General features: G+C 71.6%; 48 protein-coding genes and 1 riboswitch (1 of these 49 cut by a window edge). Of the genes, 23 read left to right on the plus strand and 25 right to left on the minus strand.

The annotated features are described in order from the left end of the window. From IEY93_RS38325 to trxA, 3 genes are all read left to right on the plus strand, one after another. On the plus strand, positions 1-903 hold a 903-nt coding region (locus tag IEY93_RS38325), incomplete at its 5' end, for an ExeM/NucH family extracellular endonuclease (protein WP_229691274.1). 315 nt (positions 904-1,218) lie between these two features. Further along, positions 1,219-1,602: a DUF8711 family protein gene (locus tag IEY93_RS19400; protein WP_189164504.1), complete on the plus strand. Its 384-nt coding sequence runs from the start codon at positions 1,219-1,221 to the stop codon at positions 1,600-1,602. Positions 1,603-1,852: 250 nt separating this feature from the next. Continuing rightward, on the plus strand, positions 1,853-2,236 hold the full coding sequence (gene trxA / locus IEY93_RS19405) for a thioredoxin (protein ID WP_308425757.1): 384 nt from the start codon (positions 1,853-1,855) through the stop codon (positions 2,234-2,236). A 112-nt stretch (positions 2,237-2,348) separates the two neighbouring features. Here the strand turns inward: trxA and IEY93_RS19410 are convergent, their stop codons facing one another. Continuing rightward, the gene (locus IEY93_RS19410; RefSeq protein WP_189164506.1) at positions 2,349-3,689 is read right to left on the minus strand and encodes a class II 3-deoxy-7-phosphoheptulonate synthase; all 1,341 of its coding nucleotides are present in this window, start codon (positions 3,687-3,689) and stop codon (positions 2,349-2,351) included. Positions 3,690-3,755: 66 nt separating this feature from the next. After that, a complete protein-coding gene (locus tag IEY93_RS19415) occupies positions 3,756-4,985 on the minus strand; it encodes an FAD-dependent oxidoreductase (RefSeq protein ID WP_189164507.1) in 1,230 nt (409 codons plus the stop codon). Between the two features lie 121 nt (positions 4,986-5,106). On the opposite strand from IEY93_RS19415, the gene IEY93_RS19420 reads away from it, so the two are divergent. Then, entirely contained in the window at positions 5,107-5,676 is a 570-nt protein-coding gene (locus IEY93_RS19420; protein ID WP_189164508.1) for a hypothetical protein, read from the plus strand. A 213-nt stretch (positions 5,677-5,889) separates the two neighbouring features. On the opposite strand, the gene IEY93_RS19425 is transcribed toward IEY93_RS19420, so the two are convergent. Next, positions 5,890-6,888, minus strand: a complete 999-nt coding sequence (locus tag IEY93_RS19425) for a phosphotransferase family protein (protein ID WP_189164509.1) — start codon at positions 6,886-6,888, stop codon at positions 5,890-5,892. A gap of 57 nt (positions 6,889-6,945) precedes the next feature. Further along, positions 6,946-7,839: an aldose 1-epimerase family protein gene (locus tag IEY93_RS19430; protein ID WP_189164510.1), complete on the minus strand. Its 894-nt coding sequence runs from the start codon at positions 7,837-7,839 to the stop codon at positions 6,946-6,948. 496 nt (positions 7,840-8,335) lie between these two features. Here IEY93_RS19430 and IEY93_RS19435 point away from each other — a divergent pair, with 496 nt between their 5' ends. Then, the gene (locus IEY93_RS19435; protein WP_229691275.1) at positions 8,336-8,764 is read left to right on the plus strand and encodes a cupin domain-containing protein; all 429 of its coding nucleotides are present in this window, start codon (positions 8,336-8,338) and stop codon (positions 8,762-8,764) included. A gap of 322 nt (positions 8,765-9,086) precedes the next feature. Continuing rightward, on the plus strand, positions 9,087-9,830 hold the full coding sequence (locus tag IEY93_RS19440; RefSeq protein ID WP_229691276.1) for an SDR family oxidoreductase: 744 nt from the start codon (positions 9,087-9,089) through the stop codon (positions 9,828-9,830). A gap of 108 nt (positions 9,831-9,938) precedes the next feature. Here the strand turns inward: IEY93_RS19440 and IEY93_RS19445 are convergent, their stop codons facing one another. The 7 genes from IEY93_RS19445 to IEY93_RS19475 form a co-directional block, all read right to left on the minus strand. After that, the gene (locus IEY93_RS19445; RefSeq protein WP_189164512.1) at positions 9,939-11,258 is read right to left on the minus strand and encodes a GH1 family beta-glucosidase; all 1,320 of its coding nucleotides are present in this window, start codon (positions 11,256-11,258) and stop codon (positions 9,939-9,941) included. Positions 11,259-11,352: 94 nt separating this feature from the next. Beyond that, on the minus strand, positions 11,353-12,375 hold the full coding sequence (locus tag IEY93_RS19450; RefSeq protein ID WP_189164513.1) for a LacI family DNA-binding transcriptional regulator: 1,023 nt from the start codon (positions 12,373-12,375) through the stop codon (positions 11,353-11,355). A 29-nt stretch (positions 12,376-12,404) separates the two neighbouring features. Further along, entirely contained in the window at positions 12,405-13,838 is a 1,434-nt protein-coding gene (locus tag IEY93_RS19455; RefSeq protein ID WP_189164514.1) for a GH1 family beta-glucosidase, read from the minus strand. Continuing rightward, positions 13,835-14,719, minus strand: coding sequence for a carbohydrate ABC transporter permease (locus IEY93_RS19460; RefSeq protein ID WP_307837603.1), 885 nt, complete (start codon positions 14,717-14,719; stop codon positions 13,835-13,837). Before IEY93_RS19460 ends, IEY93_RS19455 begins: the two co-directional genes overlap by 4 nt. Further along, on the minus strand, positions 14,716-15,696 hold the full coding sequence (locus IEY93_RS19465; RefSeq protein ID WP_189164515.1) for a carbohydrate ABC transporter permease: 981 nt from the start codon (positions 15,694-15,696) through the stop codon (positions 14,716-14,718). Before IEY93_RS19465 ends, IEY93_RS19460 begins: the two co-directional genes overlap by 4 nt. Positions 15,697-15,936: 240 nt before the next feature. Next, positions 15,937-17,268, minus strand: a complete 1,332-nt coding sequence (locus IEY93_RS19470) for an ABC transporter substrate-binding protein (protein ID WP_229691277.1) — start codon at positions 17,266-17,268, stop codon at positions 15,937-15,939. Between the two features lie 488 nt (positions 17,269-17,756). Then, positions 17,757-18,461, minus strand: coding sequence for a CHAP domain-containing protein (locus tag IEY93_RS19475; RefSeq protein WP_229691278.1), 705 nt, complete (start codon positions 18,459-18,461; stop codon positions 17,757-17,759). A gap of 5 nt (positions 18,462-18,466) precedes the next feature. Then, positions 18,467-18,620, minus strand: a riboswitch (cyclic di-AMP (ydaO/yuaA leader). A 438-nt stretch (positions 18,621-19,058) separates the two neighbouring features. On the opposite strand from IEY93_RS19475, the gene IEY93_RS19480 reads away from it, so the two are divergent. The 3 genes from IEY93_RS19480 (at position 19,059) to IEY93_RS19490 (ending at position 22,654) form a co-directional block, all read left to right on the plus strand. After that, entirely contained in the window at positions 19,059-20,090 is a 1,032-nt protein-coding gene (locus IEY93_RS19480) for a hypothetical protein (protein WP_189164517.1), read from the plus strand. Then, positions 20,087-21,298 carry a DUF6716 putative glycosyltransferase gene (locus IEY93_RS19485; protein WP_189164518.1) on the plus strand — a complete coding sequence of 404 codons (1,212 nt, stop codon included), beginning with the start codon at positions 20,087-20,089 and terminating at the stop codon, positions 21,296-21,298. Before IEY93_RS19480 ends, IEY93_RS19485 begins: the two co-directional genes overlap by 4 nt. Positions 21,299-21,466: 168 nt before the next feature. Further along, positions 21,467-22,654 carry an endo-1,4-beta-xylanase gene (locus IEY93_RS19490; RefSeq protein WP_189164519.1) on the plus strand — a complete coding sequence of 396 codons (1,188 nt, stop codon included), beginning with the start codon at positions 21,467-21,469 and terminating at the stop codon, positions 22,652-22,654. On the opposite strand, the gene IEY93_RS19495 is transcribed toward IEY93_RS19490, so the two are convergent. The 4 genes from IEY93_RS19495 to IEY93_RS19510 all read right to left on the minus strand — a co-directional run bounded on the left by IEY93_RS19495 (position 22,651) and on the right by IEY93_RS19510 (position 28,594). Continuing rightward, positions 22,651-23,922, minus strand: coding sequence for a polysialyltransferase family glycosyltransferase (locus IEY93_RS19495; RefSeq protein WP_189164520.1), 1,272 nt, complete (start codon positions 23,920-23,922; stop codon positions 22,651-22,653). The genes IEY93_RS19490 and IEY93_RS19495 overlap by 4 nt on opposite strands. Further along, the gene (locus tag IEY93_RS19500) at positions 23,919-24,875 is read right to left on the minus strand and encodes a glycosyltransferase family 2 protein (protein ID WP_189164521.1); all 957 of its coding nucleotides are present in this window, start codon (positions 24,873-24,875) and stop codon (positions 23,919-23,921) included. The genes IEY93_RS19495 and IEY93_RS19500 overlap by 4 nt, the downstream gene beginning before the upstream one ends. 132 nt (positions 24,876-25,007) lie before the next feature. Beyond that, a complete protein-coding gene (locus IEY93_RS19505) occupies positions 25,008-27,068 on the minus strand; it encodes an N-acetylneuraminate synthase family protein (protein WP_189164522.1) in 2,061 nt (686 codons plus the stop codon). A gap of 170 nt (positions 27,069-27,238) precedes the next feature. Further along, positions 27,239-28,594 carry a sensor histidine kinase gene (locus IEY93_RS19510; RefSeq protein WP_189164523.1) on the minus strand — a complete coding sequence of 452 codons (1,356 nt, stop codon included), beginning with the start codon at positions 28,592-28,594 and terminating at the stop codon, positions 27,239-27,241. 274 nt (positions 28,595-28,868) lie between these two features. Here IEY93_RS19510 and IEY93_RS19515 point away from each other — a divergent pair, with 274 nt between their 5' ends. Both IEY93_RS19515 and IEY93_RS19520 read left to right on the plus strand, forming a co-directional pair. Beyond that, positions 28,869-30,200 (plus strand): right-handed parallel beta-helix repeat-containing protein, encoded by a 1,332-nt coding sequence (locus IEY93_RS19515; RefSeq protein ID WP_189164524.1) that lies wholly within the window; start codon positions 28,869-28,871, stop codon positions 30,198-30,200. A gap of 145 nt (positions 30,201-30,345) precedes the next feature. Then, the gene (locus IEY93_RS19520; protein WP_189164525.1) at positions 30,346-30,978 is read left to right on the plus strand and encodes an ACT domain-containing protein; all 633 of its coding nucleotides are present in this window, start codon (positions 30,346-30,348) and stop codon (positions 30,976-30,978) included. 57 nt (positions 30,979-31,035) lie between these two features. On the opposite strand, the gene IEY93_RS19525 is transcribed toward IEY93_RS19520, so the two are convergent. After that, the gene (locus IEY93_RS19525) at positions 31,036-32,337 is read right to left on the minus strand and encodes an ABC transporter ATP-binding protein (RefSeq protein ID WP_189164526.1); all 1,302 of its coding nucleotides are present in this window, start codon (positions 32,335-32,337) and stop codon (positions 31,036-31,038) included. Between the two features lie 431 nt (positions 32,338-32,768). On the opposite strand from IEY93_RS19525, the gene IEY93_RS19530 reads away from it, so the two are divergent. The 5 genes from IEY93_RS19530 to IEY93_RS19550 are packed head-to-tail and all read left to right on the plus strand — an operon-like array spanning position 32,769 to position 38,637. Next, on the plus strand, positions 32,769-34,067 hold the full coding sequence (locus tag IEY93_RS19530; protein WP_189164527.1) for an extracellular solute-binding protein: 1,299 nt from the start codon (positions 32,769-32,771) through the stop codon (positions 34,065-34,067). Between the two features lie 3 nt (positions 34,068-34,070). Further along, a complete protein-coding gene (locus IEY93_RS19535) occupies positions 34,071-35,066 on the plus strand; it encodes a carbohydrate ABC transporter permease (protein ID WP_189164528.1) in 996 nt (331 codons plus the stop codon). Then, a complete protein-coding gene (locus IEY93_RS19540; RefSeq protein ID WP_189164529.1) occupies positions 35,060-35,941 on the plus strand; it encodes a sugar ABC transporter permease in 882 nt (293 codons plus the stop codon). The genes IEY93_RS19535 and IEY93_RS19540 overlap by 7 nt, the downstream gene beginning before the upstream one ends. Positions 35,942-35,984: 43 nt before the next feature. Continuing rightward, positions 35,985-37,601, plus strand: a complete 1,617-nt coding sequence (locus IEY93_RS19545; RefSeq protein ID WP_189164530.1) for a glycoside hydrolase family 13 protein — start codon at positions 35,985-35,987, stop codon at positions 37,599-37,601. 10 nt (positions 37,602-37,611) lie between these two features. Then, on the plus strand, positions 37,612-38,637 hold the full coding sequence (locus tag IEY93_RS19550) for a LacI family DNA-binding transcriptional regulator (protein ID WP_189164531.1): 1,026 nt from the start codon (positions 37,612-37,614) through the stop codon (positions 38,635-38,637). 96 nt (positions 38,638-38,733) lie between these two features. On the opposite strand, the gene IEY93_RS19555 is transcribed toward IEY93_RS19550, so the two are convergent. The 3 genes from IEY93_RS19555 to IEY93_RS19565 all read right to left on the minus strand — a co-directional run bounded on the left by IEY93_RS19555 (position 38,734) and on the right by IEY93_RS19565 (position 42,383). Beyond that, the gene (locus IEY93_RS19555) at positions 38,734-39,660 is read right to left on the minus strand and encodes a hypothetical protein (protein ID WP_189164532.1); all 927 of its coding nucleotides are present in this window, start codon (positions 39,658-39,660) and stop codon (positions 38,734-38,736) included. Between the two features lie 151 nt (positions 39,661-39,811). Beyond that, entirely contained in the window at positions 39,812-41,431 is a 1,620-nt protein-coding gene (locus IEY93_RS19560) for an SPFH domain-containing protein (RefSeq protein ID WP_189164533.1), read from the minus strand. A 1-nt stretch (position 41,432) separates the two neighbouring features. Further along, positions 41,433-42,383, minus strand: a complete 951-nt coding sequence (locus IEY93_RS19565; protein WP_203968752.1) for a toll/interleukin-1 receptor domain-containing protein — start codon at positions 42,381-42,383, stop codon at positions 41,433-41,435. A 494-nt stretch (positions 42,384-42,877) separates the two neighbouring features. Here IEY93_RS19565 and IEY93_RS19570 point away from each other — a divergent pair, with 494 nt between their 5' ends. Beyond that, positions 42,878-43,885 carry a carbohydrate kinase family protein gene (locus IEY93_RS19570; protein ID WP_229691280.1) on the plus strand — a complete coding sequence of 336 codons (1,008 nt, stop codon included), beginning with the start codon at positions 42,878-42,880 and terminating at the stop codon, positions 43,883-43,885. Positions 43,886-44,075: 190 nt separating this feature from the next. Here the strand turns inward: IEY93_RS19570 and IEY93_RS19575 are convergent, their stop codons facing one another. Both IEY93_RS19575 and IEY93_RS19580 read right to left on the minus strand, forming a co-directional pair. Next, the gene (locus IEY93_RS19575; RefSeq protein ID WP_189164593.1) at positions 44,076-44,297 is read right to left on the minus strand and encodes a DUF397 domain-containing protein; all 222 of its coding nucleotides are present in this window, start codon (positions 44,295-44,297) and stop codon (positions 44,076-44,078) included. A gap of 2 nt (positions 44,298-44,299) precedes the next feature. Then, entirely contained in the window at positions 44,300-45,169 is an 870-nt protein-coding gene (locus IEY93_RS19580; RefSeq protein ID WP_229691281.1) for a helix-turn-helix domain-containing protein, read from the minus strand. Between the two features lie 166 nt (positions 45,170-45,335). Between IEY93_RS19580 and IEY93_RS19585 the strand changes: the two genes are divergently transcribed. The 5 genes from IEY93_RS19585 to IEY93_RS19605 all read left to right on the plus strand — a co-directional run bounded on the left by IEY93_RS19585 (position 45,336) and on the right by IEY93_RS19605 (position 52,081). After that, the gene (locus IEY93_RS19585) at positions 45,336-46,046 is read left to right on the plus strand and encodes an ATP-binding protein (protein ID WP_189164536.1); all 711 of its coding nucleotides are present in this window, start codon (positions 45,336-45,338) and stop codon (positions 46,044-46,046) included. A gap of 247 nt (positions 46,047-46,293) precedes the next feature. After that, entirely contained in the window at positions 46,294-46,998 is a 705-nt protein-coding gene (locus IEY93_RS19590; RefSeq protein WP_189164537.1) for a cytidylate kinase family protein, read from the plus strand. Positions 46,999-47,292: 294 nt separating this feature from the next. Next, entirely contained in the window at positions 47,293-48,753 is a 1,461-nt protein-coding gene (locus IEY93_RS19595; protein WP_189164538.1) for an MFS transporter, read from the plus strand. A gap of 335 nt (positions 48,754-49,088) precedes the next feature. Then, positions 49,089-50,492, plus strand: coding sequence for an RICIN domain-containing protein (locus IEY93_RS19600; RefSeq protein WP_189164539.1), 1,404 nt, complete (start codon positions 49,089-49,091; stop codon positions 50,490-50,492). A gap of 155 nt (positions 50,493-50,647) precedes the next feature. Beyond that, positions 50,648-52,081 carry an MFS transporter gene (locus IEY93_RS19605; protein WP_189164540.1) on the plus strand — a complete coding sequence of 478 codons (1,434 nt, stop codon included), beginning with the start codon at positions 50,648-50,650 and terminating at the stop codon, positions 52,079-52,081. A 36-nt stretch (positions 52,082-52,117) separates the two neighbouring features. Here IEY93_RS19605 and eda read toward each other — a convergent pair whose 3' ends face one another. The 3 genes from eda to edd are packed head-to-tail and all read right to left on the minus strand — an operon-like array spanning position 52,118 to position 55,673. Continuing rightward, a complete protein-coding gene (gene eda / locus IEY93_RS19610; RefSeq protein WP_189164541.1) occupies positions 52,118-52,732 on the minus strand; it encodes a bifunctional 4-hydroxy-2-oxoglutarate aldolase/2-dehydro-3-deoxy-phosphogluconate aldolase in 615 nt (204 codons plus the stop codon). Next, entirely contained in the window at positions 52,729-53,796 is a 1,068-nt protein-coding gene (locus tag IEY93_RS19615) for a glucokinase (protein WP_189164542.1), read from the minus strand. The genes eda and IEY93_RS19615 overlap by 4 nt, the downstream gene beginning before the upstream one ends. Then, positions 53,793-55,673: a phosphogluconate dehydratase gene (edd, locus tag IEY93_RS19620; RefSeq protein ID WP_229691282.1), complete on the minus strand. Its 1,881-nt coding sequence runs from the start codon at positions 55,671-55,673 to the stop codon at positions 53,793-53,795. The genes IEY93_RS19615 and edd overlap by 4 nt, the downstream gene beginning before the upstream one ends. A 141-nt stretch (positions 55,674-55,814) precedes the next feature. Here edd and IEY93_RS19625 point away from each other — a divergent pair, with 141 nt between their 5' ends. After that, entirely contained in the window at positions 55,815-57,008 is a 1,194-nt protein-coding gene (locus IEY93_RS19625) for an ROK family transcriptional regulator (protein WP_229691283.1), read from the plus strand. Here the strand turns inward: IEY93_RS19625 and IEY93_RS19630 are convergent. Next, on the minus strand, positions 57,005-57,671 hold the 3' portion of the coding sequence (locus IEY93_RS19630; RefSeq protein ID WP_189164545.1) for an ion transporter. 176 nt of this gene lie beyond the right edge of the window; 667 of the gene's 843 nt are visible here — the last part of the coding sequence; its start codon lies off the right edge, out of view; it ends in the stop codon at positions 57,005-57,007. The two genes, IEY93_RS19625 and IEY93_RS19630, sit on opposite strands and share 4 nt — an antisense overlap.

Below are 57,671 nucleotides of genomic sequence, written 5' to 3' on the forward strand. Positions count from 1 at the left end.
AAGGTCGGCGGCGACGTACGGGTGGCGAGCCTGAACACCCTCAACTGGTTCACCACGCTGGGCTCGCGCGGCGCCACCACCGCCGTGGAGCGCGACCGCCAGCTCGCCAAGCTGGTCTCCACCCTGAAGGGCCTCAACCCCGACGTCGCCGGCCTGATGGAGGTCGAGAACAACGGGACCACCGCGCTGAACACGCTCGTCGCCGCGCTCAACGCGGCCGTCGGCGCGGGTACCTACCAGGGCATCACCTCGCCGATCCCCGGCACCGACGCCATCCAGGTGGCGCTGATCTACAAGCCCGCGGTGCTCACTCCGGTCGGCGGCGCCCAGTCCTCGGCCGACCCGGTGTTCCGCCGGCCGCCGCTCATCCAGAACTTCAAGCGGGCCAAGGGCGGCGACGGGACCACCTTCGCCATGATCGTCAATCACTTCAAGTCCAAGGGCTGTGGCGGCGCGACCGGCGCCGACCTCGACCAGGGCGACGGGCAGAGCTGCTTCAACGCCGAGCGGGTCCGCCAGGCCCAGGCCGTGCTCGGTCTGATCGACGGCCTCAAGCTGGCCAACCCGGTGGTGCTCGGCGACCTCAACGCCTACGGCGAGGAGGACCCGATGCACACCCTGGAGGCGGCCAAGCTCGTCAGCGTCAGCAAGAAGTTCCTCGGCAAGAAGGACCGCTACAGCTACGTGTTCGGCGGCCTGTCGGGCGAGCTCGACCACGTGCTGGTCGGCAAGAAGCTGCTCGACCGGGTGACCGGCGCGACCATCTGGCACATCAACGCCGACGAGGGCCGGTTCCTGGACTACAACACCGAGTTCAACTCGCCCGCCCTCTATTCGCCGGAGGCGTTCCGCTCCTCCGACCACGACCCCCTGCTCTTCGGCCTGCACCTGAAGAAGGACTGACGCGGCCCACCCGCGAGGAACCGGCGGACGCGGCCACGTAGGCCGCGCGAGCACGCGGAGCCCCGGCCGCCATCGCCTCTGGCGGCCGGGGCTCCGCCGTGTGCGCGCCGCGATCACTCGGGCGCGCGCAGGCAGAGGCCCGGCGCCGGGCCGCGGCACGAGGTGGAACGGCGGGGCGGAGCCGCCGCCACGTCGTGAACGGCGAGGGTGGCGGCCGGTTCGCGATGGATGCGGGATTCAAGTGATTTGTAAGCGCACGCCAAGCCGTCGCCACTAGCTTTTCCCCAGCGACAAGATCACAAGGAAAGGCACGATATGTCCATCACCCTCCGCCGCCACGCTCTCGCCGTCTCCGCGGCCGCGATCCTCGTCTCGCTCACCACCGCCTGTGGCGGCGGCAGCACCCAGGCGGTCTGCCAGGACGCCGTCAAGGCGTTCCAGGACTACAGCACGCAGGCCGCGGCCGGCGCCGGCAACCTGCAGGCCTTCAACACCGCGACCGCCGACCTGGCGACCAAGCTCAAGGACCTGTCCGGCAAGGCCGACGGCGACCTGGCGACGACGCTGTCCGAGCTGTCCACGACCTGGGGCGGCATCAAGATCGACCCGGCCAACCCGGCCACCGCGGCGACCGAGCTGACCAAGCTCGGCACCCAGGCCACCGAGGCCACCCAGAAGCTGGCGCAGAACTGCTCCTAGCGGGTTGCCGGCGCGGCGCCGGCCGGGGCTCATCCCCGATTCCCGCGATCGCCCGCCGCAGGCCCGTGCCCGCGCGGCGCGTCCACACCGGTCACCCCTGTCGCGGGGGTGGCCGGCCCTGTTTCCCGGCTCGTCGACCCCTGCCGCCGCCGGACGGCGCGAGGTGCGGAATTCGCCGGATGGGTACATGGTTATGCCGACCGGATATCGACGAGCGACGAGACGAGGCATCACTGTGGCGACCATCGCGGTGACCGAGAATAACTTCAACGACATCGCCGACGAGGGCATCGTCCTTCTCGACTTCTGGGCGGCGTGGTGCGGGCCGTGCCGCACCTTCGGGCCGATCTTCGAGAAGGCGTCGGAGAAGCACCAGGACATCAAGTTCGGCAAGATCGACACCGAGGCCGAGCGGGCTCTGGCGGAGGGGTTCGAGATCACCTCCATCCCGACCGTCATGGCGATCCGTGACGGCATCGTGGTCTTCGCCCAGCCGGGCGCGCTTCCCGAGCCCGCCCTGGAGGACCTCATCAGGCAGGTGCGCGCGCTGGACATGGAGGCCATCCGCAAGGAGATCTCCGAGGACATCGACGCGGGCCGCGCCGCTGGTCCCGAGGACGGCAGCCGCCCCTGACCCCCGCCGCCGCGTTCCCGGGGCCAGGTCGCGCCCGGCCGGTGAACGCCGCGAAGACGCGAGAGAGCCGGTCCCCGCACGGGGGACCGGCTCTCTCCGTGCAGCGGACCGGTCAGCTCGAGCGGTAGAGCTCGGCCACCCGGAAGGCCAGGTCGAGGGACTGGCCGCGGTTCAGGCGCGGGTCACAGGCGGTCTCGTAGCGCAGCGCCAGATCCTCCTCCACGATCGGGTGGCCGCCGCCGACGCACTCGGTCACGTCGTCGCCGGTGAACTCGATGTGGATGCCGCCGGGGTGGGTGCCGAGGGCGTGGTGCACCTCGAAGAAGCCGGCGACCTCGTCCAGCACGTCGTCCAGCCTGCGGGTCTTGTGGCCGCTCGGCGCCTCGAAGGTGTTGCCGTGCATCGGGTCGCAGATCCACCCGACCTGGGCGCCGCTCGCCTGGATCTTCTCCACCAGGGTGGGCAGCGCGTCGCGCACCCGGGTGGCGCCCATGCGGGTGATGAAGGTCAGCCGGCCCGGCTCGTTGGCCGGGTTGAGCTTGTCGATGAGCGCGAGGGCGTCCTCCGGCGAGGTGGTCGGGCCGAGCTTCACCCCGATCGGGTTGCGGATGCGGCTGAAGAACTCGACGTGCGCGCCGTCGAGCTGCCGGCTGCGCTCGCCGATCCACACCATGTGGGCCGACACGTCGTAGGGCAGTCCGGTGCGCGAGTCGACGCGGGTCAGCGCACGGTCGTAGTCGAGGATCAGCGCCTCGTGCGAGGAGTAGAACTCCACGGTGTGGAACTCCTCGGGATCGGCCCCGCAGGCCCGCATGAACGCGAGTGCCTGGTCGATCTCGCGGGCGAGCTGCTCGTAGCGGCGACCGGCCGGCGACTCGGCCACGAAGTCCTGGTTCCAGGCGTGCACCTGACGCAGGTCGGCGTACCCGCCCTTGGTGAACGCGCGGGCGAGGTTGAGCGTCACCGCGGCGGAGTGGTAGGCCCGCAGCAGCCGCTGCGGGTCGGGCGTGCGGGCCTCGGGGGTGAAGTCGAAGCCGTTCACCATGTCGCCGCGGTAGGCGGGCAGCTCGACGCCGCCCCTGACCTCGGTCGGCTTGGACCGGGGCTTGGCGAACTGCCCCGCCACCCGGCCGATCTTGACCACGGGCACCCGGCCGGCGTAGGTGAGCACGATGGCCATCTGCAGCAGGGTCTTCAGCTTGTTACGCACGTTGTCGGCGGTGGCCCCCGCGAAGGTCTCGGCACAGTCGCCGCCCTGCAGGACGAAGGCCTCGCCCCGGGCCACCGCGGCGAGCCGGTCCTTCAGCTCGTCGCACTCGCCGGCGAACACCAGTGGTGGCAGCCCCTTAAGCTCGGCGACCACCCGCTCGAGGGCGGCGCGGTCGGGCCACTCGGGCTGTTGCGCGGCGGGCAGCTCCCGCCAGGAATCGAGGTTGATCGGCTCTGCGCTCACGCTAAAAGGCTATTGCACCTTCCCGCCGTTGACAGCGTCGATGTCCACAAGGTGAGAAACGCTTTCTCAATATTGCGCCCTTGTCGGCGAACCGGCGCGGATCTCGGGCGTGCGGACGTGCTCGGGCAGGACGCCGAGACCGATGAAGCGGCGGGCGAGCGCACCGATCAGCGGCAGGCGGGACATGCCGCGAGGCAGCCGGACCGGGGTGGGGGAGCCGCGCAGCGCCGGCCGGATGATCCTGGCCTGGACCACGCGCTGGGCGAACTGCGTGATCACCGTGGGCGGCGTGCGGCGCCGCTGCACCCTGGCCAGTAGCGCCTCGGGGACGTTCCCGGCGCGCAGCGCCCCGGCGAGCAGGTTGGCGGCGGCCACCGCGTCCTGTACGGCCAGATTGATGCCGACGCCGAACACCGGCGACATGGCGTGGGCGGCGTCCCCGATGAGCAGCAGCCCCGGCCGATGCCAGCGGCGCAGCCGGTTCACGGCGACCCGCAGCACGCTCACCTCGTCCATGCTCGCGAGCATCTCGGTCCGGCCGGCGAGGAAGGGCAGCAGGGAGGCCACGGCGGCGCGCAGCGACGCGACGCCCGCGGCCTTGACCCGCTCGTGGTCACCCTTGGGGATCAGATAGGCGAGCTGCCAGTACGTCTCGCGGTTGATCGCCACCATCATCCGCCCGGCGGACACGCGCAGGATCGCATCGACGGGGTCGTCCTGCTCGCGCGGCAGCCGGAACCACAGCGCGTCCATGGGCGCGCCGTGCTCCACCGGGACGAGGCCGGCCGCCCGCCGCACGTCCGAGTGCCGCCCGTCGGCGCCGACGGTGAGCGTCGCCCGCAGCTCGTGCTCGCCGTCGCGGTCACGGTAGCGCAGGCCGCGTACCGCGCCGCCCTCCCTGATCAGCCCGGTGACCTCGGCCTCCATCAGCAGCCGGAACCCCGGGTAGCGCCGCGCCGCCTCGGTGATCAGGTTGAGGAAGTCCCACTGCGGGACGAACGTGATGTAGGGGAACCTGCTCTTCAGCCCGCGCAGGGAGGCCGCCTCGATCTCGCGCTCGTCGGTCCACACCATCACCCGGTCGGCCTTGCGGTGCGGCAGCGCCAGGAGCGCGCGGGCGAGCCCGAGCTCGTCGAGCACCTGCATGGTCGAGGGATGGATGGTGTCCCCGCGGAAGTCGCGCAGGAAGTCGGCGTGCTTCTCCAGCAGCGTCACCTCCACCCCCGCGCGGGCGAGGAGAAGGGCGAGCACGGCCCCGGCGGGGCCACCACCGGCGATCGCACATGTTGTCTGCATTTTTCATCACCCGTTGAAATTATGGCACACCTCGCTCCCCGGAGGAATAACCCCGGCAGGTAAGGGCAGTCGGGGGGTGCCCACGAAGGGCGACACCGAGGCGACTAGGAGTTGAGGTCACATGATCGTGCTGGGCCTGCTCTTGATCGTCCTCGCCGGCGCGGCACTGGTCGCGGTGGCGAACGACGAGACCGGCGGCATCGCGGCTTCTGTCACGGTGCTCGACCGTACGCTCCAGCTCAGCAAGCTGGAGCTTTTCCTGGCCGGGGCGGCCACCGCCGCGCTCTTCCTCATCGGCCTGATGGTTCTCACGGCCGGGATGCGCCGCGCCGGCGCGCGCCGCAAGAAGCTGCGCGAAGCCCGGGTCGAGACGCGCGACCGCGTCGCGCGCCTGGAGGAGGAGAAGCGGCGCCTGGAGCGCCGGCTGGAGGACGAGCGGGCGTCCGCGCCGGCCGCCACCGCGCCGGACGGGCGCGCTGCCACGCCCACGCCGGCCGGACGGCACGCCCACGTGCCCGACGGTGACGGCGTCGACGGCGGAGCCGAGGGGCCGGTCGTCCCGCGGCAGACCGACCGCCGGGCGCACGCCGACGGTGAGGGCCAGGCGACCGTTCCGACGCGCGGCCCGGAGACCCACGCGGGCGACCAGCTGGTCGCCGGGCACCGCGCCGACCGGGACGCGAGCGTCTGACATGCCGGCGGACACCAGTGGTGAGCGGCTCGCCGTCCGGGGACCGGGTCCCTGGGCGGCGCTGCCGGTCCGCCGCCGTCTCTCGCGGCCCGTCGAGCACCGCTGCCGCACGCGGCGGCCGCGCCGCCGCCGCCCGTCCCCGCCGCGCGCGGCGGTACGGCCACCGCGGCCTGCGGTGAACGTGTGCCGGCGGCCGGGGCCCGCCTCGGTGCGTCAGCGCTGCGTGAGGAAGGCCAGGCAGTTGGTCACCCCGGCCGTGGCCGGCTCCCGGATGCGCGCGTAGTCCTCCGGAGGGTACTGCCGAGGCCCGTCCTCCACCAGGAGGATCAGGTTGAGGTACAGCCGGTACAGCATCTCCCGCGTGCGGGCCTGCGGTGTCAGATCGAGCCTGCCGCCCGCCTTGCGGTAGCCCACCAGCATCGGGTCGTCCTCGCGCAGCTCCTGGAAGATCGTCGGAGTGATGAAGTCGGCGAGCGGGTCCCCCCAGAACGCCCGCTCGTGGTCGATGAGGGCCTCGACGCGCGGCGGGCCGTCCCCGGCGGTGGACACGAACACGTTGCCGGGCCAGATGTCGAAGTGCACCAGCCTGGGCGCGGTCACCTCGTCCAGCGCGTGCGCGTTGGCGTGGATCGCGCGGGCGATCTCCACCAGGGAGCACGGCAGCGAGGTGCCGTAGCGGACCGCGTCGTCCAGCAGGGCGCCCGTCATCACCACGAAGGCGTCCCGCCAGGTCTCCCCGGTCAGCCCGGCGTACGGGTAGCCGTAGACGCCCTGGCCGGGGATGCCGTGCAGCGTGTGCAGGTGGTGCCCGACCTCGTACCGCAGCGCGCGGTGGTCGGCGTCGGTGAGCGAGGACGCCTGGTTCCACGCGATGCCGTCCAGCGCCGAGAAGATCAGATAGTCGCCGCCCAGGACGGGGTCGTCGAACCGCGAGTACAGCAGCCGCGGCATCGGGACGCCGGTGGGGGCGGCCAGGTGGTACACCAGCGCCTCGGTGCGCAGCAGGTGGCGCTCGTAGCCGAGCTGGACGAGGTCCGGCGGCGGGGCGACCTTGAGGACGACCTGGTGGTCGTCGTCGAGGGTCACCCGCCACACCGCGTTGGCGAACCCGTCGGTGAGCTCCTCGGCGGACCGCACGCCCCTGCCGAGTGCGTCACGGATCAGCGCGTCGAGCTGGGCGGCCGACAGCCTGCGCTTGGTCCTGCTCTCCATCGCTCAAATCACTCTTCGTCCGGTCGAGACGGTCGGGGGGGACCGAGGTGCGGGAGGTCAGACGGCGGAGATGGTCCAGGTGACCTCGTGCTTGCCGCCCGGGTCGAGGACGACGAGGTCGGTGCCGGTGTTGAACGCGTCGGGCGGGCAGGTCATCGGCTCCACGGCGATGCCGCGGTGGCCGAACCCGGTGCCCGTGCACACCTGCACCCACGGCATGGCGGCGGCGTCCCAGGAGATCTGCACCGCGCCGCGCTCGCCGGTCAGCCGCACCCGGGCGAGCCCGTCGGGACCGGCGGTCACCCCGGTGAAGGCCTCGTCGATCGCGTAGGCGCCGAGCGGGCGGGGCGCGCGGAAGTCGTAGGGGGTGCCGTCGACCGGCTCCAGCCCGGTCGGGATCAGCACCTCGTCGACGCGCAGCACGCGGCCGGCGGGCAGGTCGAGCTCCCAGCCCTCCTCGGCGCCGTCGTCGGCGATCAGCCACGGGTGCGGACCGCAGCCGTACGGGGCCGGGCGGTCGCCGATGTTCTCGGCGGTGAGCGTCGTGGCCAGGCCCTGCGGGCTCAGGGCGTAGCGCACCTGCAGCGCCAGCCGGAACGGGTAGCCCGGGGTCGGCTCGATGGTGTGCGCCAGCCGGGCGACGCCCTGGTCGTCGGCGGTGGACGGCTCGATGAGCTCCCAGTCGGCGAAGGCCACCAGGCCGTGCAGCGCGTGGCCACGGTCGGGCTCGTTGATCGGCACCTCGTACGGCTCGCCGTGGAAGGTGTAGCGGCCGCGGGCGACGCGGTTGGGCCAGGGAGCCAGCAGGGTGCCGCTGTAGTGCGGGACGGGACCGTCGACCGGCCAGCTCGCCACCAGGTCACGGTCGCCGTGCCTGAGCACGCGCAGTGCGGCCCCCCTCTTGGTCACCTCGGCGTGATAGCCGCCACCGCGGAGAACGTACTGAGGCACGGGGGAATCCTCTCATCAACGGACAGACGCCAAGAATCCGGGTGGCACCACGGGGTGCCGGTCCATCATCCAGGTCCCTCCGCGGTGGGCCGACGGTGGGGCCGGACAAGTGGGAGCGCTCCCATGGCGCCCAAAGGTAGGGCGTTTGGGAGGACGAGTCAACTAAAGCAGTGAATACGGACACACCTGCGGGGTTTCGGCTCCGGCTGCCTCTGCCGGGGAAACCGCAGGTCGATCTCATCTCGCAACTCGCATGGAGCCCGGGCGCCGCGTAGTCCCGCTGTGTCACCGCCGGCGTCTGGCGTGCGGAAATTCCCCGCACGGACGGTCACGCCCGCTGTCAGAACGCTCGGTGACCACGTCAGGTTACCGGCGAATCCGCCCTGGGGGGAGACCTCCGACCATACGAATTGTGACCACCCTCACGAACACCGTCCGAAACCCGGCCGGAACACGCCCGGCGCGCCCCGGCTCGGACCTGCTAGCGTCGCCGCTCGTGACGGACCTTGCCACGAATCCCGTGCCCGGCCGGGCGGCGGAGCCGGTGACGGGCGCGGTGTACGCCGGGCGCGCCGGGGTGGACGCGGCGGGCGACAAGGGCTGGCTGCTCGGGCACTTCAAGCCGCCCGCGGACCCGCGCCACAGCGACGACGTCGAGATCAAGTGGGGCGTGCACCCGCCGGGCGAGCGCCGCGCCGAATGGGCGACCGGCGAGCGGCGCACCGCCCTGCTCGTGCTGATCAGCGGAAGGTTCCGGGTGGAGTTCCCCGACCGCACCGTGCGGCTGACCGAGCAGGGGGACTACGTGGTCTGGGGCCGCGGGGTCGACCACTCCTGGTTCGCCGAGCAGGCCTCGGTGGTCCTGACCGTCCGCTGGCCCTCCATCCCCGGATACGCCGTCGGCGCCGCCCCGCCTCCCGCCTGACGGCGCCTCTCGCCGTGCGGAGGGACCAAAGTCCCGCGGCGGCCAGGTCGAAGTACCCGCGTGGGCGGGTCCGGCGGCTCTAGGGGACGCATGCGCGGCTTCGGAAGGCTTTGCCGTGACCGCCCCGGAGACCGGGGCGCACCGGGCCCCGCCGTCTCCGTGCCCGCGCCGGAGGGCACGGAGACGACGGCATCCGGCAGGCCCGCTGTGTATGGTGAGCGGGCGGGCGCCGGAAGATCTTCGCGCCGGAGACGGCCCCGGCGCTCGCGCCGCACCGGGCGGCCGGCCCGGCCGGCGCCGTCGTCCGCGAGAGGGTGCCATCGTGAGCCAAGACCACACCGGCAAGGTCGCCCTGATCACGGGCGGTGGGAACGGCATCGGCGCCGCCACCGCCCGCCGCCTCGCCGCGGGCGGCGCCAAGGTGGTCATCGCGGACATCGACCTGGCCGCGGCCGAGCGGGTCGCGGCCGAGACCGGCGGGATGGCCGCGCACTGCGATGTGCGGCGGGCCGCCGACAGCGAGAGCGCCGTCGCCCTCGCGATCGAGCGGTACGGGCGGCTGGACGTGGCCTTCCTCAACGCGGGCGTGCTCACCGGCTGCGGCCTGGGCGACGACTTCAACCTGGAGCGCTACCGGCTCGCCATGGGGGTCAACCTCGACGGGGTCGTGTTCGGTGTGCACGCGGCGCTGCCCGCGCTGCGGGCGACCGGCGGCGTCATCGTGGCCACCGCCAGCATGGCGGGCATCATCGGCCTCCAGGAGGATCCGATCTACGCCGCCACCAAGCACGCCGTCGTCGGGCTGGTGCGCTCGCTCGGCCCGGCGCTCGCCGCCGACGGCGTCAGGGTGCAGGCCCTGTGCCCGTCCTACGCCGACACGGCGATCCTCCGCGACGCCAGGGCCTGGCTGGAGGAGATCGGGATCCCCGTCCTGCCGGTCGAGGCCGTCGTGGACGCCTTCGAGCGGCTGCTCGCGAGCGAGGGCACCGGTGAGTGCTGGTTCGTCGTCCCCGGCCGCGAGAGCGCGCCCTTCGAGTTCCGCGGCGCCCCCGGCCCGCGCGCCTAGATTGGCTGCTGCGCGCCGCGCGCTCCGGCCAGGAGCGCCCACGCGGGGCGGGCGCGCGGCGAGGCGAAGGGTCCGCGTGCCGCGACCATCACCGGGCCGGAGGAGGGCTCAGGGGAGGAGGCCGGTGGTGATGAGGTCGCGGTACCACAGGGCGCTGTCCTTGGGGGTTCTGCGCTGGGTGGCGTAGTCGACGTGCACGATGCCGAACCGGGCGCTGTAGCCCTCGGCCCACTCGAAGTTGTCCAGCAGCGACCACACGTAGTAGCCCTCCACGGGCACGCCCTCGGCCAGCGCGTCGCGCACGGCCGTCAGGTGGTCGCGCAGGAAGGCGACCCGCCCGGGGTCGGCCACCCGGCCGTCCGGCCCCACCTCGTCCGGAGCGGGCACGCCGTTCTCGGTGATGACGATCGGCACCTCGGGATAGTCCGACTTCAGCCGCATCAGCGTGTCGTACAGCCCGCGGGGATAGACCTCCAGCCAGTCGAGCTGCGCCGTGGGGTACTTCTGGACCCGGTTGCCCTCGCCGTCCACGAAGCGCGGCGTGTAGTACTGCACGCCGAGCACGTCGATCGGCTCGCTGATCACCGCGAGGTCGCCGTCCAGGACGCGTTCCGGCATCGGGCTGCGCTCGCCGATCCACGCCAGCGTGTCCTCCGGATAGGCGCCGGTGAAGATCGGATCCAGGTAGAGGCGATTCTCCAGGCCGTCCTGGTGCCAGGCCATCTTCGCCGCGGCGGGGGAGGGGTCGGCGGCGTAGGAGGGGTGCAGGTTCAGCGCCGGGCCGATGCGGCGCCCGGGGTGGGCCTGGTGCAGCGCCTGGGCGGCCAGCCCGTGGCCGAGCAGCAGGTGGTGCAGGACCACGAACGCCTTGGCGTCGTCCTGCACGCCCGGGGCGTGGATGCCCCAGCGGTGGCCGCACTCCACGACGGTCTTGGGCTCGTTGACGGTGAGCCAGTCGCGGATGTCCAGCGCGTCGAACACGATGGCCGCGTAGTCGGCGAACCGCGCGGCGGTGTCGCGGTTCTCCCAGCCGCCGGCGTCCTGCAGGGCCTGGGGCAGATCCCAGTGGAACAGCGTGGCCATGGGGGCGATGCCGCGCTCGCGCAGCCCGTCGACCAGGCGGCGGTAGAAGTCCAGGCCCCGCTGCTCGGGCTTGCCCGCGCCGTCCGGCTGCACCCGCGGCCAGGCGATGGAGAAGCGGTAGCCGCGCAGGCCGAGGGAGGCCATCAGGTCGAGGTCCTCGCCGTGGCGGTGGTAGTGGTCGGCGGCCACGGCGCCGGTGTCGCCGTCCTTGACGTTGCCGGGGACCGCGCAGAAGGTGTCCCAGACGGACACCCCCCGGCCGTCCTCGCCGGCGGCGCCCTCGATCTGGTAGGCGGAGGTCGCCGCACCCCAGACGAACTCGTCGGGGAAACGCTGCTCAGGCACGGGGGTTCTCCTTCGCGCAGGTGGGGGGAGCGCGGCGACGCGACGGCCCGGGCTCCCGGCCGTGAGGGGTGCCCGGGCCGCCGACGGATGGGGGTCAGGCCGAGCCGCGCTCGACCAGGTGGGTGTCCAATATGACGACCGGCTGCTCCAGCCGTTCGCCGTTGATCCGGGAGACCAGCAGTTGCGCCATCTGGCGCCCCATGTCCTCGGTCGGCTGGTGGACGCTCGTCAGCGGCGGCTCGGTGTGCGCCGCCACCGCCGAGTCGTCGAAGCCGATCACCGCGACGTCGTCCGGGATGATCTTCCGGTGGTCCTTCAGCACGCGCATCGCGCCGAAGGCCATCGGGTCGGAGGCGGTGAACACCGCGTCCAGCGTCGGGTGCTGCTGGAGCAGGCGCTGCATCGCCGTGACCCCGCTGGCCTCGCTGAAGTCGCCGTAGGCCACGATCTCGGGCATGCCGGTGGCCAGCAGCGCGTCGCGGTAGCCGGCCAGACGGTCGACGCCCACGCCCATGTCCTGCGGGCCGGCGATGGTGGCGATCCGCCGGCGGCCCCGGCCGAGGAGGTACTTGACCGCCTGCCGGGCACCGGCCCGGTTGTCCATGTCGACGTAGCTGTAGGGCGTGAACCCCACCGGGCGGCCGCCGAGGACGGTGGGCACGCCCATCTCCTCCAGCCGGCCGGGCAGCGGGTCGGCGCCGTGCAGGGAGATCAGCAGGACGCCGTCCACGTGCTGGCCGGTAAGGTAGAGCTCCAGACGCTCGTGCTCGTCGCTCGACTGCGCCATCGCGAGGATGAGCTGGAGCCCGGTCTCCGACAGCGACGAGCCGATGCCGCGGATGATGCCCGCGAAGAACGGCTCGTCGAAGATGCGCTGCTCGGATTCCGAGACCACCAGCGCGATCGTGTCGGTGCGTCTGGTGACCAGGGTGCGCGCCGCCCGGTTCGGCACATAGCCGAGCTCGTCGATCGCCTGCTGCACCGCCTCGCGCGCCTTCTCGCTCACCTTCGGCGAGCCGTTGATCACGCGCGACACCGTGCCGCGGCCGACCCCGGCGCGAGCGGCGACGGCCTCGAGGGTCGGTCGCGCTGCTCCCGAGCGGCGGTCCCCGTTCATCAAAGTTGCCCCCTCCTTGACGGCTAGGCCTATTCTGCCGGACCGAGGAGCCCGCCTCTGCGGATCGTGTCGGCGTACCAGAAGGCACTGGACTTCGGCGTCCTGCGCTGCGTCTCGTAGTCGACGTACACCAGCCCGAACCGCTTGCCGTAGCCCCAGGCCCACTCGAAGTTGTCCATCAGGGACCAGGCGAAGTACCCCTTGAGGGGGATGCCGGCCTGGATGGCCGCGTGGCAGCTGCGCAGGTGCGCCTCGATGTAGGCCAGGCGCTCCTGGTCGTCCACCGCGCCGTCGAGCACGACGTCCTCGAACGCCGCGCCGTTCTCCGAGATGACCAGGGGGATGCTCGGGTACTCGGTGGCGACGCGCTGCAGCACCTCCAGCAGGCCGAGGTCGTCGATCTCCCAGCCCATCGAGGTGACCGGCCGTCCGCCGTTGACGAAGGACACGTGCTCGTTGCCGGGCCAGGGCGACCCGGCGCCGGTCGGGGCCGCCGCCGCGGATGCCGCGCCGCCCGGCTTCCCCGAGACGGTGAAGCGGCTGTAGTAGTTCACCATCAGGGTGTCGAACGGCGTGGAGATGATCTCCATGTCGCCGTCCTGGACGAAGTCGATGGGGGCGACCGCGCTGAGGTCCTCCAGGACGTCCTGCGGGTAGGAGCCCTTCAGCAGCGCGTCCAGGAAGAACCGGTTCTGCAGTCCGTCGATGCGCCGGGCGGCGTCCAGGTCGGCCGCGTCTTCGCTGGCAGGGCTGATCGCGTACAGGTTGACCGACCCGCAGATACGGGCGTCGGCGTCCTGCGCGCGCAGCGCCTGGACGGCCAGGCCGTGCGCCAGGTTGAGGTGGTGGGCGGCCCTGATCGAGGCCGCCGGCTCCCGCCGGCCGGGGGCGTGCTCGCCGGAGGAGTAGCCGAGGAAGGCGGCGCACCACGGCTCGTTGACCGTGCTCCAGTTCTTCACACGGTCGCCGAGGGCCTGGTGGACGCAGGCGGCGAAGTCGGCGAAGCGCTTCGACGTGTCGCGTGCGGGCCACCCGCCGAGGTCCTCGAGCGCCTGGGGCAGGTCCCAGTGGTACAGGGTCAGCCAGGGCTCGATGCCGTTGGCCAGCAGCTCGTCGACCAGGCGGCGGTAGAAGTCCAGGCCGGCCTGGTTCACCTCGCCCGCTCCCTGGGGCATGATCCTCGGCCAGGACACCGAGAACCGGTAGGCGGTCAGGCCGAGGTCGGCCATGACGGCCACGTCGTCACGGTAGCGCCGGTAGTGGTCGATGGCCACGTCCGCGTCGTCGCCGTTGAGCACGCGTCCAGGCTGCCGGACGAACGTGTCCCAGATCGAGGTCCCGCGCCCGTCCGCGCCGGTCGCGCCTTCGATCTGGTACGCCGAGGTGGCCGCTCCCCAGACGAAGCCGGTGGGGAACGCCAGGGCGGGGATGTCGGTCTGGGGTTGAGTCTCCTGCGTGGTCACGCTTTGACCGCACCTTCCATGAGTCCGCCGACGATCTGCCGGCCGAACGCGACGAAAACGATAACGAGCGGTAGTACGGAGAGGGCAGTTCCGGTGAAGATCAGGACGTAGTCCGTGCTGTGTGCCGCGGTGAGGAAGCTGATCGACACCTGGACCGTGGGGTTCTCCGGGCTCAGGACGATGAGCGGCCACATGAACTCGTTCCAGTTCAGCATGAACGTCTGCAACGCCAGGACGGCCATGCCGGGCCGTACGGCGGGCAGGATCACGTTCCACCAGATGCGCATGGTGGACGCGCCGTCCACCCGCGCCGCCTCGACCAGCTCATCGGGCACGGCCTGGTCGGTGTACTGCGTCATCATGAACACACCGAAACCGTTGAGCAGGTAGGGCAGGATGACGGCCTTCAGCGTCCCGACCCAGCCGAGACTCACCATCAGCTGGTAGAGCGGGACGATGCCCATCTGCTGCAGCGGCACCATCATCGTGATGAGGATCGAGCCGAGCAGCAGGTTGCGGCCGCGGAAGTGGAGACGGGCGAAGGCGAAGCCCGCGAAGGTCGAGATGATCACGACGGAGAACGTCACCGTCGAGGTGACGATCAGCGAGTTCACCAGACCGGTGATGAAGTGCGCGTCCTCGGTGTTGAGCACCCGCTGGACGTTCTCCCCGAGGTTCCCGCCGGGCAGCAGCGGGGGCGGCACGTCGACCGCGTCGCGGTTGGTCCGCGAGGCGATGATGACCATCCAGTAGATGGGGAAGATGGACAGCAGAACGGTGAAGCCGAGCGCGACCTTGGTCAGCGGGGTCGCGCGGAACGGATCCCGTTTGCTGCGCGCTCCGCTCCGCCGCGCGGGCCCGGCCTGCGTGATCGCGGTCACTTGGCGCCTCCGATCCGCCGGATGAACAGGTAGTTGATGCCGACGCCCAGCAGGATCAGGACGAACAGCAGCCAGGCCGCGGCGGCGGCGTAGCCGTAGTCGAAGTTGCGGAACGCCTGCTCGACGATGTACATGGCGATCGTCTGGAACTGGCCGGTGGCGCCGCCGTCCATGCGGTTGCTGGCGAACATCACCGGCTCGGCGAACAGCGTGAGACCGCCGATCGTCGAGACGAAGACGGTGAAGATGATCGTCGGCCGGATCATCGGCAGGGTGATCTGCCAGAACTGGCGGCGCGGCGAGGCGCCGTCGATCGAGGCGGCCTCGTAGAGGTCCTTGGGGATGGTCTGCATGCCGGCGAGGTAGATGATCGCGTTGTAGCCGGTCCAGCGCCAGTCGACCATGGTCGCGATCGCGATCCAGGAGGACCACTTGGCGCTCTGCCAGTCGATGTGCTGCTCGACGCCCACGAATTCGAGCAGCCAGTTGATCAGGCCGAAGTCGCGGCCGTAGAGCTGGGTGAAGACGATGGCGACGGCGACCACCGAGGTGACCAGCGGCACCAGGACGCCCAGCCGGAAGAACAGCCGGCCGCGCAGGCGCTTGTTCAGCGCGTTGGCGAGCATGAGCGCGAGGACGAGCTGCGGGACCGTGGCGAGGATGAAGATGCCGACGGTGTTGACGACGGCGTTCCAGAAGTCGGAGTCCGCCAGCAGCTTGGAGTAGTTCTCCAGCCCGGTGAACGAGGCGTCGCCGCCGGCGAGGCCGTAGTCCTGGAGGGAGACCCAGAAGGTGAAGATCAGCGGGAACAGGCCGAAGATCGCGAAAAGCAGGAAGTACGGGGAGATCAGGAAGTACGGGGCCGCCTTGAGGTCCAACTGCGACCAGAAGCGGCGGCGGGAGCGGGACTGGTGGCGTCCCGGCCGTGGCGGCGGTGGCGCCGGATCCGCCCGCTGTGTGTGGAGGTTGACGCTCATCGGAAATTCCGGGATCTCCCCATGCGGCGGGCGGCCGCGGGACGAGGACCCCATTCTCCTTCTTTCGTCGGTAACGGTCGATGCTGTGCCCGCTACCAAGCGATGAACCAAGCTCGTCATCGGTGCTGGAAGAGGGCCTGCGCGGAGCGGGGGCGGCGGGTTCCGCCGCCACACCGCTCGCTACGGCAGGTCACCGGCCCGCCGGGGTGTGCCCCGGCGAGCCGGTGACGGGCGGGACGGTCAGCCCGCCGCCTTCTGACCCGCCTCGACGAACTTCTGCCATGCCTGGTCGGCCGGCACCGAACCCTGCTCCGTGCCGTTCAGCACCTGCTCCACCTCGCGCTTGACCTGCGCGTGCTTTTCACCGAGGAAGATCGGCTGCAGCGACTTGATGGACGGACCGAAGATCTTGCCGATGGGCGCGTTGTTGAAGTACTCGTTGGTCGCGCTCTGCAGCTCGGGGTTGTCCTGCGCCGGGATGGTGCTGGGCAGGTTGCCACCCTCCTTGAACGCCAGCAGCTGGGCCTCGGGGCTGGTCAGGTAGCTGGCCAGCTCGGCGGCCTCCTTGGGGTGCTTGGACTGCTTGGGCACCGCGAGCCAGGAGCCGCCCCAGTTGCCGCCGCCGCCGGGGACCGTCGCGACGTCCCACTTGCCCTTGAACTCGTCACCGGCGGTGCCGGAGACCACGCCCAGCATCCAGCCCGGGCAGCCCAGGGTCGCGAACTGCGACTTGACGAAGCCGGTGTTCCAGCCGTCGGTGAAGTTCTGCAGCTTGGCGGTCAGGCCGCTGCCGCTCATCTTGGTGGCCAGGTCGAACGCGGTCTTGACGGCCGGGTTCTTGTCCACGATGAGCTGCTGGTTCTTGTCGAAGTAGGTGACGTTGCCGTTCTTGGCGGCCTCCTGCGACAGCACCACGTTGTAGATGGTGTTGATGCTGTCGATGAACTTCGCGTCCTTGACCTTGCCCTGGAACTGCTGGCCGGCCTTGATGAAGTCCTCCCAGCCGCCGCTCCAGAGCTTGCCGACCTCGTCGCGGTCGGTGGGCAGGCCGGCCTTCTTGAACAGGTCGGTGCGGTAGCAGATGCTCATGCCGCCGACGTCGGTGCCGAGGGCGAACAGCTTGCCCTCGGAGTTGACGCCGTTCTCCCACTTCCACGCGGGGAAGTCGGCCTGGCGGCTCTGCAGGCCGTACTCGCCGAGGTCGGTGAAGAACTGGGGACGGGCCTTGGCCAGACCCATGCCGCCCTCGTCGATGCCGACGACGTCACCGGCGCCGGTGCCCGACTGCAGCCACTGCAGCATCTGCGGCCAGTAGACGTTCTCGAAGCTGTCGGTCAGGTTGTTGTACTTGACCTGGACGTTGGGGTGCTCGGTGTTCCACTTCTCCACCGCGGCCTTGTAGCCGAAGTTGGTGCCGCCACCGAAGGTCTGCAGCGTAAGGGTGATCTTCTCGGCCGCCGCCGAGGACGAGCCGCTCGCGCCGCTGCCGGTGTCGCCGGAGGAGCAGGCGGTGGTGATACCGAGTGCGGCCGTCATCACCGATGCGACCGCGAGCATCTTGCCGCGGCGCATATTGTTCATCATTCCGGACCCCTCTCAGGTGGTTGCCCGATCATTGGGAGGTGTATCGAGGGCCGGCCCCGACAGTCGGGCCCACGATCTGCTGGATCCCTCAAGTCGTGATCTCGCGGGGATGAGCCTGCGAGCGAGATTTGGGAGCGCTCCCACGAAGGGTCCCCGACGGGCAACGCTGGCGTCAATATGCCGAAACCTAACTGTTACTCCTGTGGCGATTAGGTATCGGAAAACCGGTGAAGCGCCCTCATAACCCCCTTTTGCAGCATTGGGAGCGCTCCCACCCCTAGTGGTGCAGTCGGGCGCAAATCATCCATGCGCCATCGTAGTGAGCGCCCCGGCGCGCCCGCGACGCGCCGGCGGCCGCTTCCGCCGCGAGGGTGCTCCGGACATGAAGGCGCCGCACGCCGATGGAGTCGATCGGGCGTGCGGCACGGAGGGAGCGGGGCCGGCGGCGGAGAGGTCCGCGCCGCCGGCGTGGTCGGTCAGGCGGCGAAGTCCGGGTAGCCGTAGCCGACGACCTGCGCGGCCGGCCGGGTGCGGATCTCCACCTTGCCGCCGGAGGTGTTGCCCTCGACGGTCTTGATGGTGCCGTCGCCGTTGTCCTTGATGACGAACCCGACGTGCTCGATGCTGTCGATGCTCTTGCCGCCGTTGAAGGAGAAGAACACCACCGCGCCGGGCTTGGGCGTGGTGCCCCAGCGGTCGCGCGCCGCGAACCACTTGGCGTGCTCGACGGTGTAGGCGTCCTCGCCGACGGTCTCCTGCATGCCGAGCTGCGCGCCGACCCAGGAGACGAACATGTCGCACCAGGAGGCGTTGGCGTACCCGGCGATCGAGCCGGTGTCGCGTGCCACCGTCTCTCGCGCGCGCGGGATGCTCATGTACCAGGAGTGGAACTTGGTTCCGCCGCCCGTGCCGTTCTCGGTGATGCCGACCTGCTTCACCGCCAGGGCGATCAGTTGCTGGGCCGAGATGTGCCGGGCCGGGAGCCGTGCGGCGGCGGCCTCGTTGCGCGCGACGCCGACCACGTTGTCCTTGGGCGCGACCTCGGCCGCCTGGGCCGACTGCGTGGCGAGTACGGTGCCGGTGACGACCTGTGCGAGTACGAGGCCGCCGAAGGCGAGCGCCTTCAGCCGGGTCTTCGGGGCATCGAGCAGCCGTGTCACGGACATTGCGAACAGAGACAAGCCGAAACTCCTTCTGTCGGCCGCCTACCGGGTTAGCTGACGGGTTCGGGCGTGAAGGTTCGCCCTACCGGCGGGCCCGTGGGCGGGCACGCCGGATTCACCCCAAGGAGAGGTGGGTCCCCGGCTCCGCGTGCGACGCGGACTCGGCGGCAGCGCGTGACGGCGGGAGAGGGTCTCTCCACTGCGAACCGCGCGCGCTGGTGCAATCTCGGTCGATGCGGGCTCGCCCCGGACTGGGCGCCTCCCGTATCGAATTCCTCAGAGAGTAATACATCGGACAAACATCATGCAAGTAGGACAAATCCCCCAGCGCTTCAGGGCCCGCGACGGCAAAGCCTTGCGCGGCGGAGACCGCCAACGGGGAGCGCGAGGGATTGACCTGCGCCGACGCGGGTACGGTACCGGCTTCCGCTCGCCGCCACGTCATCGCGTGCCTTCTGTGACCGGCGAGGCGCGAGTGTCATTCGTGGCCGGTCCGGCCGCCCGTGTCAAGTGGGACCGCTGTGACCGTTGGTGCGCGACGGCCCGGCCGTCGTCGGCCGCCGTTCATCGCCCGTTCCCCCGCCCGTAGCGTCGCCGGGCTAGGTTGCATGCGTCGTGAACGTGTCAATGCCCGGCGTGGAGAGCAACGGTCGAAACCGCGTACGGGAGCAGGGGTCGGCCGTCGCCTGGGTGGAGTCTCCTCTCCAGTTGCTCTGCGCCGTCGAGGCGCGCCACGCCGGTCTGACCGGGCCGCGGGTCCGCGTGGTGACCCGCGGCAGGCTGCCCGGCCTGCGCGTCACCCGCGCCGAGCTCGGCGCGCTCGACCTTCCCGAAGGGCTGGACATCGAGACCGCCGACGACCGGTTGCCCCGGCCCGGCCGGCGCGATACCTGGGTGCTCGGCGACGCCTTCTCCGGGCGCGTGCAGCTCACCTCGCTGACCGCCTTCCCCTCCCGCATGGTCGTGGTCGACGACGGGCTGGCCACGATCCGCCTGCTCGAGCTGCTGGCCGCGGGCTTCGGCGCACCCCTGCTGCGCGCCCGCGCCAAGGCCGCCTCGTCCCGCCGCGCGCTCGGCATCGCGACGGGCATCCGCCTGCGGGCCGCCGCCAGGGCCGGCCGCCTGACGATCTTCACCGCGCTGCCCGTGCCCGCGGGCCTGGCCGAAGCGGTGCGCGGCCTCGGCGCCGAACTGGTCACCCACGACTTCCCCTGGCTGCGCTCGCAGCCGGTGGCCACCCATCCCCGGCCGCCGGAGAACACCGTGGTCCTCGGCACCTCGCTGGTGCGCAACGGGCTGATCCACCGCGACCGCTACCTCGACTGGCTGTTCGCCCTGGAAGGGCCGCTGGCCTACTACCCGCACCGCAGGGAGGACCCCGGCGACCTCGCCGCGGTACGCGGCCATCCCGGGGTCACCGTGTACGACGCCGGGGTCCCGGTCGAGATGACCCTGCGCGACCTGCGCCCCGGGCAGCGCGTCCTCAGTCTGCCGTCCACGGCCGTCACCTCGCTGCGGGTCCTGCTGGCGGCGCGCGGGGTGCCCGTCGAGACCGTGGACGTGCCCGATGACTGGTGGACTCCCTCCGCGTCGGTCTCGCTCCGATCGCACCTGCAGATGTTCGCGCACGAAAGGGCTACTCCTTGAGCCGGGTTCTCGCCGTCGCCGATTCGGACTCCTATCTGAAGTGGGCGGCGGGTCTGCTCGACCAGCTTCCGGCCGGCTGGACCTCGACGCTGACGGTCGTGCGCACGCCGATCGTCCCCTCGCAGGCCCAGATCGCCGCCGCCGTGAGCGGCACCCGGGCCGGCGCGGGCGAGCCGCCCGCCGTGGTCGCCGCGCGGGCGCTGCGCCGGATGGCCGAGCGCGACCGGCCGGACGCCATCCTGCTGGCCTGCACCGGACCGGTGGTCGACGTGCTGGCCGGCGGGGTGCTCGAAGGCCTGCGCCCCCGCCCGGTCCTGGTGTCCGGACTGCCCGGCATCTCCATCCCCGCCACCGAGAAGGCCTGGCTGTACCGGGGCGGTTGCGACCTGTTCGTCGTGCACAGCGGCAGGGAGGTCGAGGAGTTCGGCCGCATCGGCAAGGAGCTCGGCGCGTCCGGCGCGATGGCCCTGGCCCGCCTGCCCTACCTCGACCATCTGGACGCCTTCGGCGGGACCGGGAACCGCCTGGTGTTCGCCACCCAGGCCAAGGTGCCCAAGCGGCGCGACGACAGGGAGAGCATCCTGCTCGCCCTCGCCCGGCTGGCCGAGAGCCGTCCCGGCCTGGACGTCGTGGTCAAACTGCGCGCCCTGGAGAACGAGCGGCAGACCCACAACGAGCGCTACCACTACGAGCGCCTGTGGCGGGCGCTGGCCGAGTCCGGCCAGGTGCGCCCGGACGCCGTCCGTTTCGCGGCCGGGCCGATGCGCGAGCACCTGGCGGCCGCGGCCGGGTTCGTCACGGTCAGCTCCACCGCGGCACTGGAGGCCATCGCGGGGCGGGTCCCGCTGCTGGTGCTGTCGGACTTCGGGGTCAGCGCCGAGATGATCAATCTGGTCTTCGAGGACAGCGGCTGCCTGGGCACCCTGGACGACCTGGCCCGCGGCGACCTGCGCCGGCCCACGGCCGCCTGGTGCGAGGCCAACTACTTCCACGACCCGGCCACAGGTGACTGGGTCGCCAAGCTGGACGCGCTCGTCGCCCAGGCACGCGCGGGCACGCTCGCCCCGGTGCGCTCCCTGCTCGACGGGCCCGAGCACGCCGCCGCCCGGCGCAAGGCCCGGCTGCGCGTGGAGGTCCCGCCGAACGTGCTGCGCGCGGGCTACCGCGCGAGCCGCCGTGTCCGCCGTTACCTGAAGGCCCTGGGCTGAGCCGGCCGTGAAACTTTCGCGCCGCCCGGGCCGCCCGCGGAAGATCGGCGAAGGCCCGTGGCGGTGACACCCCTGCCGGGGGCATGAGCTCGCGCGCACCTCGTTGACATCCGGTGACCCGCGCCCACAATGGGTGCCGACGACGGCCGGGCGACGAGAGGGACCGCGATGCCAGCGACATGCGAACCCGCGCCCAACCGGCACCGGCGATCGCGTGGCGTCCGCGCGGCGCTCTCCCTGTGCGCGGCAGCCGTCCTGTGCGCGGGCCTTGCCATCGCGCCCGCCGCGGCCGCCGGCGCCGGGGCCGCCACGCTGGGGCAGGCGGCCGCCGCCACCGGCCGGTACTTCGGCGCCGCGGTGTCGGCGCGCTACCTGGACCAGGCGCCGTACACCGAGGTCCTCGACCGCGAGTTCACCTCGCTCACCCCCGAGACCGAGATGCACTGGGACGTGGTGGAGCCCGCGCGCGGCGCGTTCAACTTCACGCCCGCCGACCGCGTCGTCGCGCACGCCGAGAGCAAGGGCATGCGGGTGCGCGGGCGCAGCCTGGTCGACAGCCCGCACTCGCTCTGGACGGGCAACCTCTCCACCGCCCAGGACAGCACGCAGGCGATGGTCACCCACATCACCGCGGTGGCCGGGCACTACCGGGGGAGGATCCACAGCTGGGACGTGGTGAGCGAGGCGTACACCTCGGCCGGGACACTGCTCCCCACCCTGTGGCAGCGGCGCATCGGATCGAGTTACCTGGAGCTGGCGTTCCGGACCGCCCGGCAGGCCGACCCGGCCGCCCGGCTGTGCTACAACGACTACGGCATCGAGGACCTGAACGCCGCCAAGACCCGCGCCGTGGTCGCCATGGTCAAGGACTTCAAGAACCGCGGCGTGCCGATCGACTGCGTCGGGCTTGAATCGCATTTCGACCCGAACGTCCCGTTGCCCGCGGGCTACGCCCAGACCATCGCGCAGTTCGCCGCGCTCGGCGTCGATGTGCAGATCACCGAGCTGGACATCATCGGCTCGGGCACGGCGCAGGCCGACGCCTACCGCAGGGCGGTCGGCGCCTGCGTGTCGGTGCCGCGCTGCACCGGCGTCACCGTCTGGGGCGTGACCGACAAGTACTCCTGGCGCAGCGGCGGCACCCCGCTGCTGTTCGACGCCGCCTACGCCAAGAAGCCCGCCTACCACGCCGCGCTGTCCGCCTTCGCCGTGTGCGCCACCCCGGCCGGCGACGTACGCGCGCTGCCGCAGGCCGGGGCCGATCACGCGCTGCCGCCCGCGGGGCCCGATCGCGCGCTGCCGCACGCCGTGGCCGGTTCCGGGGTCGTCTGCTCGGCGTCGCCGGCGGGCGGTTAGCGGGACAGGGCGCGGCGCAGGCGGGCGAGCGGACGGTCGCGCGACGGCCGGACGGGCTCGGGCAGTAGGCCGACCGAGGCCAGGCGGCGGTTCTTGAAGTAGCGGGCCTGCGCGCCGTGGGTCTCGATGTAGCCGGCCGCGACCTCGCGCAGCGCCGGGTAGTGCTCGCTCTGCATGCAGAAACCCACCGCCTCCACCAGCGCCCGCAGCTCGACCTCCGGCGGCTCGGTGATCGACCCGTCCAGGGACAGCCGCGGCACGGTGGCGTCCACGATGGTCACCGGCACCCGGTTGCTGTTCTCGTACGGCGCGAGCCGTTCCAGCACCAGGTCACAGCCCATGGTGGCGACCGGGATGCCGAACAGCCGGCTTGCGGTCACCAGGGCGGTGGAGAAGCAGCCCACGACGAGCTGCGGGCGCAGCGCCGAAAAGCACGCCTCGGCCGGCACGGTGTCGCCGGCCACGCACAGCTCCACGCCGAGCTCCCGCGCCACCTCGCGCAGCAGCCGCGCGTGGTGCCCGCCGGCCGCCGGGTGCGGCTTGAACAGCACGCTGCGGTGACCGCGCGCGGCCAGGGCCCGCAGCATGTCCGCGTGCAGCTCGGCCTCCTCCTCGGCGGTGACGATGTCCAGCGCCGACAGGTACTGGCCGAGGATGACCGCCTCGCCGGACAGGCCGGTCGGGGGCGGCATCTCCGCGAGCACCCGGCGGAACGCCTCGTCCGGGAGCGGGTCGGGGGCGACGCCGACCTCGCGCAGCAGCAGCGGGGTGAGCTCGGGCACGAGGTCCAGGTGGAGCAGCCGGGTGATCCGGCCGGAGGTCTCCAGGGGCAGCGGGTCGCGCGTCGGCCCGTAGCTCATCAGCCCGTCGGAGTAGACGGTGATCGGGCAGTCGCGCACCAGCGCCGCCACCGTCCGCGCCGGTGGCACGGCCACCGACTCCAGCACCAGCTCGCCGGCCCCCTCGCCCAGCGAGAGATGGGAGCGCACCAGGCGCTCCAGCATCGGCACCTCGACGACCCGCGCCTTCCAGTCGGACGGGTGCAGAGGCGCGATGATCTCGTTCCACGACCAGACCTCGTCGAAGCGCGGCCGCAGGGCCGAGAACCCCGGCGCCTCGTCCAGGGACGGGGTGACCTCGGGGATGGCGGCGTTGTTCGACACCAGCAGGATCCGGCGCCCCTCGTGCGGGCCGAACCTGCCGGCGTCCATGGCGGCGGCCAGGGTCATCGCCCCGAACAGGGTGGAGCTGTAGAAGACCTGCGTCATGTCGCGTGCTCCTCGGTCCGCCGTCGGGGAAGAAGAGGCCCGATCAGGGCCTGGCGCTCCTCGTCCAGGCCCGTCTGCTCCAGCAGCTCCGCGGGGAGGCCGGCCAGCAGGTCGCGCGCCCGGTCCTCGAAACGGGCCCGCAGCGCGGGGGAGAACCGGTCGCCGAGCTCCAGATGGTGGGCCAGCAGCGCGCAGAAGGTGCGCACCGCCTTGGGCAGCAGGTGCGGTTCGCCCTCGATCTGCTTGAACACCAGCTCGAACGCGTCGAAGAAGTGCAGCTGCCGCTCGTCGCCGACCTGGGTCAGCGACGTGGGCACCAGCCGCCGGTAGAACAGCCCGGCCAGGGAGACGACGGCGTACGAGCGGGCCTCGCGGTGCAGCCGCCAGATCCACGGGCGGTCCTCGGCGGTGTGCAGGTGGCCGGGGAAGGCCAGCAGGTCGCCCAGCGAGCGCCGGTAGATCCCGGCCCAGGCGTAGGGGTAGTCGACCATGGTCCGGCCCGTGGCGGGCAGGATGCCGTCCCGCGGGTCGAGCACCACCCCGCGCCGGGCCTGCGGCGCCCGGTGGACCGCCCGCTTGCGCCCCTCCACCTGGACGTGGTCCACCCGGACGAAGTCGCAGCCGAGCCCGTCGATCGCCTCCACCAGATGGGACAGGTAGCCACGGCCCAGCCAGTCGTCGCCGTCCAGGAAGGTGACGTAGGTGCCCGAGGCCAGCGACAGGCCCGCGTTGCGCGCGTCGGCCAGCCCCACCGGGGCGGCGTTGCGCAGCACGGTCAGGCCCGGCAGCCGGCCGCGGAAGTCGTCGATGACCCGCGGGGTGGCGTCCGCCGAGCCGTCGTCGACGACGATGAACTCGAAACCCGGGCGCGCGTTGCGCTCCAGCGAGGTCAGCGCGTCCCCGATGAACGGCCCGGCGTCCCGCACCGGCACCACGACCGACAGCGTGATCATCGGCGGTCTCCGCGCCGCGTGAGCGCGCCCGCCCCCATCGCCCGCCGCCGGCGCGCGTGCATCCCGTGGTCCCTTCCCTGGTTCGGTTTCGCTGGCAGATCGGTCACCCGGTGTCCCGGGTGACCGGTGACCTCAGACGGTGACGCGGCGCAGGCGGGACTTGGGGGCCTCCTCGCCGGGGAAGACCCGCTTGACGCCGTCCCCGAGGGCCTGCTCGATGATCCGGATGTCGCGCACCAGGTGCTCCAGGCCGCTCGGCTCCAGCGAGGCCGCGTGGTCGGAGCCCCACATCGTGCGGTCCAGGGTGATGTGCCGCTCCACGGTGACCGCGCCGAGGGTGACCGCGGCGAGCGAGATCTGCAGGCCGCGCTCGTGCCCGGAGTAGCCCACCGGGACGCCGTAGCGGTCCTGCAGTGTGCCGATGGTGCGCAGGTTGGCCTCCTCCGGCGGCAGCGGGTAGGTGGAGGTGGCGTGCATCATCACCAGGCGGCCGGTGCCGAGGATCTCCACGGCCGCGTCGATCTCCTCCAGCGTGGACATGCCGGTGGACAGGATGATCGGCTTGCCGGTCGCGGCCAGGCGGCGCAGCAGCTCGTGGTCGGTCACGCTGGCCGAGGCGACCTTGTGCGTGACGACGTTCATCTCCTCCAGGAAGTCCACCGACGGCACGTCCCACGGGGAGGCGAACCAGTCCAGGCCGCGCTCGGCGCAGTACTTGGCGATCTGGGTGTACTCGTCCTGGCCGAACTCCACCCGGTACTTGTACTCCAGGTAGGTCATCTCGCCCCACGGCGTCTGGCGGATCTGGTCGCGCTGGTGGGCCGGCACGGCGATCTCCGGCGTGCGCTTCTGGAACTTCACCGCCTGGCAGCCGGCGTCGGCGGCCACGTCGATGAGGCGGCGCGCGATGTCCAGGTCGCCGTTGTGGTTGATGCCGATCTCCCCGATGACGTACACCGGGTGGCCGGGGCCGACCAGCGAGCCGCCGATCGGGACCGGGGCCGACTTGACCCGGACGGCGGGCCGCGGCCCGGCGACCGGCGGCTCGGCGCCGGCCGGCCGGGCGGCCAGCACGCGGTCGCACAGCTCGCGGACGGCTCCGGCGCCGCCCTGGTGGCTCAGCACGACGCGGGCGGCGGCGCGCACGCGCGGGTGGGCGTCGGGGACGGCCACCGGCCAGCCGACCAGCTCCAGGCAGCCGAGGTCGTTGAGGTCGTTGCCGACGTAGGCCACCCGCGCCGGGTCCAGGCCCTCGATGCTCAGCCAGTCGCTCAGGGCGGTCTGCTTGGAGGCCAGGCCCTGCAGCACGGGGACGCCGAGCTTGCGGGCGCGGGCGGTCACCACCGGGTTCTGCTCGGTGGACAGCACCAGGATCTTCACCCCGGCCCGCTTGAGCATGGCGACGCCGAGACCGTCGGAACGGCTGACCGCCACCGTCTCGCGGCCCTCCTGGTCGACGTAGACCAGGTCGTCGGTGTGCACGCCGTCGAAGTCGGTGACCACGGCGTCCACGTCGAGCGGGGCGGGACGGCCGGCCAGCGGCGCGAGCGCGCGGACGATCTCCAGGTCCTCGGGGGTGTCGACCTCCACCGCGTGGCTGGAGGGCACCGGCTGGACGGCGACGGTGCCGAAGAAGCGGTGCCCGTGCTCGCGCAGCCCCGCGGTGCGGATGGCGTAGAAGGCGCCGGTCTCGCGGTACTCCGGCTCGCGGTCCTGGCGGCGCGGACGGTGGCCCGGGTCGTGGTTGACGCCGTTCACCTCGCCGTCGCGGCCGGCCCAGACGAACTCGTGGGTGGGCACCGCGGAGAACGCCACGTCGGCGGTGCCCTCCAGCACCTTGGCCACCGCCGCCGACAGGTCGGCGGGGTCGATGAAGGCGCTGGTGCACTGCACGAGGACGACGACCTCGGGGTCGGCGCCGAGCTGGTCGAGCGCGTGCAGCAGGGCCGACTCGCTGGAGGCCGTCGCGTCGCTCAGCTCGGCGGGACGCCGGACGACGCGCGCGCCGGCGGCCTCGGCCACGGCGGCGATCGTGTCGTGGTCGGTGCTGACGACCACCTCGTCGATGAGCTCCGCCTCCCGGCAGGAGGCGACCGCGCGGGCCACCAGGGGCGTGCCGCCCACCTTGGCCAGGTTCTTCAGCGGTACGCCCGCAGAACCTCCACGGGCGGGGACGACGGCCAGGACTCGCAAGGTCTACTCCCTGATAAGGACGTGCGAGCGCACCGCCATCGGTCGCGCTCACGAGGTAGTCACGCACGCTAACCACCGGCACTGTCCTGTTCGGCATGTGCGAGCTGAACGCCCAGCGTCGCTCCTGTTAACACTTGACGCTCCCCGGCTCCGCTCAGCCGGGGGGCGGTTCACTCGGCGAGCGGCAGCCTCAGCACGAACCGCGTCCCCTCGGGCACGCTCTCCACGTGCAGCGTTCCACCGTGGGCGATGGCGACGTCCCGGGCGATGGCCAGGCCGAGCCCCGTCCCGCCCTTGTCCCTGCTGCGGGCGGCGTCCAGCCGGGTGAACCGGTGGAAGACGCGCTCGTGGTCCTCCTCGGCGATGCGGTCGCCGTCGTTGGTGACGGCGAGCACGGCCGTGCCGCCCTCGGCGCGCACCTCCAGCCGGACGAGCTGGGCGGCGTGCCGCTGGGCGTTGCCGAGCAGGTTGTCGATCACCCGGTACAGGTGGGTGCGCACCCCCATCACCGTGACGTCGTCGCCGAGGTCGGCGATGACCGGCAGCCGGGTGTGCCGGCGCGCGATCTCCCCGGCGGCGAGCCGGCCGAGGTCGACCAGCTCCTGCGCCGCCGGCCCCGCCGAGCCGAGCCTGGCCATGAACAGCAGGTCGGTGACGATGCGCTCCAGGCGGTCGGTGTCGCGCAGAGCGCCGGCCGCCAGGGTGGGGACGTCGGTGTCGGCGGGGTACAGCAGCGCCTCCTCCAGCTGGGCGCGCAGCCCGGCGATCGGGGTGCGCAGCTCGTGGGAGGCGTCGGCGGCGAACCGGCGCTGCTGCTCCACCGAGTGCTCCAGCCGGGCGAGGGTGCTGTTCACCGTGCGGGCCAGGTGGGCGATCTCGTCCTCGCCGCCCGGGTCGCGCACCCGCGACGACAGGTCGCTGGCGGTGATGTGGGCGAGCTGGTACTGGATGTGGTCGATCGTGCGCAGGCCCCGGTCGGCCGCGCGGTAGGCGATCCACCCGACCAGGCCGGCGACCGCGACGACCTGCAGGCCGAGGGCCGCGTCCAGCGCGCGGGTGGCCAGCACGGCCGGGGCGGGTTCGGCGGCGTACACGATGGGGGAGGCGGGGGTGGAGCCGGTCAGGGCGGCCGTCACCTGGTGGCAGCCGGAGGTGAAGTGCGGGCAGGCGGTGAAGTCGCGCAGGTCGTGCGGGTCCGGGGGGCGCACGTCGCTCAGCGGCGGCAGGCTCTGCCCCTCGGCCGTCGCGGCGAGCACGTGGTGGCCCGGGCCGACCACCTGGATGACGGTGACCCCTCCGGGGCCGGGGGGGATGGGGTTGCGCAGGGACCCGTCGTGGAAGGCGGCGGTGACCCGCGCGGCGGCCTGCCTGGTCTCGTGCCAGATGCTGTTGGCGACGCTGGCCCTGATGACCAGGTCGGCGGCGATGGCCAGGGGGACGAGGAAGACGGCGGCCAGTGCGAGGGTGAGGAGGGTGACCCGCCCTCTGATCGACCGCGGCCGGACGGGGACCGGTGGGAGGGGCATTGGCAAAGGCTATCCGCGCGGATCTCCGGCAAGATCCGTGAGCTGGGAAAGGAGTCGCCAAGGGATGGCAAACTCCTGCGGGAGGGCCACCGGACGGGGCGGCTCGGGACCTTAGCGTCCGGGTGGCCGGATCAGCCGGATCCGGCCGCCGCGGCCGGGAACGTTCCGGCGCCACAGGTCTCCTCGCGCGAGAGATCGGCGAGATGGGTCTCCCGGAGGAGATCTTCGACCGCTACGGTGTGCGGCAGCGATCCTTGAGCACGAGTGTGGGGTTATGGCGCCGAGAGCCTGGCGAGCCTGCCTGTCGTTACCGCTGACGTCCATTCTGGCGGCGGCGCCGGCGGTTCCGGCGTCATCGCACGCCCTGCCCGGAGAGGTCCCGAGTGCCCGGCAGATCGCCGCGCACGGCTCTCTCTCGGCCCGCAGGGTGTTCTACCTCGATCCGCGCGAGGGGGACGACGACGCGCCCGGCACCGCCCCGGGCAAGGCGTGGCGGTCGCTGAAACGGGCCGGCCACGCCCGCCTGCGGCCGGGCGACACGCTGTTGCTGCGGCGGGGCGGCCGGTGGAAGGGCACCCTGAGGCTGGCCGGCGACGGCACCGCGGCCCGGCCGATCACGGTCGGCGCGTACGGCGAGGGCGCGCGCCCGCGCATCGGCGGCCGGGACGGCGACTGCGTCGTGGTCGCCGGGTCGTACTGGCGGGTCGCCGAGCTGCGGGCCAGCGGCTGCGGCTGGGCGGGATTCCGGGTCGAGGGCCGCCGCAACGACCTGTGGGACCTGTACGCCGACCGCAACGTCGCCGGGGTGTGGGTGACCCCGGGCGCGGCCGACAACGTGCTGCGCAACAGCCAGATGATCGGCAACGACCGGATGAGCGTCGACGACGCCGAGCCCGACAACGACTCGGGGGCCTTCGGCGTGCTGCTGAACGGCGACGACAACCGGGTGGTCGGCAACCTCATCACCGGCAGCTACGCCGCGAGCCGGGACTACGTCGCCGACGGCGCGGCGGTGGAGATCTACGGCGGGGACCGCAACGTGGTCGCCCACAACGTGGCGCGCGACAACGAGACCTTCACCGAGCTCGGCCGCCCTCCCGGCGGCACGGCGAACGGCAACCTGTTCGCCCACAACGTGGTGACCTCCTCGCGGCGCCGCGGCTCGTTCCTGATCACCAGGGGCGCGGGGCACGTGGTCGGGCCGGTCCGGGGCACGGTCGCCGTGCACAACTCGGTGTACCTGCCCGCCCGGCACACCATCGGCTTCTCCTGTGCCGACGGCTGCTCCGGGAAGATCCTCCGGCTGCGCAACAACGTGATCAAGGTCGGCGGGCAGGTCGGGTTCGAGGACGGCTCGGGCGTCGACGACGCGGGCGGGGTGTACGACGGCCGCAGCGGGGACTTCAAGCCCGGCCGCCGGTCGGTACGCGCCGACCCGCGCTTCGCGAGCCGCCGCGACCTCAGGCTGCGCCCGGGGTCCCCCGCCATCGGGCGCGGCGTCCACCTCAAGGCATCCTGGTACGGCGGGAGGGGGATGACCCACGACGCGGCCGGCCGGTCGATCCGGCGGTCCGGCAACCCGGACGCGGGGGCGTACCAATATTGAAACGCCCGAATCAGACTTGTTCCGTACATATCCGCGGAACATCGGCGAAACCTGCATCGGCCACCCTGTGTGGCGAGGTGCTGCTGATGAGAGAAACAGGGTGTCGGCTCATTCGCGGGGCCCGGCCGGACGAGCAGAGGCGGTGATGAGGGTGCTGAGAATGCGGGTGTCGCTGCCCGACCGTCCGGGCGTGCTCGGCCAGGTGGCCCGGGCGTTCGGGGTGCTCGGCGCGGACATCCTCCAGGTCACGGTCCTGGAGCGGGAGGCCGGTCGCGCGATGGACGACTTCACCCTGTCCTGGCCCGGCGGGTTCGGCGCCGACGAACTGCGCGAGCGCCTGTCGGTGGTGCCGGGGGTGCGCATCGAGGGAGTGTGGCCCACCCGGGAGGTTCCGGGCGCGAACCCCGACTACGACCTGCTCGGCCACGTCGCCTCCGACGTCGAGCGCGCCTTCGTCACGCTGGTCGACGCGGTGCCCGACCTGGTCAGCGCCGAGTGGGCGGTCGCCGTCGACTCGGTGACCGGTGCCGTCGTGCACGGCAGCTGGCAGGCTCCCGGCGTGGAGGCGATGCCCGACCTCACCCCGCTGCGGCCCTCGTCGTTCAGCGAGGGGACGCTGCACCTGCTCAGCCTCCCGGTCAAGGCGGCCGGGCTGCACCTGGTCGTGGCGCGCTCCGAGGGCCCGGCCTTCCACCAGGTGGAGCTGGACAAGGTCGTCCGCGTCGTGGAGATCGTCGCCCTGCTCGCGGACACGGCGGCGCAGGGCACGGTGGCCTGAGCCGTGACCGTCACGCGGCCATCCGGCGCCCTGGCGGGTGGTGCGGGCGCGCGGCCGTCAGCGCCGGGGCGGGTCGATGCGGTCGCCCTGCACGGTGAACAGCATCAGCTTGCTGAGGTCCACGGCCACCCGGCCGAAGTCCCCGGTGCGCCACACCGGGCGCGAGCCGAGGCGGACGATGAGGTCGGAGCGGCGGTGGTGGCCGCTGCCCGGCGGCGGGGTGTGCTCCTCGGCGGGGTCGGCGTCGCCGTGCCCGCCGCCGGGGATCAGCCGCCGCATCACCGCGCGCATCCGGCCGCCCACGCCGTTCCCGGCGTGCCCGTTGCCGTTGACGTGCCCGTTGAGGCCCGGCGCCGGCTCCGGCGCCGGCACGGCGGGGATGCCGACCTCCAGGTAGGCGAGCCATTCGTGGCCGTGGTACTCAAGGGCCCTGACCCGGCCGGCGAAGTGCGGGCCCTCGGCGCCCTCGGGGATCGGCGCGAGCGCGTCGGGCCGGATGCCCACGATGATCTGGCTGCCGGTGTGCTGGGAGACGGCGTACGACCGCGGGTCGGTCCACGGCATCGTGATCTGGTGCAGCCCGAAGTCCAGCGAGATGTACTGGTTCTGCGGGGTGCGCACCGTGGCCGCCAGCAGGTTGAGCTGCTGTGAGCTGAGGAAGGCCGCGACGAAGGCCGTGGCCGGGTCGTTGTAGATCTGCCCGGGGGTGCCCACGTCCTGCAGCACGCCGCGATTCATGATCGCGATGCGGTCGGCGAGGGTGAGCGCCTCGACCTGGTCGTGCGTCACGTAGATCGTCGTGACGCCGAGCGCGCGGACCAGCGAGGAGATCTCCATGCGCAGCTCGGTCCGCATGCCGGCGTCCAGGTTGGACAGCGGCTCGTCCATGAGGAACAGGGAGGGCTGCCGGACGATGGCCCTGCCCATCGCCACGCGCTGGCGCTGGCCGCCGGAGAGCGTTCCAGGGCGGCGGTCCAGCGTCTCGTCGATGTGCAGCGCGCGGGAGAGCTCGACCACCCGATCCCTGACCAGGTTCGGGTCGGCTTTGGCGATCTCCAGCGGGAACGACAGATTGCCGCGGACGGTGCGGTGCGGATAGAGCGCGCCGTTCTGGAAGACCATCGCGACGTCCCGGTCGCGGGGGGCGAGCTCGTTGGCGTGTTTCCCGTCGAGGTAGAGATCGCCGGAGGTGATCTCCTCCAGTCCGGCGATCATTCGTAGCAGCGTGGACTTGCCGCAGCCCGATGGCCCGAGCAGGACGAGGAGTTCCCCCTCTTCGGCCCGCAGGCTCATGCGATCGACCGCGAGATGCCCGCCGGGGTACACCTTTGTCACGCTGTCGAGAACGACGGTACTCATCGTCACTCGTTCCTCCCGGGCGGCATGCCCGGATCCAGCCGTCATGTTGTGATTGATGAGGTAGTACATCGCGTATCGGGGCGCTGTGTCCATACGTGTGGTGAGAAAACGCTCATCCGCCGGTTACTTGACCGTTGCCCGGCCGTCGACGTCAGGACGTGCGAAAACCCACCCCGGCGCCCGTGCCTGCCATGACGCCGGCCGCCCGCCCCGCGCGGCCGTGGGCGGACGTTGTCGAACCCCGCACATCCGGTCGGCAACGCCTGTGCAATGACAGGCGTGTCACAATTTGCAGAAAGTTTCCGAAAGGTATTTCAGGCCAGTTCACACGCCTGTTACGTTCCGCGTACCCGATCGACGCGGCGCCCCCGACCGGACGCGCCCGCCGAGCACCGGGCCAAGGCAATGGAGCTGAGCAAGGAGTGCACACAATGCGGCGAGGCATCTCGGTCGCGGCGGCAGCCGCGGCGCTGGCGCTGGCGGTATCCGCCTGCGGCGGCCAGGACACCCCCACCCAGCCGGCCGCTCCGGCCTCGGCCGCCGACCCCGCGGCCGTCTCCGGCGAGGTCACCTGGTGGGACACCTCGGACGCCACCAACGAGGGGCCCGTCTTCCAGCAGCTGATCACCGACTTCCAGGCGAAGTACCCCAAGATCAAGGTCAACTACGTCAACGTGCCCTTCGCCGAGGCGCAGAACAAGTTCAAGACCGCGGCGCAGAGCGGCTCGGGCGCCCCCGACGTGCTGCGGGCCGAGGTCGGCTGGGTCGCCGAGTTCGCCTCCCTCGGCTACCTCGCCCCGCTGGAGGGCACCCCGGCCCTGGACAAGCCCGAGGACTTCCTGCCGAGCCCCGCCAGCAGCGGGAAGTACAACGGCAAGACCTACGCCGTGCCGCAGGTCACCGACACCCTCGGCCTGCTGTACAACAAGGAACTGCTGAAGAAGGCCGGCCACGACGCCCCGCCGAAGACCTTCGCCGAGCTCAAGCAGACCGCCCTGGACGTGAAGTCCAAGGCCGGCGCCGACGGCCTCGCGCTCAACGTCGACGCCTACTTCCTGCTGCCCTTCATCTACGGCGAGGGCGGCGACCTGCTCGACGTGGCGAGCAAGAAGATCACCGTCGCGGCGCCGCAGGCCGCCGCCGGTGTGAAGATCGTCGAGGACCTGATCACGTCGGGCGCCGCGGCCAAGCCCGCCATCCAGGACAGCTACACCAACGCCGAGACCGCCTTCAAGGAAGGCAAGGTCGCGATGATCTTCAACGGCCCGTGGTCGAACACCGACAACCTGGGCGGCAAGGTCTTCAAGGACAACCCCGACAACTTCGGCATCGCGCCGGTGCCCGCCGGCTCGGCCAAGGCCGGCGCCCCCACCGGCGGCCACGACTACGCGGTCTACGCGGGGTCGAAGAACCTTCCCGCCTCCTACCTGTTCGTGCAGTTCATGGCCTCGGCCGAGAGCCAGGCCAAGGTCGCGGGCAAGCTCGGCCTGCTGCCCGCCCGCCCCTCGGCCTACACCCTGCCCGACGCCCAGGCCAACGACATGATCGCCAAGTGGAAGGACCCCATGGCCGCCGCGGTCGAGCGGCCGTGGATCCCCGAGGGCGGCCAGCTCTTCCAGCCGCTGCTGGAGGGCTACCAGAAGATCGCCGCCGGCCAGCAGGGCAGCGACGCGGCACTGCAGGACGTGGCCAAGGCCTACCAGGGCATCCTCAAGGGCTGGAGCCTGTGACCCATGACGACGCAGGTCGTTGACGGCACCGCCGCGGGCACCCCGGCCCGCGGCGGCGCCCGCCGTCCCAGGGGAGAGGGCAGGGCGGGCCGCTTCCTCGCACGTCACTGGTACGCCTGGGCGATGTGCGCGCCGGTCGTCGTCGTCACACTGGTGCTGATCGGCTATCCCCTGGTCCGCGGCGTCTACCTCTCCCTCACCGACGCCACCGAGGCCAACATGGGCCGCACGATCGGGATGAACACCATCCCCTCGACCTACGAGTTCGTCGGCCTGGCCAACTACACCGCGATCGTCACCTCCGCCGAGTTCCTGTCCCGGCTCGCCTGGACGATCACCTGGACCGTCGTCTGCGTAGCCCTGCACTACGGCCTCGGCCTCGGCCTGGCGATGCTGCTCAACCGGCCCCTGCGACTGCGCTCGCTGTACCGCATGCTGCTCGTGCTGCCCTGGGCGGTGCCGGCGTTCGTGTCCGCCTTCATCTGGCGTTACCTGCTCAACGGCGAGTTCGGCGTGGTCAACGCCATGCTGCGCGCCGCCGGCCTGCCCGGCGTCCAGTGGCTGGACGACCCGCTGTGGGCCAAGGCCTCGGTCATCGCCGTCAACGTCTGGCTCGGCGTGCCGTTCATGATGCTCGCCCTGCTCGGCGGGCTGCAGGCCATCCCCCGCGAGCTCTACGAGGCCGCCGAGGTGGACGGCGCGACCCCCTGGCAGCGGTTCCGCCACATCACCCTGCCGGGCCTGCGGCCGGTGTCCAGCACCGTCGTGCTGCTCGGCACCATCTGGACCTTCAACCAGTTCCCCGTCATCTTCCTGGTCACCCGGGGCGGCCCCGGCGGATCCAGCGAGATCCTCGTCACCTACGCCTACCGGCAGGCGTTCGAGGGCATCCGCAACTACTCCGGATCGGCGGCGTGGGGCGTGCTCATCCTCGTCCTGCTCGTCGTCATGGCCGTCGTCTACCGCCGCGCGCTGCGCCGGCAGGGGGAGGCATGGTGAGCACCCTCACCCGGGCGACCGGCCCGCGCACCCGCACCCACGGCCGCGGCGCGCGCGGCCCCGCCAGGTCGGCGGCCCTGCACGCCACGCTGATCGCCGCGAGCCTCGTCGCGGTCTTCCCCGTCGCCTGGCTGGTGCTGACCTCGCTCAAACCGCGGGACGCCTGGCAGTCCTCCACCGTGGAACTGTTCAACAGCCCCAGCCTGGACAACTACCTGCAGGTGCTCACCCAGACCGCCTTCCTCCGCTGGCTGTTCAACTCGCTGCTGGTGGCGGCGATGACCACCGTCCTCGGCGTGGTGCTCGCCGCCACCACCGGCTACGCGGTCAGCCGGTTCCGCTTCCCCGGCCACCGCTCCATCATGTGGATGCTGCTGATCACGCAGATGTTCCCCGTGGCCATCCTCATCGTGCCGATCTACAACCTGCTCGCCGGCCTCGGGCTGATCAACCAGTTCCCCGGCCTGGTCGTCGCCTACCTCACCTCGACCGTGCCGTTCTGCGCGTGGATGATGAAGGGGTACTTCGACACCGTCCCGGTGGAGATCGACGAGGCGGGACGGGTGGACGGGCTCACCCCCTTCGGCACCTTCTGGCGGCTCATCCTGCCGCTGTCCAAGCCGGGCCTGGCCGTCGCCGCGTTCTACTCCTTCATCACCGCCTGGGCGGAGGTCGCCTACGCCACCGCCTTCATGACCGGCGACGACAAGTACACGCTGGCGGTCGGCCTCGGCCAGTTCGTCGGCCAGCACAAGGCCGAGTGGGGCCTGCTCACCGCCTCCTCGGTGCTGATCGCCGCGCCGGCCGCGGTGGTCTTCCTGCTCGTCCAGCGCCACCTGGTCACCGGTCTCACCGCCGGCGCCACCAAGTCCTGACCGCCTCGGCGCGACGGCCGAACCTACAGAATCGGGGATCCCCATGACCGACGTCGTCCGCGAAGCCCGTCCCACCCAGGCCGCCACCCGCTGGTGGCGGGACGCGGTGATCTACCAGGTCTACGTGCGAAGCTTCGCCGACGGCAACGGCGACGGCGTGGGCGACCTGCTCGGCGTGCGCAGCCGGCTGGACTACCTGGCCGGACTGGGGGTGGACGCGCTGTGGCTCACGCCGTTCTACACCTCGCCGATGGCCGACTTCGGCTACGACGTCGCCGACTACCGCGACGTGGACCCGATCTTCGGCACGCTGGCCGACGCCAGGGCTCTCATCGAGGACGCCCACGGGCACGGGATGCGCGTCATCATCGACGTCGTGCCGAACCACACCTCCGACCGGCACGCCTGGTTCCTGGCCGCCGTGCAGGCCGGGCCGGGCACCCCCGAGCGTGCGCGCTACATCTTCCGCCCCGGCCGGGGCGAGGCGGGGGAGCTGCCCCCCAACGACTGGGAGTCGGTGTTCGGCGGCCCCGCCTGGACCCGCCTGCCCGGCGGTGAGTGGTACCTGCACCTGTTCGCCCCCGAACAGCCCGACCTGAACTGGGAGAACCCCGAGGTCCACGCCGAGTTCGAGTCCGTCCTGCGCTTCTGGCTGGACCTCGGCGTGGACGGCTTCCGCATCGACGTCGCCCACGGCATGGTCAAGGCCGCGGGGCTGCCCGACATCGGCGCGACCGGGCAGGTCACCATGCTCGGCACCGCCGTGCTGCCCTACTTCGACCAGGACGGCGTCCACGAGATCCACCGCGCCTGGCGCCGCGTGCTCGACTCCTACGACGGCGAGCGCATCGGCGTGGCCGAGGCGTGGGCGCCCAGCCAGCAACGCCTGGCCAACTACGTCCGCCCCGACGAGCTGCACCAGGCGTTCAACTTCCACTTCCTGCAGACCCCCTGGGACGCCGCCCTGCTGCACGCCGTCATCGACGAGTCCCTGGCCACCGTCGGCCCGGTCGGCGCGCCGCCCACCTGGGTGCTGTCCAACCACGACGTCAAGCGGCACGTCACGCGGTACGGCGACGGGGAGGGCGGCCTGCGCCGGGCCCGCGCCGCCGCGCTGCTGATGCTCGCGCTGCCGGGCTCCGCCTACATCTACCAGGGCGAGGAGCTGGGCCTGCCCGAGGTGCTCGACCTGCCCGCGGAGGTCTGCCAGGACCCGCAGCGCCTGCGCCACCCCGACGACGGCCGCGACGGCTGCCGCGTCCCGCTCCCGTGGGCGCACTCCGAGCCGCCGTTCGGTTTCAGCCCGCCCGGCATCCAGGACACCTGGCTGCCCATGCCTGCCTCTTGGGGCCCGCTCAGCGTGGAGTCGCAGCTCGGCGACCCGGCCTCCACGCTGACCCTCTACCAGGAGGCGCTGCGGCTGCGCCGTGCCCACCCCGCGCTGGGCGACGGCGCGCTGAGCTGGCAGCCCTCTCCGGAGGGGACGCTGGTGTTCACCCGGGACGGCGTGTTCGCCTGCACGGTCAACACCACCGGGGAGCCGGTCGCACTGCCCCGGCCCGGCGCCCTGCTGCTGGCCAGCGCCCCGGTCACCGAGGACGGTGACCTCGTACGGCTCGCGCCGGACTCCACGGCGTGGTGGTCCCTCGGCGATGCGTAGAGTAACGGCCATGAACGGCAACGCGCGGCTCGCCGACATCGCGGCCCAGGCGGGGGTCAGCGAGGCCACGGTCAGCCGCGTCCTCAACGGCAAGTCGGGGGTGTCGGCGCGGACCCGCCAGCTCGTGCTCACCGCGCTCGACCTGGTCGGCTACGAACGCCCGCAGCGCCTGCGCCAGCGCAGCAACGGCCTCATCGGGCTGGTCACCCCCGAGCTGGACAACCCGATCTTCCCGGCGTTCGCCCAGGCCATCGAGAAGTCCCTGACCCAGCACGGCTACACCCCCGTGCTGTGCACCCAGAGCCCGGGCGGCGCCCCTGAGGACGAGTACACCGAGCTGCTGCTCGAACGGGATGTCAGCGGCATCATCTTCGTCTCGGGCCTGCACGCCGACACCACCGCCCGCATGGACCGCTACACCCGGCTCACCGACCGCGGCCTGCCGATCGTCCTGGTGGACGGCTACAGCGAGCACATCGCCGCGCCGTTCATCTCACCCGACGACCGCCTGGCCGCCCGCCTGGCCGTGCAGCACCTGGTCGACCTCGGCCACGAGCGCATCGGCCTCGCCCTCGGCCAGCGGCGGTTCGTCCCGGTCATCCGCAAGATCGAGGGCTTCACCCAGGCGATGGCGCAGTTGCTCGGCCCGTCCGACCCCGAGGAGCTCATCCAGCACTCGCTGTTCTCGGTCGAGGGCGGCCAGGCCGCGGCGTCGGCCCTGATCGACCGGGGCTGCACCGGCATCGTCTGCGCCAGCGACCTCATGGCGCTCGGCGCGATCCGCGCCGCCCGCGAGCGCGGGCTGACGGTCCCGGGAGACGTCTCGGTCGTCGGGTTCGACGACTCGCCGCTCATCGCCTTCACCGACCCGCCGCTCACCACCGTCCGCAAGCCCATCGGCCCCATGGCGACCGCCGCGGTGCAGACGCTGCTCGAGGAGATCGGCGGAGCCCCGCCCAAGAACGTCGAGCTGATCTTCCAGCCCGAGCTCGTGGTCCGCGGCTCCACCGGCTCCGGCCCCCTCGTCAACCGCTGACACCGCGCCGCCGCCCCGGTGCCGGGTCTGCTCATCTTCGCCTCGCCGATCTCGCGGTGGGTCAGGCGGCCCGGGCCGGAACGCCCGGGCCGGAGGTCACTGCCTGAAGTGGCCCACCGGGTTGAATCCCGGGTTCTTGGCCATGAGGTTCAGGGCCTTCATGTTCCCGCCGTACACGGCGCCCTGTTGGGCATGCATGTAGGCGATGCGCTGCTCGGCCTCCTGCCCGAGGGGTCCGCCCTCCTCCTGCAGGTCCTTCAGGCGCTGCAGCGCGACGTAGTTGCAGAAGCCCTCGACGAGCGGCTTGGCCTCCAGACCCTCCTCGAAGATCCAGATGTGGGTCAGCTCGTGGGTCAGGGTCTCCAGGAACGCCGGCTTGCGCATGCCGGCGAGTACCTTGATCGTGTATGACTTGATCACGACCTTGGTCCCGGTCTTCTCGCCCGAGCGGACGCACGCCCCTGTCTGGATCCCCTTCTCGGTGGCGCCGGCCAGCCCGGAGGCGGGCACGAGTTCGACGGTGAAGCCCGGGATGTCCTGCGGGAACTTCCCGCCGTACTTGGCGAACCACGAGGTGATCCATGCCCGCGTCGTGGGCACGAGGGTGAGGAGGTCGTTGTCGGTCACCGGCGCCGCCGAGCAGTACCCGCAGCGGGCGTCGTCGGCGGCGACGAGCGTGGCGCCGCGCAGCGCACGCTGCTGGTCCGCCCGGTACGCGGGCGTCTGGCAGGCTCGGCATCTGTCGGCCTTCGCGCAGTTGGCGCACATCGTCAACAGCGAATACGGGTTGGGCTCATTGTGCGGTGCCACGAGGCGGGGTTTGGCGGTGTAATTCATCTCCTTGAAGTAGGTGGTCGTGCCCACCGTGAGCAGAGTGGTGTCCGGAGGGCACCCGTCGCACCAGGTCTTGGGCTCGGCGTCGTGTTTCTGGCAGAGCGGCACGGGGGGAAGTTCGTTGACGCCGTTGTACTGCCGGACCGGCGGCTCTCCGTCGTCGAAGAAACATAATACTTTGGGTTGCATGGCTCTCCAGCCTGGGACGTACATTCCGTTTCTCCGCCGTATGGAGATGCTGTCAATCTGGCACATCCCATGAATGGAGGCAAGACATGTATTTTCCGGTTATGGCAATCGCCCGTACCGCTGTTTTTGTAGTGAAAGCCGCTTTCCGGACTTACCCCCTTCCGGTATCGCCGCCCCGCCGGAGTGGGACGGTCCACTCGCCCGGATCGTCGACGTCGATCGCGCCGTCTTCCAGTGGGGCGGGCCCGCCGGAGCCGCCCTGAGCCGGGTCACGCGCGATCTCTACGCGGTGCTGCCCTTCGACCTGCGGGTACTGGCGGCGCAGCGCGTTGTTGATCAGGTCCTGTGCGGCGGAGAGCGGCATGTACTGGAGCAGGGCCTGGGCGTCGGTGCCGACGTACTGCGGGACGTTCATCTTGGCGAGCTCGGCGAGGAACTGGTTGAGGGCGACGGTGTCCTTGCCCAGGATGCGCACCTGCTCCTCCAGCTTGACGACCGCGAGCTTCTCCCGCTCGCGGTCCAGGCCGATCTCGATGCGGGTGGTCTTCGCGGCGAGTTCGGCGCTGGTGTACCGGTGACGCAGCATCTCCTGGCGTTCGCGCTCGTCGGCGATGGACCGGCGCAGCTCGTCGAGGGTCGTCCCTTCCGGCTCGAACTCGCTGAGAGTGGTGCTGATCGCCTCCACGTCCCACTCGCTGAGGGCGTCGCGCACGAGCTTTTCCAGGTTGAGGCGGACCTCCTCGCCGTTGGCGAGAAAGTCCATGATCGTGTACCCGGCCTGAGCCCGGTGGAAGTACCCCTCCACGGTGGGGGCGAGAACCTTGTCGACGAACCGGCGGACCGGCCCCGACTCGGCGTCCGCTCCGAGCCGGCTGACCAGGCCGGGCGCGGCCTTCGCCGGGATGCGGATGGTCTGTGTCATGTCGATGCGAATCCAGTAACCCTCGACGTTGATGCGGATCTGTCCCAGGGCGGAGTCGAAGTTGGTGGTGGGTTTGGTCCACTTCGACCACTCCAGGACGATGACCCGGGTGGGGATCTTGATGATCTGGGCGAACCAGGGATTGATCCGATAGCGGCCCCGGCTGAGGGTCTGCTCCTGGGCGCCGCGCTGCCCGCCGCCGGCGAGGAACACCGCGGGTAACTGGAAGTCCTCGTGCCCGGGCACCCGGTGGCCGACCGAGCCCTCCTCCTCGGGCGCCTCGCCCTCGCGGACCACGACCACCCCGGCCGAGCCCTCCGGGATCTCGACCTCTCTGAGATCGTCGGCCGTCAGGTCGTCCCGCCCGGTGCCCACCGTGTCCACGGTGATCACCTCGAACAGGCGGGTGTTGACGGCGTAGGAGGCGTCGCCGGGCAGGACGCCCGGCTGCCTGCCTTTCTCGCCGCCGCCGGCGAGAAAGGCGGCGCCGTCCTCGAAACCGGCGCAGGCGACCGCGGCGCACAGGCTCCGGGTGAGCGGCGGCGGGGCGCCGTCCTTGGCGATGACCAGGCCGATCGTGCCCGGAGGGACGGACGTGCGCGGCACGTTCTCGACCCGGTAGAGGAACGCCGGCCGCAGGTAGACCCGATCGGGGCGCAAAGTGTCGGCCTGATAGCCGGGGGAGGAGGGATGGACCCGGATCTCGCGGTCGCGGTCGTCGCGATGGACGACGCCGTACCGCCGGTAGACGACGCCGACGTGGCCGGGCGGCACCCGCACCGTGCTCCGGGCGAGGTAGACGACGGCCGCGACGAGCAGGATCGCCACGATCAGGAGGAGAATCGGCATGTCACGTACCGCCTTGTCCGCGTAGTCGCAGGTGCACCGCCATCACCGTCTGCCGCCACCTGGCGTGCCAGCCCTTGTGCGCTTCGATCTGCGGGTTGCGCAGCGTCGGGAAGAAGCCGTGCGGGTAGGGCGCGGGCGGGACGAACTCCCCGTACGGAGGGATCGCCCTCCGGTCGCGGAGCCAGCCGAGCGAGTCCGCCAGCGCGTAGAAGTCGCCCGCCTGGCCCGCCGGAGTGCCCGGGGGCGGTCCAGGGTGGACGCCGAGCTGAGCGCGGAAGCCCTGCGTGCCGCCCGAGCGCTCCGCCCAGGCCGCGTCGATCTCCCCGAGCAGGCCGTAGGACAGCCGCGCCCCGTCGCCGCGGCGCAGGCCGCCGTCGGCGAGCCGTCCGGCGGGTGCCAGCAGCAGCGAGGTCGTGAGGATGTCGGCATGCTCGACGCGGCCGTCGAACAGACAGGCCCGCAGCTTGCGCAGCGACGCCTCGTCCGTGGGCCGGGACGCGGGAGCCGCGCTCGGCGGCGCCGGAGGCAGCCAGGTGTGCCGGGTCGCGGGGGAGTAGGCGTCGCGGACGCGGTGGAGCAGGCCGAGCGTGCGCTCGTCGAGCAGCGTGCCACCCCTGGCGTCGAAGTAGTGGGTCGAGGCGAGCAGGAAGAACCGCTCACCGCTGAGCAGGATCGGGATGATCAGGCGGTCGTGCAGCTGTGCTTCGAGGACCTCCCGTTCCACCCATTCCGATTCCTGCGACGCGCCCGACATCACGACGATGACGCCGAGCGCGCGGGTGATCATGTTTCGGGTGTCCCGGGCGAACCGGCTCCCGACCACCAGGTGCGCGTCGTACCAGATCGGAAGGCCGGCCTCCTCGAGTTGCCCGGCCAGCCGTTTCACGTACCCCGTGTCGTTGCGGGAGTACGAGATGAAGAAGGAGGGCTTGTCGCTTTCGGCAAAGTTCAAGTCGTCCGCCAGGTAAGCCAATGCGGTAATTGCAAGATCGAAGAGCCCCGTCCCCCGTGGCGGGCCATTGCCGAAATCCTACGTTTGCCGCGGCTTTCGCGAGCGCTCGCCGCCGGAAATCCTGGTTAACCCGTACGCCCGTTGTGGAGTTTGGCCGGATATGTACTAAAGAAGAAAAAAGTCGGGATTCGCGGCCGATCGCCGCGGCGCTCGCGCCACGCGAATTTCACCGGCCGGAACCCTGACGCCGACCGTGTGCTCAACGCCGGCGTCCGCATCGGAGAGGTTCGCGGGCTTTCCGCGATCGCTGCCGGAGCTCCTACCGGGGACCGAGGGCAGGCCGGACGTCCCCGGACGACGGCCGTAGAGTGATCTCCGGCCGATCGCGCCCGGCCGTGCGGCGCGGAGAAGCCGAAGGGAAGCGGAGACGCCATGCGCCGGTGGCCTGCCCGCCCATGCGGGCGCGGGGAGGTCACGGCCGAGAGGAGACGGCCGTGAGTTCTTGCCAGGAGACGGCCGCGAAGGGTGGCGCGACGGCGGAGTTCGACGTCGTGGTGATCGGCGGCGCGGGCGTGGACACGACGGTCTACGTGCCGGAACTGCCGTTGCCGTACGCCGACACCTACCCGGTGCCGCCCGTCGTCGACCGCATCGGCAACACCGGCAGCGGCGTCGTCCTGGGCTGCCACGAGCTCGGCTTGCGGGCGATCCTGGTCGACCTGATCGGCGACGACCCCCAGGGCCGGCTGGTCCGCGACCACCTCGCCGCGCGCGGCGCCGGCTTCGCCTTCGCCACCGTGCCCGAGGGCACCCGCCGCAGCGTCCTGCTCGTCGGCCCCGACGGGCGCCGCACCTCCCTGTTCGACCCGCGCGCCGCCGCCGGGCAGCGCCTGCCCGCCGAGCTGTACCGGCCCGCGATCGAACGCGCCCGGCACGTCCACCTGTCCATCACCGACTTCTCCCGGCACCTGTACCCCGAACTGCGCGCGCTCGGCGTCCCCGTCTCCACCGACCTGCACGACTGGGACGGCGAGAACCCCTACCACCAGGACTTCGCCCACGGCTCCGACCTGGTCTTCCTGTCCGCCGCCAAACTCGCCGACCCGGTCACGGTCATGCGCGCCATCGCCGCGCGCGGCCGGGCCACCACCGTCGTCTGCACCGCCGGAGCCGCCGGCGCCTACCTTCTAGAGGTCACCCCGGGCGGCCCTGACGCACCCGCGGCGGCGCGGCCACCGGGCACAGGGGCTCGGGAACGCGCCGTCTCCGCCGAGGTGCGGCACTTCCCGGCCGCGCCCCCGCCCGGGCCGGTCGTGGACGCCAACGGCGCGGGCGACGCCTTCGTGTCCGGCTTCCTCTACGGCCGCCTGCGCGGCCTGCCCGCCCCCGACTGCGTCCACCTCGGCACCATCGCCGGCGCCCATGCCTGCACCACCGAAGGCACCCACGAGAACCCCATCGACGAGCAGACCCTGCGAGCACGCATGAAGCCACACCACTGACGAACAGACGTGTAGGCGGGCCGGAACAGGCGTCCATCGCCACGCGGCACCGCCGTCTCGCGGGACACCACCCGCAAGTAAGGTGGCCCGGCCTCCGCACCAGCACGAAGCCGGCTCGACAGCCCCGCCCGTGCGGGGATGTTCCTGCTCCTGCGGTCCTTGCGTTCCTCCCCTTCAGGGGAGGAACGGGTTATTGGAAGTCGAACTCGTTCGCGCGGACGCCGGCGAGGAAGGCGTTCCATTCTGCCCGGGTGTAAAGAATGATCGGCCCTTCGGGGTGGTGACTGTGCCGGACGGCGATCCGGTCGGATCCGTCGAGGACGGGGCCCGCTTCGACACAGTCACTGCCGCCGTTGGGACTGAACGTGCTGATATGCCACGAGACACGGAGCTCTTCCGGCGAAGTCGGCATGGTCACTGTGCCCTCGCTTTCCGCCCTTGGGGGAGCGAATCCGCAGCCGCCTTGATGCGGCTCCTCGACTCGTCTGTCGTGAGGCAGTGATCACGCAGGCGATCAAATTTCATGATAAGTCGCTCGACGCGGTCCGTCTCGACGTAGAGACCGCCGGCGGGAGTGTCCACATAGCCGACCTCGGGAAACGGCTCTGGCATCCCGAAGAGGAGGAAGGTGCCTTCCGGGCTGGGGTGGATCGGTGATCTCAGCGGCAGCACCCGTATGGTGATGTTGGGCCGTTCGGACAGCTCGATCAGATGTACGAGCTGCTCTTTCAGGACCTCTGTCCCGCCAGGTGCCCTGTGGAGCAGGCTCTCGTCCAGTACGGCTTCGATCTCTGGAGGGTCGGGAGCGCTGAGGATCCGTTGGCGTTCGAGCCGGAACGGAGGTCCGAAGGGAGTCAGGTCGGCGTTGGTGTCGGATCCCGGGATCAGGGCTTCCATGTAGCCGGGTGTTTGGAGTAGTCCAGGTACTACGACGGCGTCGAACGACTGTATTCGTACCGCGCGGCTTTCGAGCCAGGCGTAGTCGATGATCAGTTTGGGCAGGTTGTCCGAGTAGCCGTCCCACCAGCCGGTCTCCCACACCTCACCGGCAAGCCGCATCAAGCTCTCGCGCTGCCGTGCGGACGCGTCGTACAGGTCCAGAAGCGTGCGGACATCGGGCAGGCGAATGGGGTAGAGCCCGGCCTCGAACCGGCTCAGGGTAGGACCTTCCCTCTGGATATGGGCCGCGGCCTCCTTCAGTGTGAGCCGTGACGCTTCGCGGAGTTCTCGCAGCTCCCGCCCAAGCCACTGTGCCCGCAGAGTCATCCCGCGCTTCGAGGTCATCCGCCACCTCCGGTCGTTACGTCGAGCGCAACGTTATCGCGCGCTTACTCCGGGTTGACCAATTTCCATGTACGCCATGTACATGTGCATGGCGTATGGCATGCTCGCTGCGTAGTCGAGTGGTGACGAAGCGGAGTCGCCTTGAAGTGAGAGGTGGAATCACGTGGTGGCCGCTACTGACCATCCGGTGGAGGATCGCCCCGAGGCACTGCTGCCGGGCCTGCGATGGCGGCGGGTGTTCCCCGGGGAGCCGGCGCAGCTCAAAGAGGTGCGCGCTTTCATCAACATGCTGCTGGCCGGCCATCCCGTCAGGGATGACGCCTTGGTCTGTGCGGTGGAGTTGTGCGCCAACGCCATCGCTCACACGGCTTCGGGGGTGGACGGGGTCTTGGCTCTCGAGGTCTGGCTTTCCGAGGGACGAACCGTTCGCGTCTTGGTCCAGGACGCCGGCGGCCCGACGGTCCCGCTGCCTCGAACGGGCAGCGATGACGCGATGAGCGAAGGAGGAAGAGGTCTGGCCATCGTCGCGGCGCTCAGTGCTCGGACCGGGATGCTGGGCGATCATCGTGGGCGCCTCGTCTGGGCGGACCTGACTCTGCGCGAGGAGGGCGCCGGTGGGGCCACGGCAGGGCTCCGGTACGACTTCCACGGGTGGGAGGTGTGGTTCGGCTGCTGGACACGTCAGTGGTGGGCCATCCCGCGCGGGTGCGGGCCTTACCTGATCAGTGCCCCCTCGGAGAAGGATCTCCTACGTCAGATCGACCTCATAGAGCGTGACCTCGTGGAGTCCGCTGATCATTCGGCTGGTAACGGAGACGTCCGCATCCCTCGTCAACGTCGTCCCGACCCTGAGGAGGACGACGTATCGGGCCGGTAGAGGGTTAAGGTAAGGGGCCTGTCTGCGTGGGGCGTTAGGGCGGGCCGCGGGAGGTGTTTCCCGAGGCCCGGGAGCAGAGATCCTGGTTTCACAAGTGCTTTCGACGCCGCCGAAATCGGCGCACCCCCACTTCGTCGCCCTTGTCCACGACGGAGCGCGCTTCGGACGTGGCGTCCTTGCCGGACGCGAGTCGACGACCGCGACCTGACGTGCGGTGCTGAACGGAGACACCGTGAGAGGGGCGGCAATGGAAGAGGGCACACGCGGCGAGTTGGTCGGTCGGCTGGCCGAGGCGGTCAGGTCGGTCACGGTCGCGCACCCGGTGCGGGTCGCCATTGACGGGCCGCCCGCAGCAGGCAAGACCACGCTGGCCGACGAGCTCGCCGTCGTTCTGCGTGCGCAGGACCGCAACGTCATCCGCGCGACCATCGACGACTTCCTGTTCCCCCGCGCACAGCGCTATCGGCGCGGCCGGTACTCGGCCGAAGGCTGCTATTTCGACGCGCACGATCGCGCCGCGCTGTGCCGGGTGCTGCTCGATCCGCTGGGCCCAGGCGGAGACCGGAGGTTCCAGCACGCGGTCTATGACAGAGACACCGACACCGCATCGTCCCCGCCGGTAACGATCGCTCCCGCGGACGCCGTACTGCTCTTCGACGGCGTCTTCCTGCTGCGCCCGGAACTCCTCGACCGGTGGGACCTGCGCGTCTTCGTGTCCGTCCCGTTCGAGCGGACGGTGGATCGCGCCCAGGACCGGAACGCGGCGCCGGCCGGATCCACCGCCGACGCCGCCGAGATCGAACGTTCGTGGCGCGACCGCTATATCCCCGCCCAGCGGCTCTACTTCGCCACTGCCCGCCCGGCCGACCACGCCGACATCATCGTGTACAACGATCAACTCCAACGGCCTGCCTGGGAGGTCCGGCCACACTCATCGATACACAAGATCTGACGGTCATTCGTCGTCGGCCTCAACCTGCGGTGTGGTCACGAGGGTGTCCAGGTTCGTCGTGGTCACGATCACGGGTGCCCTCTCTTCGTGTCCGGAGGCGTTGGAACGGACTCATCGAGCGAGGGGTCCGCAAGGGCGGGGCAGCCGGTCGTTTCTGGGATGGGTACGTGTGGCCGGGATCTCACGCAGCGTTAGAGAGGTGTTCGGGGGGGCAGGGGGCGTTGCCGTAGTCGCCGCGTGGGTGCGGCCGAGCTTGGCGGCCGGTCCGGCGGCGTGGACGCGAGGACGGGTCACATGTCAGATGTCGTGCGAACGCTGGTGCCGGCGCGCCTTGACCGGTTGCCGTGGTCGCGGTTCCACACGCGGCTGGTGGTCGCGCTCGGGGTCGCGTGGGTGCTGGACGGGATGGAGATCACGATCGCGAGTGCGGTCGGCTCGGTCCTGCAGGACAGGCAGACGCTCGGGTTGACGGCGGTCGAGGTCGGGTTCACCGCGACCGTGTACCTCATCGGGCAGGTGGCGGGGGCGCTGGTGTTCGGCCGGCTGTCCGACCGGTTCGGCCGGCGCAAGCTGTTCATCCTCACCCTTGCGCTGTACCTGGCCGCCAACGGCATCACGGCGTTCTCCCCGAACCTGGCGTTCCTGCTGGTGTTCCGGTTCTTCGCCGGGGCGGGCATCGGCGGTGAGTACGCGGCGATCCACTCGGCGATCGACGAATTGATCCCCTCGCGTTACCGCGGGCGGGTGGACCTCGCGGTCAGCGGCACGTATTGGCTGGGCGCCATCGTCGGCACCGCGAGCACCTACATCCTCCTCAACCCCGACATCCTGCCGGTGGACCTGGGGTGGCGGCTCGGGCTGCTGATCGGCCCGGTGCTCGGTGCGCTGATCTGGGTGCTGCGCCGCCACCTGCCCGAGAGCCCTCGGTGGCTGCTCATGCACGGCCGGCACGAGGAGGCCGAGCAGGCCGTGGAGTCGGTCGAGAAGGCGGTCGCCCACGGCGGGCGGTCCCTGCCTCCGGTGGACGAGGACAAGGCGCTGGAGTTGCGCCCGCACGGTTCGCCGTCCTACCGGGAGATCGCGCGGGTGGTCCTGCGGGAGTACCCGGCTCGTACGGTGCTCGGCGCGACCATGATGATCAGCCAGTCGTTCCTGTACAACGCGATCTTCTTCACGTACGTGCTGGTGCTGAACACCTTCTACGGCGTCTCGCCGAACGACGCCTCCAAGTACCTGCTGGTCTTCGCGGTGGGCAACCTGGCCGGGCCGTTCATCCTCGGACCGCTGTTCGACACGGTGGGCCGCCGGCCGATGATCTCGTCGACCTACATCGTGTCCGGGGCGCTGCTGGCGCTCACCGGCTGGTTGTTCCAGCAGGGCGTGCTGACCGCGGTCACCCAGACGATCGCGTGGTCGGTGATCTTCTTCGTGGCGTCGGCGGCGGCCAGTTCGGGCTATTTGACGGTCAGTGAGCTGTTCCCGCTGGAGATCAGGGCGCTGGCCATCGCGTTGTTCTTCTCGGTCGCCCAGGGCTTCGGCGCGCTCGGCCCCACGGTGTTCGGCGCGCTCATCGGCGACCAGGCGCACCCGGACCCGACCCGGCTGTTCTACGGGTACCTGTTCGCCTCGGCGCTCATGATCGGCACCGGGATCGTGGCGTGGTTCTGCGCGGTCAAGGCCGAGCGCAGGTCGTTGGAGGATCTCACCCCCTCGCTGTCGATGCGGGACGCCAGGCCCGCCGCGGCCACCCGCTGACCCACTCGGGTGGCGGGGTGAAATTTTCACCGGTGAGGTGCACCCCGCGCTGGTGCGGACGGCCGCCGCGTGGCGGGACGGGCGGACCGGATGCGAGCAGGTCGCGCAGGGACGCGAGGCCGCCTCGTACGCCAGGGCCTGCGCCGCGGGCCGCCCACCCGCCGGGCGGGCGGCCCGCCGCTCTTGACGGTGCCGGTGCGCCCGCCAACACTGGCTCGCAGTCTCCCGCCGGCCGGTTCTCGACGCTCCGCCGGCGGTTGCGGCGTCGCGCTCACCGGGTGTTCTCCCGGTGAGCCGCGCCTTCATGCCGTCAGGTCGCGCCAGGAGGCAGTCTCGTGTCACACAGACGCGCCCGGTTCCCCGCACCCGGACGCCGGTACGCCGCGGCCGGGGCGTTCCACCCGTCCGGTGAGCGGGCCGCCGGCCGGTGGTCCCGTCTCGCGGCCGTGATCGCGACACTCATCGCGGGCATGGTGCTGGCCGTGCCGCAGCCCGCGCACGCCGCCACCCGTTACGTGCTGACGGCGTTCACCAACGGCAGCGAGAGCAACATGTACGTCTACAGCTCGCCGGACGCCAAGAACTTCTCGCTGCTCAGGGCCAACGCCTACACCCCGCCCAGCGGCCTGGTGCGCGATCCGAGCGTCATGCGGCACACCGACGGCAGGTACTACATCGCCTACACCACGAACTGGACCGGCGCGGAGTTCGGCATCGCCTCCAGCACCGACCTGCTCAACTGGACCTTCGTCCGCAACGTGCCGATCCCCATCGCCGGGATCACCAACACCTGGGCGCCGGAGTGGTTCGTCGACCCCGCCGACGGCAGCGTGAACATCATCGTCTCGCTCACCACGACCACCTACACCAACTTCCGGCCCTACCGGCTGACGGCGCAGAACGCGGCGCTGTCAGCGTGGAGTGCACCGGCCGCGCTGAACGGCATCCAGCCGAACTACATCGACACCTTCGTCGTGCGCTCGGGGACCACCTACCACGCCTTCACCAAGAACGAGACCACCAAGTACACCGAGCACGCGACCGCCCCCAGCCTGGGCGGTCCGTACACCTTCGTCGGCACCGGCAACTGGTCCGGCTGGGGGTCGGGGCTCGAGGGCCCGGCGATCACCCAGCTCCCCGACGGCACCTTCCGGCTGTACGCGGACGGGTACACCAGCGGCAGGTACTTCAGCGCCGACAGCCGGGACCTGAACACCTGGTCGGCCAAGGCCGACCTGCCCGGCGGGTTGTCGGGGGTCGTCCGGCACGGCACCGTGCTGCGCGAGACCGTGCCCGACGCCTCGGCCTTCACCTCCACCGCCGTCGCGCAGCACAGCGGCCGCTGCCTGGACGTGCCGGACGGCACCACCACCGCCGGCGCCCGGCTGCGGCAGTGGGGCTGCAACGGCGCGGCCGCCCAGTCCTTCCAGTTCCGGCCGGTCGGCGGCGCCGCCGACCAGTACACGCTGGTGAACACCGGCAACGGCCTGTGCGTGGACGTCAACTCCGCCTCCACCGCCGACGGTGCCGCCGTCATCCAGTGGATCTGCGGCAGCGCGGCCAACCAGCGTTTCACCCTGCGCCCCTCGCAGACGGCGGGGGTGTACTCGCTGGTGGCGGTGCACAGCGGCAAGTGCATCGACGTCAACTCCGCCTCCACCGCGGAGGGCGCCGAGCTCATCCAGTGGCCCTGCACGGGCGCGGCCAACCAGCTCTGGCGGCTCGCGGGCAGGCCCTGACCCGCGGACGCCGGACCGCCGGTCGCGGCGGTCACCGGCCAGGCGGACGCCACCTCCCACCTGGAGTGAACGCAAGGCACCCCGGCACCCGGCCGGGGTGCCCGCAGCGGTATGAGCTGTTCACCCTCCGTCATTGATCGCTACGCTTGGTGACCATGGTGAAGGGGGTCAGCAGTCTGGTGCCGGCGCGGCTCGACCGGTTGCCGTGGTCGGGGTTCCACACGCGGATGGTGGCCGCGCTCGGCGTCGCGTGGGTGCTGGACGGACTGGAGATCACGATCGCCAGCGCGGTCGGCTCGGTGCTGCAGGACACCCGCACCCTCGGCCTGACCCCGGTCGAGGTCGGGTTCACCGCGACGGTCTACCTGGCCGGGGAGGTGGCGGGGGCGCTGGTGTTCGGCCGGATGTCCGACCGGTTCGGCAGGCGGAAACTGTTCATCCTCACCCTGGCGCTCTATCTGATCGCCAACGGCATCACGGCGTTCTCCCCGAACCTGGCGTTCCTGCTGTTCTTCCGGTTCTTCGCCGGGGCGGGCATCGGCGGTGAGTACGCGGCGATCCACTCGGCGATCGACGAACTGATCCCCTCTCGGTATCGCGGCCACGTCGACCTCGCGGTCAGCGGCACGTATTGGCTGGGTGCGATGGCCGGCACCGCGAGCACGTACGTGCTCCTCAACCCTGACATCCTGCCGGTGGACCTGGGGTGGCGGCTCGGGCTGCTGATCGGCCCGGTGCTCGGCGCGGTGATCTGGGTGCTGCGCCGCCACCTGCCCGAGAGCCCCCGCTGGCTGCTCACCCACGGCCGGCACGAGGAGGCCGAGCGGGCCACCGCGGGCATCGAGGAGGCCGTGCGCCGCCGCGGCGGGCCGCTGCCGCCGGTGGACCGGAGCAGGGCCATGGAGTTCCGCCCGCGCGGGGCGCCGCCCTACCGGGTGATCCTGCGGGTGCTGCTGCGGCAGTATCCGCGAAGGTCGGTGCTCGGCGCGACGCTGATGATGAGCCAGTCGTTCCTGTACAACGCGATCTTCTTCACCTATGTGCTGGTGCTGACCGACTTCTACGGGGTCTCCCCGCACGACGCCTCGCGCTACCTGTTCGCGTTCGCCTTCGGCAACCTGACCGGGCCACTGCTGCTCGGGCGGCTGTTCGACACCCTCGGCCGCCGGGTGATGATCTCCAGCACCTACCTGGTGTCGGGCGCGCTGCTCGCGGTGACCGCCTGGCTGTTCAAGCAGGGGGCGCTGAACGCCACCACGCAGACCGTCCTGTGGTCGGTGATCTTCTTCGTGGCGTCGGCGGCGGCCAGTTCGGGCTATCTGACGGTCAGTGAGCTGTTCCCGCTGGAGATCAGGGCGCTGGCCATCGCGTTGTTCTTCTCGGTCGCCCAGGGCTTCGGCGCGCTCGGCCCCACGGTGTTCGGCGCGCTCATCGGCGACCGGACCAACCCCGACCCGACCCGGCTGTTCTACGGGTACGCCTTCGCCGCCGCGATGATGGTGGCCGCCGGGCTGGTGGCGCTGGCCCTCGCGGTGAACGCCGAGCGCCGCCCTCTGGAGGAGGTCACCCGCCCGCTGTCCACCACCTGAACGGGCCCGGCCCGGGGCGTCCCCGGGCAGGCCGCCTCAGCCGCGCAGGGCGGCGGCCTCGGCGGCGAGCTTCTCGACGCGGGCGTAGTCGCCGGAGGCCAGCGCGTCGGCCGGGGTGAGCCAGGTGCCGCCGACGGCGCCGACGTTCGGCAGCGCCAGGAAGTCGGCCGCGGTCTCCGGCCGGATGCCGCCCGTGGGGCAGAAACGCACATCGGGCAGCGGTCCGCCCAGCGCCTTGAGGTAGGCGACGCCGCCGGCCGGGACCGCGGGGAAGAACTTCAGCTCGGTGAGGCCGCGCTCCACCAGCGCCATGACCTCCGAGGCGGTGGCCGCGCCGGGCAGGAACGGCACGCCGCTGCCGGCCATCGCGTCCAGCAGGGCGGGCGTGGCGCCCGGGCTGACCAGGAAACGCGCGCCCGCGTCCGCCGACGCCGCCACGTCGGCGGGGGTGCGCACGGTGCCGGCGCCGACGAAGGCCTCGGGGACCTCGGCGGCGATGCGGCCGATGGCCTCCAGCGCGCACGAGGTGCGCAGGGTCACCTCGATGGCCGGCAGGCCCCCGGCCACCAGCGCCCGCGCCAGGGGCACCGCCGTCTCCACCCGGTCGATGACGACGACCGGGACGACCGGGGCGAGGTCGAGGATGCTCACGCGCGGGTGCTCCTTGCTGATGGGGACGCCTCGGAGTGGACGTCCGGAGATGAGGTGACGCGGGTTCTGGAGACCGCGGCGAAGGCGCCGTCGGCACCGGTCGCGCGGTGGGCGAGCCAGGCCGCCGCGCCGGTCAGGGCCGGGTGGCCGGCGACGATCGCGGTGGTCGCGATGCCGGTGAGGTAGCCCGACAGCACCAGGTTGGCCTCGAAGCGGCGGCGGAAGTCGCTGTGCAGGATGCGGTCGACCAGACGCGGCACGATCCCACCTCCCAGATACACCCCGCCGTGCGCGCCCAGCGTCAGGGCGACGTTGGCCGCGAAGCTGCCCAGCAGACCGCAGAACACCTCAACGGTACGCGCGCACAGCGGGTCGTCCGGCCGGGCCACGATCTCCGAGGCGGGCAGCGGAGCCACGGGGGTGCTCTCCACCAGCGCGAGGCCGTGCCGCAGCCGGGTCAGGCCGGGGCCGGACAACAGGTGCTCGGCGTCGACGAACGACATGCCGTCGGCGCGCAGCGCCCGGACGATCTCGAACTCCAGGTCGGTGACGGCGGGGGCCGACACGTGCCCGCCCTCACCGGGCACCGGGACCCACCCGCTGCGCGAGGGCACCAGAGCGGCCACGCCCAGGCCGGTGCCCGGCCCGAGCACCGCCTTGACCATGTACGGCGCGGGCTCCGGGCCGCCCAGCGAGGAGAGCTCGCCCGGCGTCAGGTGGGGCAGGGCGAGCGCGAGGGCCTCGAAGTCGTTGAGCAGCTCGACGTGCGCGATGCCGAGCGCGGTCACCGAGCCGGACCAGGCGGCGTTGGTCAGCCGGTAGCGGTCGGCGTTCACCGGCCCGGCGATGGCCAGGGACGCCGCCGCGGGCAGGACGCCGCCCGCCTGGTGGGTCAGATAGTGCGTCACGGCGGCCGGCAGCCCGTCGAACTCGGCGACCGGGAGCACCGCGACCGTGCCCGGGCGCCCGCCGGGCCGGGAGACCAGGCCGAACCGGGCGTTGGTGCCGCCGATGTCGGCGACCAGCCAGGGACGTTCCTGAGACGGGGAGGGCAGGCCGGTCACGCCTGCGCCTCCGCGCCGCTCATGGCGAAGATGCCGGCGCCGCGGTCGGCGGGCCCGGCGGCGCGGCGGAAGGCGGCGAACAGCTCCCGTCCGGTGCCCACCCACTCGTCGTCGCGCAGCGGCCGGCCCTGCGGCGTGCGCGCGGCCAGCTCCTCGGCGGGGACCAGCAGGTCCAGCGTGCCCGCGGCCGAGTCCAGCCTGATCGGGTCGCCCTCGCGGACCAGCGCGATCGGGCCGCCGTCGGCCGCCTCCGGCGACAGGTGGATGGCGGCCGGGACCTTGCCCGACGCCCCGGACATGCGGCCGTCGGTGACCATCGCGACGCGCTGCCCGCGGTCCAGCAGCACCGCGAGCGGCGGGGTCAGCTTGTGCAGTTCCGGCATGCCGTTGGCGCTCGGCCCCTGGTAGCGGATGACGGCGACGAAGTCCTGCCCGTCGAGCTCGCCCGCCTGGAAGGCGGCCATCAGCTCGGCCTGGTCGTCGAACACCTTGGCCGGCGCCTCGATGACCAGGTGCTCGGGCTTGACCGCCGACACCTTGCTGACCGCCCGGCCGAGGTTCCCGCTGACCATGTGGATGCCGCCGTCCGCGGAGAACGGCTCGGCGACCGGCCGCAGCACGTCCGGGTCGGTGCCGCGCGTGGGCCGCTCCTCCCAGACGATCTCGCCGTCCTTGAGCGCCGGCGCGCTGCGGTACAGGCCGAGGCCGCGCCCGGCCACGGTCAGCACGTCCTCGTGCAGCAGCCCGTTGTCCAGCAGGTCGCCGATGAGGGCCTGCATGCCCCCCGCCGCCTGGAAGTGGTTCACGTCGGCCTGCCCGTTGGGGTACATCCGGGTCAGCAGCGGGACGACCCGCGACAGGGCGGCGAAGTCGTCCCACAGCAGCTCGATGCCCGCCGCGGCGGCGATGGCGACCAGGTGCATGGTGTGGTTGGTGGACCCGCCGGTGGCCAGCAGTGCGACGGCCGCGTTGACCAGCGCCTTCTCGTCCACCACCTCGGCGACCGGAGTGTGCTCGGTTCCGTGTGCGGTGATCTGGACGGCGCGCGCGCCCGCGGCGCGGGTGAGGGCGTCGCGCAGCTCGGTGCCGGGGTTGACGAAGGTCGCGCCGGGCAGGTGCAGCCCCATGACCTCCATGAGCACCTGGTTGGAGTTGGCGGTGCCGTAGAAGGTGCAGGTGCCGGGGGAGTGGTAGGACTTGGCCTCGGCGTCCAGCATCTCCCCGCGGCCGATCTTGCCCTCGGCGAACGCCTGCCGGGCGCGCGCCTTGACCTTGTTCGGCAGCCCGGACGGCATCGGGCCGGCGGGGACGAACAGTGCGGGCAGGTGCCCGAAGTGCAGCGCGCCGATCAGCAGCCCCGGGACGATCTTGTCGCACACGCCGAGCATCAGCGACGCGTCGAACATGTCGTGCGACAGCGCGATCGCCGTCGCCATCGCGATGACCTCGCGGCTGTAGAGCGACAGCTCCATGCCGGGACGGCCTTGGGTGACGCCGTCGCACATGGCGGGCACGCCGCCGGCGAACTGCGCGATCCCGCCCGCCGCGCGCACGGCCTCCTTCAGCACCGCCGGGTAGGTCTCGTACGGCTGGTGCGCCGAGAGCATGTCGTTGTAGGACGAGACGATCGCGACGCCGGGCCGCTCGCCGCCGCGCAGGGCCAGCTTGTCGGCGGGGGAGCAGGCGGCGAACCCGTGGGCGAGGTTGGCGCAGCCGAGGCTCGTGCGGGCGGGCCCGCGCTCCCTCGCCTCGTCGGCGGCCGCCCGGACGCGGCGCAGGTACGCCCCGCGGCTGCGCGCGCTGCGCTCGGCGAGCCGCTCGGTGACCTCCTGAACGGTGCGATGCGCAGCGGGCGCTGTGTGCGCTGACTCGGACACGGCTCGGCTCCATGGATCGACCAAGGGGGACAGACCGGACATTAGTCAGATCTTTGGTTCGACACAAGCACAGTTTTGCCCGTTGAGATGAGGAACTTAGGAATTTTGGCTTACAAAACGGGGATGTGGTTGACTTGCCCGGTGGGTCGACGATCAGCTTCCCCGCTCGCCAGCGGCGGTGAGGTCCTCCAGCTCATCCGGTCCGGTGAGGCGGTGACCAGGGCCGACATCGGCAGGATCACCGGTCTGTCCCGCCCGGCGGTGGCGCTGCGCGTCGCCGGGCTGCTCGACCACGGCCTGGTGGTCGAGCGCACCGACGGGCCCTCCACCGGCGGGCGCCCACCGGCGCGGCTCGCCTTCAACGCCGCGGGCGGGGTCGTCCTGGTCGCCTCGCTCGGCGCCAGCCGCGCCCAGATCGCCCTGTGCGACCTGGACGGGCGCGAGCTGGCCCGCACCGACCTGGAGATCGACGTCGAGCGCGGGCCCGACGTGGTGCTCCCCCTGCTCATGGACGTGTGGGCCGACCAGCTGGACGGGCGGCCGATGTCGGCGGTCAAGGGCGTCGGGCTCGGCGTCCCGGCCACGGTGGAGTTCGCCGCGGGCCGCACCGAGAGCGCCCGGGTCATGGCGAGCTGGACCGGCGTGGTGATCCCGCCGCGCATCGCCGCCCGCTACCCGGTGCCGGTGTTCGTGGACAACGACGTCAACGTCATCGCCATGGGCGAGTACCGCAAGGCGTACGCGCGCGAGGTCTCCGACCTGCTGTTCGTCAAGGTGTCCACCCGCATCGGCGCCGGGGTGATCGCCGGCGGCGAGATCCTGCGCGGCGCGCTCGGCGCGGCGGGGGAGATCGGCCACATCCCGGTGTGGGACGGCGGGGGAGTGCTGTGCCGGTGCGGCAACGTCGACTGCGTCGACTCGGTGGCGAGCGGGACGGCGATCCTGCGCGACCTGCGGGCGCGCGGGCGCGAGGTCAGCACGCTCGCCGACGTGGTCACGCTCGTGCGCGCCGGGGACGCCGAGACGATGACCGTCGTGCGCAGGGCCGGGCGGCTGCTCGGCGAGGTGGTGGCCGGCGCGGTCAACCTGCTCAACCCGGCCGTGGTCGTGCTCGGCGGCGACGTGGCCGAGCGGTTCCAGCCCCTGGTCTCCGGCGTGCGGGAGGTCGTCTACCGGCGCTCGACCGCGCTGTCCACCCGGAGCCTGCGCATCGAGCGCAGCCTGCTCGGCCCGAGCGCGGGCATCACCGGCTGCGCCCTCATGGTGATCGACCACATCCTGGCGCCGGACGCCGTCGACGCCGCCCTCGGCGTGGTCACCCCGGTCACGGTCTAGTTCAGGGTGGCGGCGTCCTCGCGGACGATGGGCAGGGCCGCGCGCAGGGCCGCGATCTCCGCGCGCAGCGCGGCGAGCTCACGGGCCACGTCCGCCTGCGCCTGAACGGACGGCTGAACGGGGGCCTCCGCAGCGGCGGCCTCGGCGTCCTCGCGGCGCTCGCGCTGGTGCTCCTCCTCCAGGGCGCTCACCACCACGGCGATGAACAGGTTCAGCACGACGAACGTGCAGATCAGCACGAATATCACGAAGAACACCCACGACGAGGGGTGCTGCTCCATGACCTTGCGGTTGATGTCGGACCACCCGTCGCCGGTCATCGTCTGGAACAGCGTGAACAGCGACGTCGGCAGGTCGCCGAAGTACTCCGGCGCGCCGGCGCCGTACAGCTTGGTGCCCATCACCGAGGCCACGTAGAGCACCAGCGCGAGCAGGGCGGCGATGGACGTCATGCCGGGGATGGCCGTGAGCAGCGCGGACACCACCCGGCGCAGGCTCGGCACCACCGAGATCAGCCGCAGCGCCCGCAGGATGCGCAGCGCGCGCAGCACCGACAACTCGCCCGCCGCGGGCAGCAGGGACACCGCGACGATCACCGTGTCGAACAGGTTCCACGGGTCCCGGAAGAACCGGGCCCGGTAGACGTAGATCTTGACCAGCAGC

Origin of the sequence: Sphaerisporangium melleum, assembly GCF_014646695.1 — a bacterium.
In the GTDB taxonomy this organism is placed as follows: Bacteria; Actinomycetota; Actinomycetes; order Streptosporangiales; family Streptosporangiaceae; genus Sphaerisporangium; species Sphaerisporangium melleum.

What these genes read in the sequence shown, in the direction of transcription:
- IEY93_RS19400 (WP_189164504.1), top strand. Translation starts at nt 1,219, where the DNA reads ATGTCCATCACCCTCCGCCGCCACGCTCTCGCCGTCTCCGCGGCCGCG.
- IEY93_RS19415 (WP_189164507.1), bottom strand. Translation starts at nt 4,985, where the DNA reads ATGCAGACAACATGTGCGATCGCCGGTGGTGGCCCCGCCGGGGCCGTG.
- IEY93_RS19420 (WP_189164508.1), top strand. Translation starts at nt 5,107, where the DNA reads ATGATCGTGCTGGGCCTGCTCTTGATCGTCCTCGCCGGCGCGGCACTG.
- IEY93_RS19425 (WP_189164509.1), bottom strand. Translation starts at nt 6,888, where the DNA reads ATGGAGAGCAGGACCAAGCGCAGGCTGTCGGCCGCCCAGCTCGACGCG.
- IEY93_RS19450 (WP_189164513.1), bottom strand. Translation starts at nt 12,375, where the DNA reads ATGAACGGGGACCGCCGCTCGGGAGCAGCGCGACCGACCCTCGAGGCC.
- IEY93_RS19465 (WP_189164515.1), bottom strand. Translation starts at nt 15,696, where the DNA reads ATGAGCGTCAACCTCCACACACAGCGGGCGGATCCGGCGCCACCGCCG.
- IEY93_RS19470 (WP_229691277.1), bottom strand. Translation starts at nt 17,268, where the DNA reads ATGCGCCGCGGCAAGATGCTCGCGGTCGCATCGGTGATGACGGCCGCA.
- IEY93_RS19490 (WP_189164519.1), top strand. Translation starts at nt 21,467, where the DNA reads ATGCCAGCGACATGCGAACCCGCGCCCAACCGGCACCGGCGATCGCGT.
- IEY93_RS19495 (WP_189164520.1), bottom strand. Translation starts at nt 23,922, where the DNA reads ATGACGCAGGTCTTCTACAGCTCCACCCTGTTCGGGGCGATGACCCTG.
- IEY93_RS19500 (WP_189164521.1), bottom strand. Translation starts at nt 24,875, where the DNA reads ATGATCACGCTGTCGGTCGTGGTGCCGGTGCGGGACGCCGGGCCGTTC.
- IEY93_RS19510 (WP_189164523.1), bottom strand. Translation starts at nt 28,594, where the DNA reads ATGCCCCTCCCACCGGTCCCCGTCCGGCCGCGGTCGATCAGAGGGCGG.
- IEY93_RS19515 (WP_189164524.1), top strand. Translation starts at nt 28,869, where the DNA reads ATGGCGCCGAGAGCCTGGCGAGCCTGCCTGTCGTTACCGCTGACGTCC.
- IEY93_RS19520 (WP_189164525.1), top strand. Translation starts at nt 30,346, where the DNA reads ATGAGGGTGCTGAGAATGCGGGTGTCGCTGCCCGACCGTCCGGGCGTG.
- IEY93_RS19525 (WP_189164526.1), bottom strand. Translation starts at nt 32,337, where the DNA reads ATGAGTACCGTCGTTCTCGACAGCGTGACAAAGGTGTACCCCGGCGGG.
- IEY93_RS19530 (WP_189164527.1), top strand. Translation starts at nt 32,769, where the DNA reads ATGCGGCGAGGCATCTCGGTCGCGGCGGCAGCCGCGGCGCTGGCGCTG.
- IEY93_RS19535 (WP_189164528.1), top strand. Translation starts at nt 34,071, where the DNA reads ATGACGACGCAGGTCGTTGACGGCACCGCCGCGGGCACCCCGGCCCGC.
- IEY93_RS19540 (WP_189164529.1), top strand. Translation starts at nt 35,060, where the DNA reads ATGGTGAGCACCCTCACCCGGGCGACCGGCCCGCGCACCCGCACCCAC.
- IEY93_RS19545 (WP_189164530.1), top strand. Translation starts at nt 35,985, where the DNA reads ATGACCGACGTCGTCCGCGAAGCCCGTCCCACCCAGGCCGCCACCCGC.
- IEY93_RS19550 (WP_189164531.1), top strand. Translation starts at nt 37,612, where the DNA reads ATGAACGGCAACGCGCGGCTCGCCGACATCGCGGCCCAGGCGGGGGTC.
- IEY93_RS19555 (WP_189164532.1), bottom strand. Translation starts at nt 39,660, where the DNA reads ATGCAACCCAAAGTATTATGTTTCTTCGACGACGGAGAGCCGCCGGTC.
- IEY93_RS19560 (WP_189164533.1), bottom strand. Translation starts at nt 41,431, where the DNA reads ATGCCGATTCTCCTCCTGATCGTGGCGATCCTGCTCGTCGCGGCCGTC.
- IEY93_RS19575 (WP_189164593.1), bottom strand. Translation starts at nt 44,297, where the DNA reads ATGCCGACTTCGCCGGAAGAGCTCCGTGTCTCGTGGCATATCAGCACG.
- IEY93_RS19580 (WP_229691281.1), bottom strand. Translation starts at nt 45,169, where the DNA reads ATGACCTCGAAGCGCGGGATGACTCTGCGGGCACAGTGGCTTGGGCGG.
- IEY93_RS19590 (WP_189164537.1), top strand. Translation starts at nt 46,294, where the DNA reads ATGGAAGAGGGCACACGCGGCGAGTTGGTCGGTCGGCTGGCCGAGGCG.
- IEY93_RS19595 (WP_189164538.1), top strand. Translation starts at nt 47,293, where the DNA reads ATGTCAGATGTCGTGCGAACGCTGGTGCCGGCGCGCCTTGACCGGTTG.
- IEY93_RS19605 (WP_189164540.1), top strand. Translation starts at nt 50,648, where the DNA reads ATGGTGAAGGGGGTCAGCAGTCTGGTGCCGGCGCGGCTCGACCGGTTG.